The sequence below is a fragment of the Trichococcus alkaliphilus genome (assembly GCF_003008695.1).
Classification (GTDB): Bacteria; Bacillota; Bacilli; order Lactobacillales; family Aerococcaceae; genus Trichococcus; species Trichococcus alkaliphilus.
Genome location: NZ_PXZT01000008.1, coordinates 57,672 through 115,342, shown reverse-complemented (window position 1 = coordinate 115,342; position 57,671 = coordinate 57,672). Strand labels below are relative to the sequence as shown.

Annotated in this window: 50 protein-coding genes, 1 tRNA gene and 2 pseudogenes (1 of these 53 only partly in view); 13 read left to right on the top strand and 40 right to left on the bottom strand. The window is 50.3% G+C overall.

The window, feature by feature from the left end:
* A protein-coding gene (gene amrS, locus C7R73_RS08380) for an AmmeMemoRadiSam system radical SAM enzyme (RefSeq protein WP_106450069.1) crosses the window boundary here: on the bottom strand, positions 1-355 show its 5' end (the start). Its footprint begins 518 nt before the window's first position; only the first 355 of its 873 coding nucleotides appear in the window; its start codon is at positions 353-355; the stop codon falls past the left edge of the window.
* Positions 356-609: 254 nt separating this feature from the next.
* On the opposite strand from amrS, the pseudogene C7R73_RS08375 reads away from it, so the two are divergent.
* Positions 610-1,158, top strand: a pseudogene (locus C7R73_RS08375) (sugar O-acetyltransferase); the annotation flags it as partial.
* A gap of 99 nt (positions 1,159-1,257) precedes the next feature.
* Here C7R73_RS08375 and C7R73_RS13845 read toward each other — a convergent pair.
* Positions 1,258-2,391: a Maf family nucleotide pyrophosphatase gene (locus C7R73_RS13845; RefSeq protein ID WP_239992601.1), complete on the bottom strand. Its 1,134-nt coding sequence runs from the start codon at positions 2,389-2,391 to the stop codon at positions 1,258-1,260.
* A 242-nt stretch (positions 2,392-2,633) separates the two neighbouring features.
* Between C7R73_RS13845 and C7R73_RS08360 the strand changes: the two genes are divergently transcribed.
* Complete coding sequence (locus C7R73_RS08360; RefSeq protein ID WP_205076496.1) at positions 2,634-3,875, top strand: OFA family MFS transporter; 1,242 nt, start codon at positions 2,634-2,636, stop codon at positions 3,873-3,875.
* Between the two features lie 52 nt (positions 3,876-3,927).
* Here the strand turns inward: C7R73_RS08360 and C7R73_RS08355 are convergent, their stop codons facing one another.
* The 13 genes from C7R73_RS08355 to C7R73_RS08295 all read right to left on the bottom strand — a co-directional run bounded on the left by C7R73_RS08355 (position 3,928) and on the right by C7R73_RS08295 (position 16,656).
* Positions 3,928-6,309 (bottom strand): homocysteine S-methyltransferase family protein, encoded by a 2,382-nt coding sequence (locus C7R73_RS08355; RefSeq protein ID WP_106450066.1) that lies wholly within the window; start codon positions 6,307-6,309, stop codon positions 3,928-3,930.
* A 16-nt stretch (positions 6,310-6,325) separates the two neighbouring features.
* Positions 6,326-6,991 (bottom strand): vitamin B12 dependent-methionine synthase activation domain-containing protein, encoded by a 666-nt coding sequence (locus C7R73_RS08350; RefSeq protein ID WP_106450065.1) that lies wholly within the window; start codon positions 6,989-6,991, stop codon positions 6,326-6,328.
* On the bottom strand, positions 6,988-7,887 hold the full coding sequence (gene metF / locus C7R73_RS08345; protein WP_106450064.1) for a methylenetetrahydrofolate reductase [NAD(P)H]: 900 nt from the start codon (positions 7,885-7,887) through the stop codon (positions 6,988-6,990). Before metF ends, C7R73_RS08350 begins: the two co-directional genes overlap by 4 nt.
* Before the next feature lie 200 nt (positions 7,888-8,087).
* Positions 8,088-8,999: a LysR family transcriptional regulator gene (locus tag C7R73_RS08340; protein ID WP_106450063.1), complete on the bottom strand. Its 912-nt coding sequence runs from the start codon at positions 8,997-8,999 to the stop codon at positions 8,088-8,090.
* A 208-nt stretch (positions 9,000-9,207) separates the two neighbouring features.
* Positions 9,208-9,462: a DUF6718 family protein gene (locus tag C7R73_RS08335; protein WP_106450062.1), complete on the bottom strand. Its 255-nt coding sequence runs from the start codon at positions 9,460-9,462 to the stop codon at positions 9,208-9,210.
* Between the two features lie 98 nt (positions 9,463-9,560).
* A complete protein-coding gene (locus C7R73_RS08330; protein ID WP_106450061.1) occupies positions 9,561-10,769 on the bottom strand; it encodes a bactofilin family protein in 1,209 nt (402 codons plus the stop codon).
* A gap of 41 nt (positions 10,770-10,810) precedes the next feature.
* Positions 10,811-11,695 carry a VOC family protein gene (locus tag C7R73_RS08325; protein WP_106450060.1) on the bottom strand — a complete coding sequence of 295 codons (885 nt, stop codon included), beginning with the start codon at positions 11,693-11,695 and terminating at the stop codon, positions 10,811-10,813.
* A 174-nt stretch (positions 11,696-11,869) separates the two neighbouring features.
* Complete coding sequence (locus C7R73_RS08320; protein WP_106450059.1) at positions 11,870-12,430, bottom strand: NUDIX hydrolase; 561 nt, start codon at positions 12,428-12,430, stop codon at positions 11,870-11,872.
* A 30-nt stretch (positions 12,431-12,460) separates the two neighbouring features.
* Positions 12,461-12,925, bottom strand: a complete 465-nt coding sequence (locus C7R73_RS08315) for a hypothetical protein (protein WP_086987147.1) — start codon at positions 12,923-12,925, stop codon at positions 12,461-12,463.
* A 47-nt stretch (positions 12,926-12,972) separates the two neighbouring features.
* On the bottom strand, positions 12,973-13,836 hold the full coding sequence (locus C7R73_RS08310; protein WP_106450058.1) for a tRNA 2-thiocytidine biosynthesis TtcA family protein: 864 nt from the start codon (positions 13,834-13,836) through the stop codon (positions 12,973-12,975).
* A 36-nt stretch (positions 13,837-13,872) separates the two neighbouring features.
* Positions 13,873-14,688: an aminotransferase class IV gene (locus tag C7R73_RS08305; RefSeq protein ID WP_106450057.1), complete on the bottom strand. Its 816-nt coding sequence runs from the start codon at positions 14,686-14,688 to the stop codon at positions 13,873-13,875.
* Positions 14,685-16,064 (bottom strand): aminodeoxychorismate synthase component I, encoded by a 1,380-nt coding sequence (gene pabB, locus C7R73_RS08300; protein ID WP_192875251.1) that lies wholly within the window; start codon positions 16,062-16,064, stop codon positions 14,685-14,687. The genes C7R73_RS08305 and pabB overlap by 4 nt, the downstream gene beginning before the upstream one ends.
* Positions 16,045-16,656, bottom strand: coding sequence for an anthranilate synthase component II (locus C7R73_RS08295; RefSeq protein WP_106450056.1), 612 nt, complete (start codon positions 16,654-16,656; stop codon positions 16,045-16,047). Before C7R73_RS08295 ends, pabB begins: the two co-directional genes overlap by 20 nt.
* A gap of 76 nt (positions 16,657-16,732) precedes the next feature.
* Between C7R73_RS08295 and C7R73_RS13730 the strand changes: the two genes are divergently transcribed.
* Complete coding sequence (locus C7R73_RS13730) at positions 16,733-16,873, top strand: hypothetical protein (RefSeq protein WP_161525906.1); 141 nt, start codon at positions 16,733-16,735, stop codon at positions 16,871-16,873.
* A 21-nt stretch (positions 16,874-16,894) separates the two neighbouring features.
* On the opposite strand, the gene C7R73_RS08290 is transcribed toward C7R73_RS13730, so the two are convergent.
* The 5 genes from C7R73_RS08290 to C7R73_RS08270 all read right to left on the bottom strand — a co-directional run bounded on the left by C7R73_RS08290 (position 16,895) and on the right by C7R73_RS08270 (position 21,835).
* Complete coding sequence (locus C7R73_RS08290) at positions 16,895-17,596, bottom strand: molybdopterin-dependent oxidoreductase (protein ID WP_106450055.1); 702 nt, start codon at positions 17,594-17,596, stop codon at positions 16,895-16,897.
* Between the two features lie 30 nt (positions 17,597-17,626).
* Positions 17,627-18,298, bottom strand: coding sequence for a DUF3159 domain-containing protein (locus C7R73_RS08285; RefSeq protein WP_205076493.1), 672 nt, complete (start codon positions 18,296-18,298; stop codon positions 17,627-17,629).
* Between the two features lie 4 nt (positions 18,299-18,302).
* Positions 18,303-18,638 carry a hypothetical protein gene (locus C7R73_RS08280; RefSeq protein WP_106450053.1) on the bottom strand — a complete coding sequence of 112 codons (336 nt, stop codon included), beginning with the start codon at positions 18,636-18,638 and terminating at the stop codon, positions 18,303-18,305.
* Positions 18,639-18,848: 210 nt separating this feature from the next.
* Positions 18,849-20,117 carry a uracil permease gene (gene uraA / locus C7R73_RS08275; protein ID WP_106450052.1) on the bottom strand — a complete coding sequence of 423 codons (1,269 nt, stop codon included), beginning with the start codon at positions 20,115-20,117 and terminating at the stop codon, positions 18,849-18,851.
* 305 nt (positions 20,118-20,422) lie between these two features.
* Positions 20,423-21,835 carry an aspartate ammonia-lyase gene (locus C7R73_RS08270; RefSeq protein WP_479688037.1) on the bottom strand — a complete coding sequence of 471 codons (1,413 nt, stop codon included), beginning with the start codon at positions 21,833-21,835 and terminating at the stop codon, positions 20,423-20,425.
* Between the two features lie 258 nt (positions 21,836-22,093).
* Here C7R73_RS08270 and C7R73_RS08265 point away from each other — a divergent pair, with 258 nt between their 5' ends.
* Positions 22,094-22,534, top strand: a complete 441-nt coding sequence (locus C7R73_RS08265; protein ID WP_106450050.1) for an Lrp/AsnC family transcriptional regulator — start codon at positions 22,094-22,096, stop codon at positions 22,532-22,534.
* Positions 22,535-22,671: 137 nt separating this feature from the next.
* Here C7R73_RS08265 and C7R73_RS08260 read toward each other — a convergent pair whose 3' ends face one another.
* The 9 genes from C7R73_RS08260 to C7R73_RS08220 form a co-directional block, all read right to left on the bottom strand.
* Positions 22,672-24,180: a DUF1846 domain-containing protein gene (locus C7R73_RS08260; protein WP_106450049.1), complete on the bottom strand. Its 1,509-nt coding sequence runs from the start codon at positions 24,178-24,180 to the stop codon at positions 22,672-22,674.
* Positions 24,181-24,333: 153 nt separating this feature from the next.
* Complete coding sequence (locus tag C7R73_RS08255; RefSeq protein WP_106450048.1) at positions 24,334-25,095, bottom strand: YibE/F family protein; 762 nt, start codon at positions 25,093-25,095, stop codon at positions 24,334-24,336.
* A complete protein-coding gene (locus C7R73_RS08250) occupies positions 25,092-26,213 on the bottom strand; it encodes a YibE/F family protein (protein WP_239992600.1) in 1,122 nt (373 codons plus the stop codon). Before C7R73_RS08250 ends, C7R73_RS08255 begins: the two co-directional genes overlap by 4 nt.
* A 40-nt stretch (positions 26,214-26,253) precedes the next feature.
* Complete coding sequence (locus tag C7R73_RS08245) at positions 26,254-26,784, bottom strand: GNAT family N-acetyltransferase (RefSeq protein ID WP_106450047.1); 531 nt, start codon at positions 26,782-26,784, stop codon at positions 26,254-26,256.
* A gap of 105 nt (positions 26,785-26,889) precedes the next feature.
* Complete coding sequence (locus tag C7R73_RS08240) at positions 26,890-27,390, bottom strand: GNAT family N-acetyltransferase (protein ID WP_161525905.1); 501 nt, start codon at positions 27,388-27,390, stop codon at positions 26,890-26,892.
* Positions 27,391-27,509: 119 nt separating this feature from the next.
* A complete protein-coding gene (locus C7R73_RS08235; protein WP_106450045.1) occupies positions 27,510-28,031 on the bottom strand; it encodes a DUF2703 domain-containing protein in 522 nt (173 codons plus the stop codon).
* 83 nt (positions 28,032-28,114) lie between these two features.
* Positions 28,115-28,615 carry a hypothetical protein gene (locus C7R73_RS08230; RefSeq protein WP_153060378.1) on the bottom strand — a complete coding sequence of 167 codons (501 nt, stop codon included), beginning with the start codon at positions 28,613-28,615 and terminating at the stop codon, positions 28,115-28,117.
* Positions 28,616-28,731: 116 nt separating this feature from the next.
* Complete coding sequence (locus C7R73_RS08225; protein WP_153060377.1) at positions 28,732-30,225, bottom strand: SH3-like domain-containing protein; 1,494 nt, start codon at positions 30,223-30,225, stop codon at positions 28,732-28,734.
* A 42-nt stretch (positions 30,226-30,267) separates the two neighbouring features.
* On the bottom strand, positions 30,268-32,349 hold the full coding sequence (locus C7R73_RS08220) for a permuted SH3 domain-containing protein (protein ID WP_161525904.1): 2,082 nt from the start codon (positions 32,347-32,349) through the stop codon (positions 30,268-30,270).
* A gap of 258 nt (positions 32,350-32,607) precedes the next feature.
* Between C7R73_RS08220 and C7R73_RS08215 the strand changes: the two genes are divergently transcribed.
* The 4 genes and pseudogenes from C7R73_RS08215 to C7R73_RS13930 all read left to right on the top strand — a co-directional run.
* Positions 32,608-33,306 (top strand): ABC transporter ATP-binding protein, encoded by a 699-nt coding sequence (locus C7R73_RS08215; RefSeq protein WP_106450041.1) that lies wholly within the window; start codon positions 32,608-32,610, stop codon positions 33,304-33,306.
* Between the two features lie 15 nt (positions 33,307-33,321).
* Positions 33,322-35,670, top strand: coding sequence for an ABC transporter permease (locus C7R73_RS08210; RefSeq protein WP_106450040.1), 2,349 nt, complete (start codon positions 33,322-33,324; stop codon positions 35,668-35,670).
* A gap of 101 nt (positions 35,671-35,771) precedes the next feature.
* Positions 35,772-36,878 carry a YncE family protein gene (locus C7R73_RS08205; protein ID WP_106450039.1) on the top strand — a complete coding sequence of 369 codons (1,107 nt, stop codon included), beginning with the start codon at positions 35,772-35,774 and terminating at the stop codon, positions 36,876-36,878.
* A 47-nt stretch (positions 36,879-36,925) separates the two neighbouring features.
* A pseudogene (locus tag C7R73_RS13930) lies at positions 36,926-36,988 on the top strand (H-X9-DG-CTERM domain-containing protein); the annotation flags it as partial.
* An 18-nt stretch (positions 36,989-37,006) separates the two neighbouring features.
* On the opposite strand, the gene C7R73_RS08195 reads toward C7R73_RS13930, so the two are convergent.
* Both C7R73_RS08195 and C7R73_RS08190 read right to left on the bottom strand, forming a co-directional pair.
* Positions 37,007-37,939 carry a LysR family transcriptional regulator gene (locus C7R73_RS08195; RefSeq protein ID WP_106450038.1) on the bottom strand — a complete coding sequence of 311 codons (933 nt, stop codon included), beginning with the start codon at positions 37,937-37,939 and terminating at the stop codon, positions 37,007-37,009.
* A 340-nt stretch (positions 37,940-38,279) separates the two neighbouring features.
* On the bottom strand, positions 38,280-40,733 hold the full coding sequence (locus C7R73_RS08190) for an ATP-binding cassette domain-containing protein (protein WP_106450037.1): 2,454 nt from the start codon (positions 40,731-40,733) through the stop codon (positions 38,280-38,282).
* Between the two features lie 158 nt (positions 40,734-40,891).
* On the opposite strand from C7R73_RS08190, the gene C7R73_RS08185 reads away from it, so the two are divergent.
* Positions 40,892-41,851 (top strand): RluA family pseudouridine synthase, encoded by a 960-nt coding sequence (locus C7R73_RS08185; protein WP_106450036.1) that lies wholly within the window; start codon positions 40,892-40,894, stop codon positions 41,849-41,851.
* A 51-nt stretch (positions 41,852-41,902) separates the two neighbouring features.
* Here C7R73_RS08185 and C7R73_RS08180 read toward each other — a convergent pair whose 3' ends face one another.
* The 3 genes from C7R73_RS08180 to C7R73_RS08170 all read right to left on the bottom strand — a co-directional run bounded on the left by C7R73_RS08180 (position 41,903) and on the right by C7R73_RS08170 (position 49,147).
* Positions 41,903-44,761, bottom strand: a complete 2,859-nt coding sequence (locus C7R73_RS08180) for a glycosyltransferase (RefSeq protein ID WP_153060376.1) — start codon at positions 44,759-44,761, stop codon at positions 41,903-41,905.
* Between the two features lie 7 nt (positions 44,762-44,768).
* Entirely contained in the window at positions 44,769-46,730 is a 1,962-nt protein-coding gene (locus tag C7R73_RS08175) for an oxygen-binding di-iron domain-containing protein (RefSeq protein ID WP_106450034.1), read from the bottom strand.
* A gap of 236 nt (positions 46,731-46,966) precedes the next feature.
* Positions 46,967-49,147, bottom strand: coding sequence for a family 2 glycosyl transferase (locus C7R73_RS08170; RefSeq protein WP_106450033.1), 2,181 nt, complete (start codon positions 49,145-49,147; stop codon positions 46,967-46,969).
* A 359-nt stretch (positions 49,148-49,506) separates the two neighbouring features.
* Between C7R73_RS08170 and C7R73_RS08165 the strand changes: the two genes are divergently transcribed.
* On the top strand, positions 49,507-50,421 hold the full coding sequence (locus C7R73_RS08165) for an amidase (RefSeq protein ID WP_106450032.1): 915 nt from the start codon (positions 49,507-49,509) through the stop codon (positions 50,419-50,421).
* 56 nt (positions 50,422-50,477) lie between these two features.
* Here C7R73_RS08165 and C7R73_RS08160 read toward each other — a convergent pair whose 3' ends face one another.
* Positions 50,478-51,002, bottom strand: coding sequence for a YehS family protein (locus tag C7R73_RS08160; RefSeq protein ID WP_106450031.1), 525 nt, complete (start codon positions 51,000-51,002; stop codon positions 50,478-50,480).
* Positions 51,003-51,166: 164 nt separating this feature from the next.
* Between C7R73_RS08160 and C7R73_RS08155 the strand changes: the two genes are divergently transcribed.
* A tRNA-Val gene (locus C7R73_RS08155) sits at positions 51,167-51,238 on the top strand.
* Between the two features lie 94 nt (positions 51,239-51,332).
* On the opposite strand, the gene C7R73_RS08150 is transcribed toward C7R73_RS08155, so the two are convergent.
* Positions 51,333-52,511, bottom strand: a complete 1,179-nt coding sequence (locus tag C7R73_RS08150) for a M15 family metallopeptidase (protein ID WP_106450030.1) — start codon at positions 52,509-52,511, stop codon at positions 51,333-51,335.
* 17 nt (positions 52,512-52,528) lie between these two features.
* The gene (locus C7R73_RS08145) at positions 52,529-53,242 is read right to left on the bottom strand and encodes a TraX family protein (RefSeq protein WP_106450029.1); all 714 of its coding nucleotides are present in this window, start codon (positions 53,240-53,242) and stop codon (positions 52,529-52,531) included.
* Positions 53,243-53,546: 304 nt separating this feature from the next.
* On the opposite strand from C7R73_RS08145, the gene C7R73_RS08140 reads away from it, so the two are divergent.
* Together C7R73_RS08140 and C7R73_RS08135 are read left to right on the top strand one after the other, a co-directional pair.
* On the top strand, positions 53,547-54,698 hold the full coding sequence (locus tag C7R73_RS08140) for a pyridoxal-phosphate-dependent aminotransferase family protein (RefSeq protein ID WP_106450028.1): 1,152 nt from the start codon (positions 53,547-53,549) through the stop codon (positions 54,696-54,698).
* Positions 54,699-54,709: 11 nt separating this feature from the next.
* Positions 54,710-55,246, top strand: coding sequence for an ECF transporter S component (locus C7R73_RS08135; RefSeq protein ID WP_106450027.1), 537 nt, complete (start codon positions 54,710-54,712; stop codon positions 55,244-55,246).
* Between the two features lie 78 nt (positions 55,247-55,324).
* On the opposite strand, the gene C7R73_RS08130 is transcribed toward C7R73_RS08135, so the two are convergent.
* The 3 genes from C7R73_RS08130 to C7R73_RS08120 all read right to left on the bottom strand — a co-directional run bounded on the left by C7R73_RS08130 (position 55,325) and on the right by C7R73_RS08120 (position 57,647).
* The gene (locus C7R73_RS08130; RefSeq protein ID WP_106450026.1) at positions 55,325-55,720 is read right to left on the bottom strand and encodes a VOC family protein; all 396 of its coding nucleotides are present in this window, start codon (positions 55,718-55,720) and stop codon (positions 55,325-55,327) included.
* Between the two features lie 90 nt (positions 55,721-55,810).
* Entirely contained in the window at positions 55,811-56,182 is a 372-nt protein-coding gene (locus C7R73_RS08125; RefSeq protein WP_106450083.1) for a VOC family protein, read from the bottom strand.
* Between the two features lie 247 nt (positions 56,183-56,429).
* Positions 56,430-57,647 carry a voltage-gated chloride channel family protein gene (locus C7R73_RS08120; protein WP_106450025.1) on the bottom strand — a complete coding sequence of 406 codons (1,218 nt, stop codon included), beginning with the start codon at positions 57,645-57,647 and terminating at the stop codon, positions 56,430-56,432.
* Positions 57,648-57,671: the final 24 nt, after the last annotated feature.

Below are 57,671 nucleotides of genomic sequence, written 5' to 3'. Positions count from 1 at the left end.
AAGCCCTCCGCACATGCTCTGCCGGGCTGATGTCCTCCCCATAAATCGGCCGATTCGGTTTGGAGGCCTGCGAAATCGCCCAGTTCTGGCACCAGAGACAGCGCAGATTACAGCCAATTGTAGCGAACGAATAAACTGTGGTGCCGGGAAGGAAATGATTGAGCGGCTTCTTCTCGACGGGATCAATTGCGACAGCGATTGCTTTCCCGTAATTCAATGCATACAGAGTCCCCTCCCGGTTCTCCCTGACTGCGCAGATGCCCCGCTTGCCTTCCGAGATGATGCAACGATGCGGGCAGACTCCGCACCGTACTCTGCCATCCCCCAGTTTTTCGTACAACATAGCTTCCTTCATCTCACCAACCCCTATCATCCACTTCGAAAATGTTATCGCTTACACACATTTTACTGCATCTATGCTCCACAATCCAAAATAAATGAGACGGATCTCTGAAAAGCCTAATATTCTTTGATCCAGTCAAAATTTTTTGTAAACGCAAAAATAAAATAGCGCCTGATTTATTTCGTATATCAAATGAGTAAATGTTTCGCTATAATTAGTAAAGATAACCCAAAAATTTACTGCCCTATACGTAAGGAGATTATAAAATGAAATCAGAACTAGAAAAAATGATCGCCGGTGAACTTTATTTTTCCAGCAATCCGGAGCTTTCCTCGATGCGGCACATTTCCCGGGAAAAGATGCACCTTTTCAACAACGAAACGGATGCCCGCAAGCGCAGTGAGCTGTTGAAAAACTGGTTCGGAAAAACTGGGGAAAATATTTATATCGAACCGACATTTTCGCTGGACTACGGCTTCAATATTTTTGTCGGCGAGAATTTCTATGCGAACTTCAATTGCACGATACTCGATACGTGCCCGGTCACATTCGGGGACAACGTGATGATCGCGCCGAATGTCAGCCTCTATACCGCCACCCATCCGCTCGATCCGGTCGAACGGAACAGCGGCTGGGAATACGGCAAACCGATCACGATCGGGAACAATGTCTGGATCGGCGGCTCTTCCGTGATCGGTCCGGGTGTAACGTTGGGGGACAATGTCGTCGTGGGTATGGGCAGCGTCGTGACCAAATCCTTCCCGGATAATGTCGTGATTGCTGGGAATCCGGCGCGCGTCATCCGCCACATCGAACTTTCCGATTCCAAGTCCTAAATACGCGAGTAAAAACAAAAAAACGATCGAGTTAGCTGCATCCAGCTGATCACGATCGTTTTTTCTTGCTTTCAACAACTACTTCTCTGTCTGTGCTTTCGTCAGCAAACGATGGATTGCTTTATCGACCAAGGCGATCGGAAATCCGACAATCGTATTGTAGTCCCCTTCGATACCGGAAACCCAGAGCGCCGCTTCCTCCTGGATACCGTATGCTCCGGCTTTGTCCATCGGCTTGCCCAATGCCACGTATGCCTTCACTTCCCTCGCCATCCGATCATCCCACTCAAATAAGCTGACTTTCGTCTCAGAAGCAAAGGTCTCTTCCTTTTCGCCCCATAAAATACTGACACCAGTCAGGACCGAATGGGTCTTTCCTGCCATGGCACGCAGCATCGCATAGGCATCGGCCTCATCAACCGGTTTACCGAGGATCTTTTCGTCCAACACGACCACAGTGTCCGAACCGATGACCATCGCTTCCCTGTTCTCGCGATGGATAACCGCCGCTTTTTCCCGCGCCAACGTTTCCACCAGTTCCGTGGCAGTGTCCAGGAACGTTTCCTGCCCTGCTTCGGAGAGAACGCGTTCTTCTATCGCTTTTTCGTCGATATCCGCAGCCTGGACCGCAAAGTCCTTTATGCATAAGGACAGCAATTCGCTGCGTCTTGGCGACTGACTTGCCAATATGATTTTCGGATCCATTTGCTCTCCCCTTCTTTCTTCAAAGTGCAGAATCATATCGTACCACACGGCATTCCCGTGCGTGGAGCTCGATCTGCCGCTGTTCACCAACCCGAACTTCTCGTAGTAAGGGATCTTTCCCTCTTTGCAGCACAGCGTCAAGCCTTGTCTGCCCGCTTTCCTGGCCGCATCGATCAGTGCCGTCAACAACTTCCCAGCAATCCCTTGCCTTCTGAATACCGGATCCACATCCAAACCGAATACGCTTTGATAAGCGCCATCCGGATTATGCAGGGCAGCATCATGGTAGTGGGCATCGCGGATGATCGGTTCATCGATGACGGCTCCGTTCACGAACCCCACCAGTTCGCCCTCGAGTTCGGCAACAAGGAAGCTTTCAGGAAACAGTTGCAGCCGCTCGCTGAGTGATTCAAGCGTCGCCGCCTCGGCTTCCGGAAAACATGCATCCTCGATTCTTTTCAGTGCAGCCAAATCCTGAAGATCCGCTTTCCTGATTTCAACTTTCATCCACTGATTCCTCCTTCACTGTCCATAGTTCATTTTACCGACAAATATTCGATTTTTCCAGAAAATTCCGTCAGCGCGGCCTCCCAGGGAATAACATTGTTGATTGGACAAACTGCCTATTCCCGGCCGCGTCAGAAAGCGATTGCATTACCTGTAAATCGATAGTATGATGACGATAGCTTGATAAAATATTCACGCAATCCATACTATCATTACCTAAGGGGGGCTTCAAAATGAACAACATCGAAAATAAATGGATGCGTGCCGCTGTCCCGGCATTGCTGATCCATTGCAGCATCGGAACAGTCTACTGCTGGTCTTTGCTGAAGGGGGGCATCGCCGAATATATCGGCAGGCCGAAAGGCGAGGTAGAATGGGCTTTCAGCATCGCCATCTTCTTCCTTGGCATGTCGGCTGCCTTCGCGGGCAGGGTCGTCGAGAAGGACATCCACAAATCTTCCCTGATTGCGGCCGTATGTTTTGCCGCCGGAATGGCCGGAACCGGATTTTTCATCCAGCAGAAATCGCTGATCGGCATTTTTATGACTTATGGTGTCCTGATGGGCATCGGTTGCGGCATCGGCTATCTCTCGCCGGTCAAAACCCTGATGCTCTGGTTCAAAAACAATAAAGGCTTGGCCACAGGGATAGCGGTGGCCGGATTCGGATTGGCAAAGGTCATCGCCAGTCCGATCATCGAGATGCTTTTGGGTGCGACAAACGCGGATGGTACGCTCGTTGACCCGACTCGGCTTTACAAACTATTCTATATCCTGGCGGTTGTCTATTTCATCATGATGTTCTTAGGCCATCTACTGTTGAAAAAACCGTCCGATTGGGTGGAGGTGCCCGTTCAGAAGAAGAAGGGTGAGAATATCCTCGACATCTTCAAGAACAAAACCTTCATCGGCATCTGGTTGATGTTCTTCATCAACATCACTTGCGGCTTGGCGCTCATCTCGCAGGAGAAGGATTTGTTGCACTTCATCGGCTTCGGTGCAGTCGGAGTGATCAGCTCATTGACGGCGCTCTTCAACGCAAGTGGCCGGCTTGGCTTTGCATCCTTCGGAGACAGGTTGAAGGACAGAAACACCATTTATATCTGGATTTTCAGTCTGTCGATTGCTGCTACGGCGCTTACGCTTTTGGCGAACGGCATCAACAACGCAATCGCTCCGTTAGTCATCATTACGCTTTGTGTCATCAACGCCGGCTACGGCGGCGGTTTCTCCAGCCTTCCACCACTGCTTGCTGACCGCTTCGGGATGAACAGCATCAGCACCATCCACGGACTGGCTTTGTCGGCTTGGGCTTTTGCCGGGCTTTCGGGGAACCAATTGAGTGCCTTTATCATCGCTAAAACTGATTCTTACAACAATGTTCTTTATGTCGTCCTGGCTCTTTATGCGGTTGCGCTCCTTATCAGTGCTGTTATCTTAAGATCAAAACCGGATGCCATGAATAAGACGAGACATCCAGCCTAACAGAAAAATCCCGGAAGAGATCCATTTTGAATGGATCCTCTTCCGGGATTTTTTAATTTATGCTGAAGACTTCTTCTGCTACGGTGACGCCGGCTCGGGCATCTTTGCAGTAGTAATCCGCTCCGATGGCTTTTGCATACTTTTCTGTCAGTACGGCTCCCCCGACGAAGACCTTCACAGGCAAACCAGCCTCGCGCAAGGCTGTGATCGTATCCTCCATCGCCGTGACGGTCGTCGTCATCAATGCAGACAAACCGACCAATTTGACTTGATGTTGCTTGGCAACTGCCACAACCTCCTCGATAGGGACATCCTTGCCGAGGTCGATGACGTCGTAGCCATAGTTTTCAAGCAGGACTTTGGCCAGATTTTTTCCGATATCATGGATATCCCCTCTTACGGTGGCCATGACGATGGTTCCCTTCGATTCCAGCTTCTCATTGCCGGCCGCAAGTTTTGCGCGGATCGTTTCGAAGGCTTTGCCGGCCGTTTCGGCGGCGCGGATCAACTGAGGCAGGAAGATGTTCTTCTGTTCATAGAGTTTGCCGACTTCATCCAATGCCGGCACGATGTGATCGTCCACGACAGCCAATGGCGTATTGTCTTTAAGCAGCGCATTTGTTGCCTTCATGATACCTGTTTCGTCGCCCTCCAAGAGCATTTCCCGGTAGGAACGGACCACGTTTTCCTGCTTGGGCCCATCGGATTTGACCACAGCCTTTTTGTTGTTGTAGTCGATATAGTCGATGGCACCTTCATCTTGTCCGGACAGAACATTGAAGGCGCGCATCGTGTCGACGATTCCGTCGGCCCCTGGGTTGATGATGACCGTATCCAGTCCCGAAGTCAGCGCCATGGCAAAATAGGTACGGTTGATCAAGGCACGGAAAGGCAGTCCATAGGAAACATTGCTCAGTCCCAAGGTGGTCAAAGCTTGCGTGTTTTCCTTGACCCAACGCAAGGCCTTCAACGTCTCCATGACCGCTTTCTGTTGGGCAGCCGCTGTGAGCACAAGGCAATCGACGAGCAATCTTTCGGACCCGATGCCGTATTCTCCCGCTCGATCGATCAGCTTTTGGGCGACCTTTGTACGGCCATCCGCATCATCCGGGATGCCCGCTTCATCCAGACACAAGGCCACGACAAAGGCGCCGTATTTCTGGACGATTGGATAGATTTCGGCCATCGAGGATTCTTTCCCGTTGACCGAGTTGACGATTGCGACGCCGCTGTAGCGCCTCAAAGCTGCTTCAAGCACTTCCGGTTTGGTCGAATCGAATTGCAGCGGCGCTTCCACCAGTCCACTCATCCCATCGATTATTTTTGTCATATAGTCCGTTTCGTCGATCATCGGCAAAGAGGTGTTGATGTCCAAAACATCCGCACCTTTTTGGACCTGTTCAAAAGCGACTTTGATGGCCGCCAACGGATTGCCTGCCACGAATTGTTCCTTCAAAGCTTTGTTGCCTGATGGGTTGATCCGCTCACCAATGAGGGTGATCTGGCCATCCAGGCAAACCTTTTTCTGCGCGGAACAGACATACCGCTTCAATTTATTGACTTCCCTTTTAACAAAAAGCGCTTTGGCCTGCTGCAGATCGCGGATGTACTCCGGTGTCGTGCCGCAGCAGCCCCCGATCACAGAAACTCCCAAACCGGCCAATTCCTTCGCGACCTCAAGGTAGTCCGCGGAAACGACGTTATATTTGGCGACGCCCGCTTCCGTCACAGGAATGCCGGCATTCGCCTGCACCATCACCGGTGTGTTCGTGAAGGCCAAGATCCTTTTGATGATGGGAATCAGTTCCTTTGGGCCCAATGAGCAGTTTACGCCCAGCACATCCACACCCAACGCATCCAAAGAGAGGGCCATGATCTCCGGCTCGGTTCCGGTCAAGGTATTGCCATCATCCGTAAAGGTCATCGTCGCGAAGATCGGCAGGTCGCAGTTCTCTTTCGCAGCCAACACGGCCGCGCGCATTTCCGCCAGATCCGACATCGTTTCGATGAGGATCAGATCCGCTCCGGCCGCAGCCCCAATCGTCACTTGCTCGCGGAAATAGTCGTAAGCCTGGTCGAAATCCAGCAATCCGATCGGTTTCATCATCTTCCCTACCGGTCCGATATCGAGCGCTACCTGCGCCCTTGTCCCTGCCGTTGCGGCTTTTGCGATCTCAACTGCAGCAGTCACCACTTCCGTAACGGAGTAGCCGGTCTCCTGCAGTTTGTAGGCATTCGCGCCGAATGTATTTGTCGTGATGAACTGCGCACCGGCTTCGACGTACTCCCGATGGATCCGGCCGAGCAGCTCGGGATCCTCCAGATTCAACGCTTCCGGATTTTTGCCGGCTTTCATCCCGTATGTCTGGAGCATCGTGCCCATCGCACCATCAAAGAGAAGCAGTTCTTCTCCAACTTGTTTCCTGATATCCATTCCTTTGCCCCCTAACTTAACTTCTGGCCGTGCAGCTGTCGTTCAGATCGCACTCGCTGCAGCTGGTATTCCCGCAACGATGGTTCTTGCCTTTGGATGTCCCTTCCTCCAGAACGCCCAATATCGCCACAATCGATTTTCTTGGCGTCATCAGCATCGAATCCGTCAGATGGACCCCGATCCGCTTGTCGGACTGCAATTCCCCGAGCAGCGTTTTGTTGGTGGCCAAAGGAAGATCCCCGTATCCGGGCGCGTAACGGAAAGTCAATGCGGCTCCCGCTGGCAACTGGCTTTCGATTTCCTGTTGGCAACTGTCCGCGATCGTCTCGACGAATGCGGATGCACAGGCATCAGCGATCATGCCCAAGGTCGGCGACATCATTTTATTGCGCTCGATGAGGAGATCCCCCTGCGCGCCTAATGTGCAGACCATGATGTAGACCTCATTGCATCGCTTAAGCGTACGGGTGATGCTTTTCCCTTCCAGCACCACTGCAGTCCCCACCAGCTTAATTACGCCCTCAACGGAGTGGTCCAGAAGATAATGCCCATAAGTCCATTTCCCGGTGACCGCCTGCTCAAACTGAGCGGCGATCATCTCCATATCGTTCTTTGTCCGTTCGTCGGGTTGTTTGTTGCCGAAGCCTAGATACTTTGCGACCAGCTTCAGATCCGTCTTCATCTTTGCGGCTCTTTTCTGCAGACCGCCTTGCGGACACAGGAGATGTTTTCCATGATTCTTCTTGTCGCATCAGGCTTGTTCATCGTGTAGATGTGGACGCCATCCACCCCTGAAGATAGCAAGTCGATGATCTGATCGACTGCATAAGCGATGCCGGCTTCCTGCAGCGATGCCGGATCGTGCGCGTATCTATCAAGTATCCGCAGGAATTTCGGCGGCAGGTTGCAGCCAGAAATTTCCTGAATCCGTTTCACCTGTTTGATGTTCAGCACCGGCAATATCCCGGCGATGACCGGTTGTTCGATGCCGATGAGATCCAATTTCTCCTTGAACTGATAGAAAAGATCGTTGTCGTAGAAAAGCTGCGTGATCATGAAGTCCGCGCCGTGGTCCATTTTCCTTTTCAGATTTTTCAGGTCATCCACTTTGTTTATGGAATCGATATGCCCTTCCGGATAGCAGGCCGCTCCGATCGAAAAATCGCCTGCCGCTTTGATGTCGTCGATCAGTTCGGATGCATAACGATATTCCGGATTCCAATTCTTGTCCGCCAATTTCTCCTGGGGTATATCCCCGCGCAAAGCCAGGATGTTTTCGATGCCGCTATCCTTGATTGATGCCAGTGTCCGTTTCATGCCCTCTTTTGTCGAGGTGCAGCCTGTCAAATGGGCGATCGATTCGATGCCGAAATCCTTCTTGATGCGCGATGCGATTTCAACCGTGTTGCTTTGGGCAGTACCGCCTGCGCCGTACGTCACGGAAATGAAATCGGGATGCAAGCCCTTCAGGTCATGCAAAGTGTCGAACACGGTGTCAAGGGAATAGCTGCTCTTCGGCGGAAAAATTTCAAACGAAACGGTCGGTTCCCCTTTGCTGATCATATCTCTAATCTTCATAGTCATGTCCTCCTTCAATTTGTTCAAGGTGCGGCATTTTGAGCGCACTTACTTTGTGTACAATTGATCATGTCAGTTGATGACTTCCCGCAAGAAGTCATTTATTTCCAATAGTATGACACGGAATGAAGATATAGAGTAACACCAAAAAAATATACTTAGTTATAGAAAAAGACTATACCCAAAATAGACCGAACCTGTTAATTCCCATAGGTCCGGATCACTGCCTTCAGCTCCTTGATATAGGCGGCTGCCTGCCGGCTGATTCCGGCTTTCTTGTTGGCGATCCAACCGATCACCATCCGGTCCTCGACATCCAACGGCACCGAAACGATGTCCGTGCCGTTCAGCTCTTCACTAAGTACGCCTGTGGAGATGGTATATCCATCCAAACCGATCACCAAATTGAACAAAGTCGCGCGGTCGCTGACGAGGATGCTTTTTTTATGGAAAACGGTGCTGAGAATCTCTTCAGAAAAATAGAAGGAATTATGCTCGCCCTGTTCGAATGACAGGTAGGGATAATCCTCGAGGTCCGCCAAGGTAACACGCTGTTTGGACGCCAATGGATTACGGACGCTGACAAAGATGTGCGGTTCCGCTTCAAACAAAGGATGGAACTCCAATTGGCTCTCCTGCAGGATTTTTTTTAGCGCATTGCGGTTGAACGAATCCAGATAGAGGATGCCGATTTCACTCTGGAAACTTTTGACGTCCTCGATGATTTCATGGGTACGCGTCTCACGCAAGGTGAACTTGTATTCATCCGCTCCGCTCTTTTTGATCATGTTGACGAACGCGCTGACGGCGAACGCGTAATGTTGGGTCGAAATGGAACACAATTGTTTGGCCGGTTTCTTGTCGAGGTAGCGCTGTTCCAGCAACTCCGCTTGCTCGATCACCTGCTGGGCGTACTTCAGGAATTCGCTGCCTTCTGCGGTCAAAGTGATGCCTTTGGCGGTCCGGATGAACAGCTCCAGACCGATTTCTTCCTCAAGGTCCTTGATGGCGTTTGATAGGCTAGGTTGTGAAATGAAGCATTTTTTTGCGGCTTCGTTGATCGATTTGTACTGCGCGACTGCCAGCATATATCTTAGTTGTTTTAAGGTCATGTTTCTTGCCTTACCTGTCCGGATTCCCTAAATGGCGGATACGCGCGGTAAAAGGCTCCTCCTCTCGCTGCTTTGACCCCCGAAGCGGTCATGTGTTTTGGCTTCTTTGCTTCTGAATCGATTATACCAGACTGAGGTTCAACGGAGAATTAAAACAAAAAAAGACCGGCGCGGCAGCATTTCCATATGCTTCCGCGCCGATCCGATGCTATTTTTTCCGGCTGACTTTTTCTTCAATCGTGCGTTCGAATGTTTCTTTGTTGTCAACCACCGCGATGGGTGCGTACTCCGGCCACGCCTCTTCCAGGGCTTCCGCGGAGTCCCCGCTCAGGAGGAGCACCTCGATTTTCCGGCCGAAACGTTGCTCCAATTCTTCCGAATAGCCCATAATGGATGGTACCGCATCGATTGCAATCGCTGCACTGCCGTTCTTTTTGAATGTCCTTGCCACTACGAATTTCATAGATTCACCTCAGGGTCCATTATATCAAAAAGTGCGCGTTCCCGGGAAGAAAATGATGCGTTCGCATTTCCATTCCAGTTTCCGTCCTGCTGATCCGGCTACAGATCCAATTCGGTCTGCACGCTTGCTGTTTCAGGTGCAGCTCGATGATGGGCCATCACGAGCGACCCCAACCCTGCCATCACGATCAGCAAGGAACTCAGGAAGCCGATGTAAGGTGGCATCCGTAAAACGCCGAGGATGATCAATCCCAACAATACCAGCCAGACGCCTTTATGCAGCTCGGGCCATTTGAAGCGTTTCGCCAACCACTGTCCGATGAAAACCGCCACGATGATCCGCGACAGATACAAAGCGATCGGATAAACGGCGCCAAGGATGACCGCGATCGGAATCCCGATGACGGTGACCATCGCCAAGATGATCATCGGCGGCACCACCAACAATGTCAGCAGACCAACACCCAACGTCTTCAGCGGCTGTTCAACCAAGGGCTGGGTTGTGTTTTGCCAGAAAGCGGGGCGCCAGATTCGAATCAGGAACCAGATCAGCAAAGCGCTCGCCAAGCTCCAGAGGAACCAGAAAAATTTCCTTACCGGAGTTCTCGTCTCTTTCACCGCGACTTCTCTGTCCACGTTCATCGTTTCGGCAAATTCCCAATCGGTGTCTCCAGCGATCGTTGCGCCGGTCCCGATGTCAGCTTCGTTTTCACCCTTGTAGTTGAGGTCGCCCGCTATGTTCGCGCCGTCCTGAAGTTTCAGACTATCCGTCTGAAGATTGGCGTCCCCGCCGATCTGTCCGCTGAGCACAATCTCGGCTCCGCCCCCGAAGAGGTTGCGTTGGATGATCCCTTCTTGAAGGATGGTTGCGCCCGCCGCAAACAAGTCCCTGCCAATGGACGCATCCTGTCCGACGGAGATATTCTGACCGGCAAAGAAAACATCGCTTTCCGATTGCCCATCAAAGGTAAGTGCTTGCCCAGCTCCATAAATATTGCCGGTCACCGTCCCGTTAATGGAAATTGTTTGGGCAGCCACAAAAAGATCGCCGTTGATGTTGCCGTTGATCCGGACATCCTGCCCGGACACAAACGTCGTCCCTTCCACATTTCCATCGACTTTCACCACATTACCCGCAAAGAAACCCGGTCCTTCAATCGTCTCACCGGCAGCCAAATGATCCAGATTCTCCTCATTTAGGGTCGTGGCCGAAGCTACTCCAGAAAATCCCAACAAAATCGCCAAAAATAACAAGTTGATGCTCCAAAAAACACCTTTCCACCAAACCGTCTTTTTCACTCTTTTCATCCTGCATCCTTCTTTCATGCAACCATGCAAAAAAACAGTGACTAGGCTTCGTAAACTCTTCTCAGTTCCGCAAGATCCAATTTTTTCATTTTCAGAGTCGCCTCTGTGACGCGTGCCAATTTTTCAGGATCCGCTGTCTGCAGCATCTCGTTCATGTCCGTTGGAACGATCTGCCAAGATACCCCGTATTTATCCTTCAGCCATCCGCAGTTTTCCGCTTCCGGGACATACGACAGGGCTTCCCAATAGTAATCAATTTCTTCCTGATTTTCGCAATTGACGATGAAAGAGATAGCTTCATTGAATTCAAAATCATGGGCCTGAGCACTGTCCATGGCTGCGAACGTTTGGCCTTCCAACTTGAAAGAAGCGAATCTTACCGTCCCGGGCGCATCCGGTTCCTCCCCCACTCCGTAGTAATCCATTGCATCGATTGAGGTATCTGAGAACACAGCCTCATAGAAAAGGATCGCCTCCTCTGCTTTGCCGCATTGTTTTTTGGTGAACATCAGCGTCGGAGTCAATTTCTGTTCTATCTCCCGTTCGCCGACGTGCATGATCTGCCAAGACAGGCCGTAACGGTCCGCTGTCCAACCATACCTTTTGCTGAAGGGGTAAGCGTCCAACGGCATGAGCACCGCGCCGCCATCGGAAAGCTTTTCCCAAAGGAAATCGACTTCCTTCATCGATGCGCAATCGATTCGGATTGAAATGGACGGATTGAAGCGGAAATACGGTCCTGCCGCGATCGCCATGAAATCCTGACCAGCCAACGTCATTGAGACAATATCGGCCGTTCCATATGGTGGTGGATTCTGGATTTGGCTGACGTTTGTGATTTTGGAATTATCGAACAGTGAGGTATAGAATTCAGCTGCTTCTACAGCCTGCGTATCAAACCAAAAATGCGGAACAATTTTATTCATAAGTTAAATCCTCCCTAATCTTATGATTACCGACCCCGACAGTGCAAATGGACAAAAAAAAACAGCGGCTGCACCGACCCGCCGAATATGTTCTTCGGCGCAGTCGGTGCTCTCCACTGCCATTATGCCACTTTTCGTTGCCGATGGAAAATGAGAACCATCGGCGCTGAGCGGCTATTGCATTCTGTTCAATTTATCGTTCAGCTTGGCGTAAATGCCCTTCATGTAAGGCTCGCTGCACTTGGAAAGCGCCTCTTCCAATCCCATCCAAGCGACCCCACTGTTTTCGTCAGGTTTGACGCTCGTCCGTTGCGTCTCGTCCGCTTCCAGCAGGTAGGTCAGATTCAGATGCACATGCGTCCCTATCTGTTTGCCGTTTTTGACGTGCCCATCCACACTCAATATTTCGAGCGAAAAGAGCTTCTGCGAAATCGGCTTTACCTGCTCGATACCCGTCTCTTCCTTCGTTTCCCGGATCGCCGTTGCCAGGAAGTCGGTTTCCCCATCCATGTGGCCGCCGATCCAGGACCAGGAACGGTAGATGTTATGGTAGACCATCAGCACCTTGGTACGGTCGCGATTGACGACCCAACTCGAAGCGGTGAAGTGGGCGAACTCATTCTCACGCTTGAACAAATCATCGAATTGATCCAGATACCGAAGCATCAGCTCACGGTCCTTTTCTTCCTGTTCATTAAAGGGAGAATAGTCCGCAAGCATTTGTCTGATTCCCATACCAGCCTTCCTTTCGCATGCTTTTAGCGGTTAATTGGTTCGCGAGAAACCTTCATCATTCAGATAACCGACAGCCGCATCACGGGTCTTGAAGATTCCTTCCATTTGACCGTTCTTCAACGCAACCGACCACATCGGATTATCGTAGATCAGCAACAGAACATCTCCGGACCGATCCACCCATTTTTCCGAGTAGCCTTCCTCATAGCCGTCTTCGGTTTTTTTCAGAAAGGAAATCGCCTTTTCCAGCAGGAAACGGATCGTTCCTTCGTCGCTTTCCAATACGGAAATATAGCCTTTATCCGTCTCTTCTTTCGGCAGGTAGCCTGCATAAATGAAGGCATTGCCGTTTGGATGCAGGAAGCGGACGGCGATTTTGTGGTCCACCGCACTCGCATTGAAATGATAATTGATCCGGTTCATCGAGACCGGAACAGCCGTCAGTTCTTTATAATCATCAAATATCGCTTTTTTTTCTTCGAATGACAAGGTCATTTCATTCAACTCCCTATTAATGTTCTCCGATTTTGCGGAGGTTCGACTCATTCTACCATATCTGGCAGCGGCCTTTCAGCCCCATCCGCGTATTTTTCAAGAAAATGATGCCTTCCGTCCCGATCTCGGGAAGAAATGATTTTTTCGAGGTTCACGCTCTGCACACTCTGGAAGATATTCGCGTCGATGAGCGGACTCGTTTCGCGCAGTTGGCCGATCAATGCCTTCATCTCTTTGCGCTTGAAACCTCCGATATCGCTCGGTTGATTATCGTACATTTCCGTGAAACGGCAGGCGCACTGGAGGAATGTCAATTGATGGTAGTCCTTCCAGGCGATGATATCCGCTTCCTTCACATGATAAAGCGGCCGGATCAGCTCCATCCCTTCGAAGTTCCGGCTATGCAGTTTCGGCATCATCGTCTCGATGGTCCCGCCGTAGAACATGTTCATCAGGATCGTCTCGATGACGTCATCGAAATGATGTCCCAAAGCGATCTTGTTGCAGCCGAGCTCCTGGGCTTTTTGGTACAGACTGCCCCTGCGCATGCGCGCGCAAAGATAACAGGGTGACGAGTCCACATTCTCAACGACATCAAAAATGGAGGACTCGAAAACGGTCAGTGGGATGTCCATCAATGCGGCATTATCCAAAATCTGTTGCTGGTTCTGTTCACTGTATCCCGGATTCATCGCCAAAAAGACCAGCTCGAATCGTATCGTGCCATGCCGTTGCAGCTCCTGCATCAGTTTGGCCATCAGCATCGAATCCTTCCCGCCGGAGATGCAGACGGCTATCTTGTCGCCGTCTTGGATCAGTTCATATTCCTGGATCGCTTTTATGAAGGGCCGCCATAAGGATTTCCGGTATTTTTTGATGAGACTTCTTTCGATTTGATCGCATTTTTCCATCTAATCGGTTTTCCTTTCTTTTCCAAGCGGGTGTGCTCAAAAATTCGTACTTCTCCGCAATTTTGTAGTCACAGGATAGTCGCCCGGATTGAACAACTTATCCTCCAAACGGCTGACTGGCATAATCCCCATCAGAGCATTGGTCAAAAAAATCTCATCTGCGTCAAACAGTTCTTCCGAATGATAGCTGCCTTCATGGATTGGCATCCCCAACTCCATGCACTGTTGTATGACCCTTGCCCTGGCTGTCCCCTCAAGGATGCCGCAGGCCGCAGCGGGTGTGTAGACCTCGCGAGCCTTGACCCAAAAAATATTTGCGACGCATCCCTCGGCAACCAGTCCTTGCGTATTCAGGAAAAGAGCTTCATGAAAGCCTTTCTTTACGGCTGCTTCTTTTTCCAGGATGTTTTCCGTATAACTCATGCTTTTGATGCCGACTATTTTGGAGAATTCGTTCCTTCTCGCATCGGCCAGGCATACTTTCAGACCTGTTGTATATTCCTCTTTGTAGGTTTTCGTTCCTGTCAGGATCAGGATATCCGCTTCCTGATGCACCTGTTTTTTCGGGGTCGGTTTGCTGCAGACGACCTTTACGAAACCTTCGGAAACGCCATTCAGCTCCAGCAATTTTTCGATGATCGGCTGGAGGTCGGTTTCTTGATAGGGGCAAGTCATCCCCAGAACCGACAGCGCACGGACCATGCGTGTGTAATGTTGGTCCAGAAACAGCGCTTGTTTACCGGAAACGCGGATTGTCTCAAAAACCCCGTATCCGTACATGAAGCCTGGGGACAGCGGACTGATCAGCGCTGCATCTTCTTCAAGATAGGCCGTATTCAAAAATACTTTCATTCGTTTTCCCCTTCCGGTAATTCCGCTTGCAGCGCCTCGATGAGTGCCTTCGCCTTCACAAGCGTCTCCTCGTATTCCATTTCCGCATCCGAATCCCAGACGATTCCGCCGCCGACCTGAAAATAGGCCGTGTCGCCTTTCTGCAGAATCGTCCGGATGACGATATTCAGATCGGCATCGCCATTGAAGCCGACATAGCCAATCGATCCGGTATAGACGTTGCGCTGGGTCGGCTCGATTTCATCGATGATTTCCATCGCCCTGATTTTCGGCGCGCCCGTTATCGATCCGCCCGGGAAGGCTGCTTTGATGCAATCGAGCGCGTGGATGCCTTCCTCCAGCTCCCCTTCGATTGTCGAGACGAGCTGAAAAACCGTGCTGTAGTCCTCGATATGGTACATTTCCGTGACCTTGACGCTGCCGGTTTTGCAGACCCGACCCAAATCATTGCGCATCAGATCGACAATCATCAGCAATTCGGCACGGTCCTTCTCGCTTTCCAACAGCTCCTGGCGGTTCACTCTATCCTCCTGCTCGGTGGCGCCCCGCGGCCGTGTGCCTTTGATCGGCCGAGTCTGAACCTTGCCGTTGCGGATCTGCAGGAACCGCTCCGGCGAACTGCTCAAAAGCTGGCCCATGCCGAAGTCGATGTAGGCAGCGAACGGCGCGGGATTGATGTCGCGCAAGCGCGTGTACAGCTCGTAGGGCGATGCTTCCGTCCGGCATTGGAAGCGTTGGGTCATGTTGACCTGATAGATGTCGCCGGAACGGATGTACTCCTTGATGCGCGCGATCGCGTTCAAATAGTAGCTTTTGGTCATATTCGCGGTGAGCTTCGGCCTGGCAGCGCCAGCCAATTCCGAGACCTGAACCGGAAAATGCAACCCTTCCGCAGCCATGATGACCTTTTCCGCCTCAGCCACCCACTTTTCCGGGTCGCCAAAAAGACCCGGCGAAGCAAGATGGACCTTGCCCAAAAGATGGTCCACCACAATCGCACCGTCATAGATGCCAAAGAAGCTGTTCGGAATCTGGACATCATCGTGCGCTTCATTCGGCAACCGTTCCACCTGATGGCGCAACTCATAGCCGAAGTAACCGACAGCTCCGCCGATGAAAGGAAGCTCGCCTGCATACTCCAGCTGATATTCTTCCAACAGTGCTTTCAGTTCTGCAAAAGCATCCACGCCAGCTTTGGCAGTCAGCGTCATTTCGGGACCGAATCCGATGAATGAATAGCGTCCCAACTTTTCCGGATCCATCCCGCTGTCAAGGAAAAAACAATGCTTGCGGTCGCGGAACAAAGAGAACAGTTCGAAGCTCGAAAGTCCGGTAACGATTTCCTTGATCACGATGTCAGTCGTTCTTTTTCCCATCAACAATCGCCCCTTTCCGCTTTTTTTTGGCGCGCTCATAAAAGTTGCGCAACATATCCAACCCATGCTCCGTCAGGATCGCCTCGGGATGGAACTGTACCCCCTCGATCAGCTCTTCCCGATGAAGAAAGCCCATGATTTCGCCATCCTCCGTCCAGGCGGTGACCTCCAGACTTTCCGGGAGGCTCCCCTTTTCCACGATCAAGGAATGGTATCTTGTGACGTTCAGCGGACTTTTCAAGCCTTGGAAGACGCCTTTTCCGGTGTGTTGGATGGCATGAACCTTCCCATGGACAGGCTCTTTCGCCTTCACGATTGCCGCGCCGAACAAACCGGCGATCGTCTGATGCCCCAGGCAGATGCCCAGAATCGGGATAGCCCCTGCAAAGCGTCTGACGACATCCAGACTGACGCCCGCTTCTTTTGGCGTCTTGGGGCCCGGGGAAATCAGGATCATCAGCGGATCCATTGCCGCTATCTCTTCGATTGTTATCTTATCGTTCCGTTTCACCACAACGTTCTCATCCAATTGCTTCAGGTATTGGACGAGGTTGTAGGTGAAGGAATCATAATTATCTATTACAAGTATCATACATATCCTCATCAATATTATTATTTTTATGCTCTAGCGTCGATCATTCTTCATGTATAAGGCGGACCTTGTAAAAATGATAAGTCCATCATACCAAATGCCGGGACTCCAGCCTATAGTTTTGGGAAAACTGACTTCTGCCGAAAAAGTGGCCAGGACAGCAGCCCCGGTCACTCTGTCTTTCTTGGAAGAAGCATTATGCGTGGATACAGCCTAAGCTTCTCTGTAGCCTCTCTTCTCACGGTTTGACATCCGCCTCATTGTCAAAGCCCCGTTGTTCCCAATAGCCTTTATAGTCCGCGTCATCGGACAACTCAATGCGGGTGATCCATTTGATCCATTTGTATCCCAGCTTATCTTCCGCTACCAGCTGGAACGGAAAGCCTCTTTCGGGTGGCAGGACAACCCCATTCATTTTGTAGGCGATCATCAGTTGCCTGTCCATGATCGTCCGCAGCGGCAGGGATGTGCTGTAGCCATCCTCCGAATAAAAAATGACCGTATCGGCGTTTTCCTGAACGTCCACTCCTTCGAACAGGTCCGCAAGCAGAACCCCCTCCCAAAGGATATCGACGCTCCATCCTTCCACGCAATGCAGTGTCACAACCTTTGTGTACTTCTGATTGTCCAACACTTCATCGTAGGATAAAGAAACGGGCTGCTCGACCAAGCCGTCGATCGTCAGCGTGTAGGCATCTACGTCTATGTACTGGGGGCCTTTGATTGAATTTTCCCGAAAATCGGTCAAAGAAGACAAATCTTTTCCTTCGTATTCGGTCACTTCGATTTTGCTCAGTTCTTCCAAATCAGTTTCACTTGTATTGTCATCATTGGAGGTTCCACAACCAAAGAGCAACAGACTCAGCAATAAAAACAAGTATCTTTTGGGAATGCGATTGGCAGAGCGGCCCTTTACTGCGGCTATTCCCACTTTATCCATCAAAATGCCTTCTTTCTGAAATCCTTCTGATTAAAAACCACGTGTCTGCCCTTCCCACGGTTGCGGTTTTCCTTCCCGGTGTTCCTCCACGCTAGGTCCTTTGAGGTTGCGGAGGCGCCAAATGCCGTAGAGATAGCTGAGGATCAATCCTGCAATCGTGAACGGAAGCCCCAAGAGCGTATTGGTCCAAGCCAACTCAACAATATCGCCACGCCTGAAAAGGATGATCTGCAAGGCCAGGCGCATCAGAAAAAACAGAAACCAAAGAACCGTCACTTCCTGATAGGCCGGCTTCACGTCCTTGCGCCAATACCAATCCAAATCCCACCCGCGCGTCAAATGGCTCGTCAACGCGGCCATCGGTTTCCCAAGAACGATGCTCACCAGCGCCGCCAATACGAACAGCGCGCTGGTCGCTATTTTGGGAAGATAATAATTGGCGGCATTATTCGAGAAATATGCGATTCCGGAGGCAAACATAACACCAACCAAACCACCCACGGCATAACGCAACGGTTGCTTCCGTGCCAACCGGATGATTCCCAATAACAAAGCCAACGTAATCGCCAAAATACTGGCGACAGTCAACTGATATCTGCCATTAACGACGGCAAACAACAAGGGAGGCAATAAAGCATCGAAAGTCTTTCCTGAGATGACCAATTTCAATTCTTCCGAAATTTCCTTGATTCTGGATTTCAAATCATCAGCCCCTATCGGCGAACTTGTAGGCGACATATTCAATGATGACACAGTAACCGATACCCGCTACAAAACCGACAACATCTTCGAATCCTGTAGCGCTATAAAAGGCGAAGGAAACCAACAGCCCCAGGATGGCTCCACGCCCCAATGCTCGTTTCAACTCCTGCATTTCGCTTGCAAAACCGATGACGACACCCATCAACAGCCGGTTATACCAGAAGGCGAACAGATACAGCGCCTCCTTCTCAAATCCGGAACGCAATTGGGCACCCACGATGCAGACTATGCCCAAAAGAGCTCCCACAACGATAGAAATCTTCATTCTACTCGTCAACATGCGCTCAACTCCCCTCATCTGTCGGCATGAAAGTCAGCCTTCTCATTTGCCTCAATTATACTACTGCTGTTCAAAAAAGCGAAAATGACGGCTCCAGTCCGGGGAATACCGGGTTGGAGCCGTCATAAAATTTAATAAGCTGATGGAGTGGGGAAGGTTGGATCCGATAAGAGCCTGCTTGCAGCTACTATTATCAAACAGCCTATGTTCTTAGTCTGTTTCGTTCATCCAGCCTGCTTTATCAAACAGGTAGAAAGATAAGCTCAAAATGATGCCGACCACACTGGCTAAGACCATTCCGCTTAATTGGATGCCTGCAAATTGAACTGTCAAGCCGCTTAATCCAGTGACGAAAACGATGGATGTCAGGATCAGATTCTTGGATTTGCTGTAGTCCACTTTTTCTTCAACCAATAAGCGCAAACCGCTGGTGCCGATCATGCCGTAAAGCAAGAACGTAACGCCACCGATGACGTCACCAGGAATTGTGGAAATCAGTGCCGCCAACGGTCCGAAGAAGGACATGACCATGGAGAAAATCGCAGCGCCGGCGATGACGCGCACGCTGTAGACACGTGTGATGGCCATTACTCCGATGTTCTCGCCGTAAGTCGTTGTCGGAACACCACCGATCAAACCGGATAAAGCAGATGCAAAGTAATCAGCAAACAACGAACGGTGCAAGCCCGGATCTTTGATCAGATCGCGGCCGACGACGTTGGAAGTGACCACCTGGTGTCCAATATGCTCTGAAGTCAGCACAAGCAAAACCGGAAGCATCGTCAAGATGGCATTCATATCAAATTTCGCCAATTGGAAATGGGGCATCGTAAACAAAGATGCTTCCATTACCGGAGTGAAGTCGACCATGCCGAACGCAATCGCAGAAATATAGCCAACGACGATGGCGATCAGAATAGGGATAGTGGACAAGAAACCTTTGAAGAGTACGGAACCTAGGACAGCCGTTCCCAAAGTAATGAAGAAGACAGCGAAATTCTGTGCTGTCGCAGTATCGGTCATCAAGTTTGCGCCGATTGATCCCCCTTGAATCGTAAGGTGAGCCAGTTCCAGACCGATCAAGGCAACAACGGCCCCCATCGCTGCAGGCGGAAGGACAACATCGATCCACTTTGTGCCGACACGATAGATGACGAAGGCCATGATACAGCCAATAATACCTAAGACGACGAAACCGCCCTGCGCATACTCAAAACCTTGGTTAGCGATGATGATGCTCGTCGGTCCGATGAAGGCAAAGCTTGAACCAAGATAGGCCGGCGATTTCCCTTTTGTGATCCAAATGAATAATAGCGTGGCGACTCCGTTCATCAATAATACGATGCTCGGATCAATACCGAAAATGATAGGCACAAGCACAGACGCACCGAACATTGCGAAAGTATGTTGCAAACTAAGCGGAATCAGCAAATTTGCAGGCACCTTTTCGTCAACCTGAATAATTTTCTTTGAAGACATTCTATATTTCCTCCTATAGGCGCAAAAAAAAGCCCTTGAATTATGATATTCGCAAAAGGACCTAAGGTATCAAATATTCGATTTGTTACCCTTTTTAATCTCTCAGGATTAGTTTAAAGGACTCTGCTTCGCTTATTTTAGCAATAATAGTTAGGGAATACAATTATAAAATGATTAAATAATCCCGCTTTCGGCCGATGAAGTTCGGTTCGAAAACTGCTGCTGTATTGTGGGATTATAAATTTGGGACCGTCAGAAAGCCTTGGATCAACCTGTCAGGCATTCTGGCGGTCCCTACAATTCAATCAGACAGCCTTGCCTGCCAGCAAGACTAGCTCCGCCGGTATGCCGGCCATGCGTTTGAGATCAAGGATGCTGTCTGTTTCCTCAACCGAGAACAGTCCTTTTTCAAGCACCAATTCCCTGACGGTCTTGCCTGTCTTCAGTGATTCTTTGGCGATTGCGCTGGCTTTTTGGTAGCCGATCATCGGGCAGAGGGCCGTCGCGATGCCGGCGCTCTCTTCCACCTGTTTGTAGCAGGCCATCTCATTGGCTTGGATGCCTTGGATGCAGTTGACGGTCAGCGTAGCGACCGCATGCCCCAAGCAATCAATCGATTCAAACAACGAATGGAAAATGATCGGCTCGAAGGCATTCAGCTCCAACTGTCCGGACTCGGCAGCCATCGTGAGGGTGAGATCGTTTCCGATCACGCGGAAAGCGACTTGCGAAACGACTTCGGGTATCACCGGATTCACTTTTCCCGGCATTATCGAAGAGCCATTTTGTTTGGCCGGCAAACTGATTTCACCGATTCCAGCCCTTGGACCGCTCGACAACAAGCGCAGATCATTGCTCATCTTCGATAAGTTCACCGCTGCCGTCTTGATTGCCGCCGACACCCTGACGAAACCGTCCACGTTCTGGGTCGCATCGAAAAGATCCTCCGCCTGCATGAATGCAATCCCCGCTTCTTCACTCACGAATGCGGTTATGTTCTCCAAGTATTCCGGAGTCGTATTGATGGCATTGCCGATAGCGGTCCCGCCGAGATTGATGCTCTTCATCTCTTCTGCAGCACTCATGAGGTGGTGGATATCCCTTTTGACGAAGGACTGATAAGCTTGGAACGTTCTCCCTAGCGTAGTCGGGACCGCATCCTGCATTTGCGTCCGCCCCATCTTGATGACCCCGGCGAATTCTTCGGCCTTAACCCCCAATGCCCGTTCCAGCTTTTCCAGTTCGGCAATCAGTTCAGGCAGAAGCTGAAGGACGGTCATTTTCCCCGCAGTCGGGAAGACATCGTTGGTGGACTGGCAGAGATTCACATCGTCATTCGGATGAACGATGCGGTAATCGCCCTTTCTCCCGCCCAAAATTTCGATGGCGCGATTGGCGATGACTTCGTTGGCGTTCATATTGGCCGAAGTCCCGGCACCGCCTTGGATGGCATCCACGATGAATGCTTCATGAAAACGTCCCGCCACAATTTCGTCGCAGGCTTGGACAATCGCATCCTTTTTTCCGACTGTCAGGTTCCCCGACTGAGCGTTCACAATAGCTGCGGCTTTCTTTATTCTAGCCAGATTGCTGATCAATTCCGGATGCAACTTCGTGCCCGTGATGGAGAAATTTTCCTTTGCACGCGACGATTGCACACCATAATACGCTTCTGTGGGTACTGCTAACGTTCCGATCGAGTCTGCTTCAATTCTCATGTTCATCTCTGTTTGCCCCCTGAAATTTTTCTGTAATTCATAGTGCAAACAATACCACCCCTGAAAACTGAATGAAACAGCTCAAAGGAAGTTGCGAACAAAACCCGCATATTCGACATTTTCACAGAAGAATCACACGAAATTTCCCATGTAACTTTATTTTCTTAAGTCATGTCAGCATTCGTTTGCGTCCCCTGCCCTGACTGATATAGAATCTTAAGAATACAAAGCAAACAAGAACAAGGGAAGGAGCCTCTAATGGATAAAATCGATAAGCAAATTTTGAATATTCTGCAGACAAATGCGCGGGCTTCCCTGAAAGAAATCGGCGAGGCCACCTTTTTGTCTTCTCCGGCTATTTCCGCAAGGATCGCCCAACTGGAAAGGAGCGGCATCATCACGGATTACGGCGCCCATCTGAACCTGCAGACGTTGGGCTACAACATCAAGGCTTTCATCAATCTGGAGGTCAGCCCCAAACAGAAGCCTGTTTTTTATCCTTTTGTGGACAGCATCCCCAATGTGTTGGAATGCAACTGCGTGACCGGAGAATTTTCGATGCTCCTGAAAGTCGCCTTTCCGACGACGAATGAATTGGATACTTTCATCGGGGAGCTGCAGCAGTTCGGCAAGACCTACACGCAGGTCGTCTTCTCCACCTCTGTCGGTCCCAGGGGCATCCATTTTGAAGACCAATAACAATCCGCATCATTCCTGAAAAAAAGCTATCCGCTCCTGAAATAGACAGGGAGCGGATAGCCTTTGAAATTAGTTTCTGACGGTTTATCGCAAACGTGTTCTGATTTGCAGGGGATTCCGCAAATCAGAACACTCTATTAAACGTAGTAAAGATTTTCGGACGGGTAAACAGGATCGCAAGTGATGTCCATGCCAAGGTTGCGAAGGATCTGATCGTCATCTTTGTTCAGGATGACGGTCGAGTGTGCCTGCACATCCTTCAGCTCGGAAAGTTTATCGTAAGCCAGTTGGGCAGTCGGATTGGTGACCGCTGAAATGGACAAGGCGATCAGGATTTCATTCGCCGTCAAGGTCGGGATGCGCTTATGCAAGCCATCGCTCTTCAGTTTTTTGATCGGCTCCAGAATGACCGGGGACAGCAACAGGATGTCGTCGGAAATGTTCGCCAAAGCTTTGATCGCATTCAGGATGGCGGAAGAAGAAGCATCCATCAGATCGGAAGTTCTGCCAGTGACGATCCGTCCATCGTTCAGTTCGAAAGCGATGACCGCAGGAATTTCGTTGTCCACAGCGTGTTTCATCAAACGCTTCGCATATTCGCGGGCAGGCTTGACGGGAACCCGGTCTTCCTGCTTCAATTCGACCTCTTCCATGATCAGGCGCATATGGTTGCGCGTCTCTTCATCGCTCAGGCCTTTCTTGTAGTCGCATTCCGTGTCGAAGCTGCGGCGGATGATTTCCTGCTTCGACGCTTCCCGGATTGCTTCGTCGTCGGTGATGCCGAAGCCGACGCGATTGACGCCCATGTCCGTCGGTGATTGGTAGACGGATTCCTTGCCGGTGATGCGCTCGATGATCCGTTTGATGACAGGGAAAGTCTCCAGATCGCGGTTGTAGTTGACAGCCACTTCGTTGTAGGTCTCAAAATGGTAGTTGTCCATCATGTTGACGTCCTTCAAATCGACAGTTGCGGCTTCATAGGCGATGTTCAACGGGTGCTTCAAAGGAACATTCCATACCGGGAAAGTCTCGAACTTGGAATAGCCGGCTGCGCGCCCTTGACGGCGTTCGTGGTACAGCTGGTTTAGGCAGGTAGCCAACTTTCCGCTGCCGGGACCCGGAGCAGTAACGACGACAATCGGCTTGGTCGTCGGAATATAGGTGTTCTGGCCGAAGCCTTCTTCGCTGACGATCGTTTCGATACTGGAAGGATAACCTTCAATGGCGCCATGGGTATAGACTTTGATATCGCGTTTTTCGAGTTTGTTGATGAACACTTTTGTGGCCGGCTGTCCGTTGTAGCGCGTGATGACGACACTGTTGACGGCCAATTCGTATTCCCTCAGCTCATCGATCAGACGGAAAACATCCATGTCGTAGGTGATGCCGTAGTCGCCGCGGATTTTGTTGCGTTCGATATCGCCTGCATACACACAGATCAGGATCTCCGCTTGGTCCTTCAATTTCTGCAGCAATTTGATTTTGGCATCTTCATCGAATCCCGGCAATACGCGTTTCGCATGCTTGTCGCCGATCAGTTTCCCTCCGAACTCAAGATACAATTTATCATAATTGTTGACCCGTTCCAGGATATATTTCGATTGTTCTTCAATGTATTTCTGTGGATCAAAGCCGATTTTCTTCATCTGTTTTCCTCCAATATCTGAATGGTGTATCTGTATACTTGTGCCGTTACGCGCCTCTTCAGGATGCAGAAATGAGTCAGCTGACTCATCCGTAACGCTTTGATTTCAACTCTAACAATTATAGAGCATTTTCCTTGGTTGGCAATACGTATTTTAAGCCCGCGATGATTTGTTCAACAGCATGCGCGCCGTGACCCAAGCGGTAAGCGGGATGATTCCGGTCACTCCAATGCCGATGACGAACATGGAAAGGACTTCCGAGACAAGCACCTTTGCGTTCAACGCCTCCCCAAAAGAATAGGACAGATCCCTGAACCAGAGGAAAAGCGCGAGATAACCGCCGATGAATGAAAAATACAGCGTATTCGTCGTCGTTCCGATGATGTCTTTGCCGATCGTCATCCCTGACCGGAACAATTCCTTTTCGCTCAACTGTGGATTGCGGTGATGGACTTCATGCAATGAGGATGAAATGGAGATGGCCGTATCCGTGATGGCCGCTATCGTTCCTGTTATCATCGTGCAAATACCGATTTGGACGAAATCCACATTCACAAAAAAGGAAAGCGTGGTGTACTCTTCGACTTCCTCGGGACCAAAGCCCTGTATCATCGCAAACCGATGCACGATAATGATCAACAACAGCAAGAAAAAAGTTGTGAAGATCGTGGCGATAAAAGCCGCCTTGGTCTTTACGTTCACGCCGTTTATGTAGAATAAATTGATGTAACCAACCACCGCACAAGCCAGCAAGGTCACAAAAAGAGAAGGAAAGCCATTGATCAACAGCAACACCAATACATAGAGTACCGCAAAATTGAAAAACAGCGACAGGAACGAAGAAATCCCTCGTCTGCCGCCCACCGCCCCCATCAGAAGCAAAAGCAACAGCGCCAATACCAGCTGCACGCTCATCGATGGTCACCCGCTTTCTTGGGAATCAGACGGACTGCTGTGAACATTGCTAATGGCACCGTCAAAACGATACCGATACTGCCCGCCAAGGCTCGGGTGATTTCCAAAGATAATTGCATCGAAAAGGTGTGGAATACATCGGAGCCGTTCTCCAAATAAAAAACGAGCGTCGGGATCGCTCCGCTGACATAGGCAAAAAGCAACACATTCGCCATCGTCCCCATGATGTCCTTGCCGATTTCGCGTCCGGACTGGAATAAAGCTCTGGCGGATATCGCGGGGTCCTTTTCGTACAGTTCCTGGATGGCCGCGGTCATCGTGATAGCGACATCCATCACCGCACCCAGCGAGCCGATCAGAATGCTCGACAGGAAGATGCGCCGCGGATAATGCGTCACAAACTGCATTTCCTCATAGCGCAGGCCCTGCCCGTTCGTCAAGGCAATGACCCCGTAGGCGATGATCAAAGTCATGAATGTTCCGATTAAAGTGGAAAGGATGGCTGCGTAAGTCTTTCTGTTTCTGCCGCTGACCAGGAGTAGCGTAAGGACGGTCCACCCGATCACCGCAGCACTGCTGATCCGTAATAATTGTGCATTATCCGCAATCTCATAACTGTCCAGAGCGACACTGAACAGCAAAATGTTCCCTGCAATACTGACGAGGGAAAGCAGGCCTTTTTTCCCCGCTACCGCCACAAGCACGAAAAGAAACAAGGCACCCAAAAGGGCAACATATTTATCCCGCTTTACTCCGGAAATTTTACCTGTCACTGCACCCGAATCACTCTCGCTAAGGGAAAGGAACACTTCATCGCCTGAACGGTACATCTGGCTATAGGCAAGTGAATCGGAATAGTTGTTTTCTATCAAGACCTGCGCCCCTTTCGACACCCCGTTCATCAGTACAGCCGTCAGTTTTTGGTTGTATACGGGATAGCTTTCTCGATTGGCGCCGATTGTTTCATCGGTTCCAACGGCTTCCGCTGCAATGATTTTGGCGATTGGTTCTTCGTACCACGCGTAGTTATTGTAGCTGAACATCGTCAGCATCCCCAACAACGCCGCAAACAAGGTCAATAGTATAGCTTTTTTCCTAACCAACATCCATTTTTTCATCCGTTGTTTTTCCTCCCTTCAAAAGATTTCCGCAGAGGGTTTACCCTAGAACGGAACTGAGGATCTTCTCCATCCGGATATCGTCGCGCCATTCTCCTTGGGAATAGGTGAAGTGAGGGATGACGCCTATTTGTGTGAAGCCGGATCTTTCGTACAATCTGATTGCGCCGGCATTGTGGGAAAAGACTCCCAGCTCTATCCGCTGATAGCCTAGACTCCGGCATTCTTCTTCATACAGGGCCATGACCGTTTTGCCGATGCCCTTGCTGCGCCACTCCGGAACGCCGATGTAGATGCCCAACCAGGCTGTATTTCCGTCCTTCTTCAGCAGGACGGGAAAGTCGTGGATGATCGACGCGATCCCGACCGGTTTTTCATCCACGCAGATGAAATAATTGCGCTTGTCCGGATTGCTGAGGCTTTCGCGGACGCCCTCTTCCGTAATCAAAGGCGGCTCGCTTTCTTCGTAGTGTGGGATGATGAACGGAGAAATAGCCGGGTCATTTTCCCAACGGAGCACTGTCTGGATCAGTTCCTCGTTCAAAGGTAAATTTTTCAGTTGCAGGTCCATTATTTCTTCGCTCCTTCGGTTTTATCGATCAGATGCTTGGTTCCATACGAAAAGGATTGCACCGTTAGGTTCGGGCGCAATCCTTTTCGCTTATCCACACTTATTTCAGAGAACTTTTTCATATGCCCAACGCATATCGCTGATGCTTGTCAGGATGTGGCCGCAGTAGGCATACCCGGATTTCTGCAGGGCACGCTGCATGCTTTTGTTATCCGGATGCGTATCGATACGCATGCTGGAGTAGCCTTTTTTACGCGATTCATCCGCAGCCCATTCGACGATTTCTCCAAGGACGCCCTGGCCTCGGAATGCGTCTTTGATCGTGATGCGATGGATGACACTGTAAGGATTATCCGTCAACCATTGGCCCTCAGTGATGACTTTATAGGTAGGGTCCACGCCGTAAAAAAATGCAAAAGTTGCCCCGGGAACGCCATCCCGCAGGTATATATAGCTGTATCCTCCGTTGATATCCTGAAGAATGACTGCTTCGTTCGGATACCCTTTTTGCCATTGATCGATGCCGGACGCCTTTAGCGTGACTTTCGCCTCATTGATGATTTCCATGATTGCGGGCAGATCCGCTGGCGTTGCTTTTCTGATCATGCTTCGACCGCCTTTCATTCTTTTCATTTAAAGTAAGATTATACCGGAAATCTTGTTGTTTTCAGTATTTTTTTGCTACTTTTCTTCATTTTGATGTATCTTGCTTGCCGGGCACATACTCAACAATCCACGCCGCTGAAAAATTTCCTGATATTTTCGGGCAACCTGTATTCTTCTGATAAACTGGCATTGCTTTGCTTTTCTCCATAGATTGCTTTTAGGATGGCATCAATGATCAATTCCTTGGGTGGCTCGGCGAACTCCTTGCCGTTATGCGTCCAGATTCTGCAGTCTGTTTCTTCGCCGCACAAATCCCCGCATTCTTGGCATCTCGATTCCTTGAGGGACAAATTGATGTCATTCCCATTGATCCGGATTGTCGGAGAACTAAGGAATCGATGCTGGATTGCCAATTCTTCTGATGTGATATTGATTTTGCGCAACTGTATCTCATAGCCTGCCGCCCTCAAGACTGCGGCAACGTCGCCGATAGCCTGTTCCAGACTGGTTTCAGTCCCCTGACACCGGCTGCACGTGGACAAATCCAGATACAGAAAATCGATGACTATCTGCTTTTTCATTTGTTCTGGCTGGCAGCAGGCCTGTTCGCCAGAACAGCAACCACTGATATCTTTGTTCATCTTGATCATCCTCTCCAACACACTGGCGATGGAACGCTATTTTCAGCAGGATAATTTTGTGGCGATAGAAATCCTTCAACGTCCTATAGGTTGAACATCTTTCGGTACTGCTGGATATAGGATTGCTTTTGTTTTTTCAGCGTGTAGAGCGCATTTTTGATCTGGTCCGGCTCATCCGCCATATCCAGGTCTTCCTTTTGTTTTTCGATGCCTTCTACTACCGGCTCACAGTAGGCCGCTTCTTTTATTTCATCCAAAATGGCGATGATTTCCTTGCGCATCCTTTCGACACGGGGGCCTTCACCTGCTTTTATTTCATCCAGGCTTTCGACGAGTTCCCGGAATGGAAGGTTTCTTCTGACTTTTCCGTCCTTGATGCGGATATATTCTTTTTTGAATTCCGTAACGCCGGGCACCGCCCCGTTCAATTGGTACCAGCCATCGTAGAGGACCCATCCGCCCTCCGGTTCGGCTGGGATGAAGTCCCTTTTTAAAATGTACACTTCGTCCGCACCGGTAATTTCCGCCACCCAACATTTGCTTTCGCTGTCTGCCGGGCTGAGCTGCAAACCTAACTTCGACATGGTAAAATCCTCTTTCTGATCATTATTAGAAGTGTTGATCCACTCCTCAGGCCGATTGCGCTGTGCCTGATTCCGTTCTTCCATTATACGCTATCTCTTTAGTCATGGATAGGGAGTCACTTCCCAAAGGCCCGATGATCGATCCATCCTAGCTCTTCCCCATTCCATTCGGCATACAGATAGTCTCCACTGACCGTCTCTTTGCTGATTGAAACGGTCTCGTCAAGATATTCCGCTGTGGAGCCGAATTCTTTTGCTCCGAATTCGCCCCAAGGCAGACTGTCGATGGAATAGCCACCATCAGAAATGACGGCGGAGTAAGACACGGGAACAACATCGAACGGCTTGACAGCTCGGCTGTCCACCCAACCCAATGGGCTTCCTTGCATCCAGAGCAAGGAATAGAGTCCGTTCTGAGTGGTTCCTTTGACCAATAATTCCTTGCCTGCATAGCTATCGGAGTAACCGATTGTTTCATAATCAGGCGTGCCCAAAGGAAGGCTGTCGACCGAGTAGCTCCCGGCCGTAATGACGCCGATGTAGTCGCCGTTTTCGAAGCCGAAAGCTTGCCTGTCGATCCACCCAAGATAAGCGGCATAAACGCTCGATCCATCCATTGTTTCATAGATGATAGTTGCATTCGCGCCAAGGACGTCCTTCGTAGTGCCCAACTGGACCGATGCCGACAGTTCCGGTGGCTGGCTCGAAATCGAGTATTGGCCGGCAGTGATGTAGTCGGTAGCTTCCGCAATCAGGATGTCATCACGGATTTCGATGGCGCGCGTATCGACCCAGCCCCAGACATTTCCGTCCTTGAAGAGCAAGGTATAGCTGCCGTCCGACAGTGAACCCTTGACCGTGATATACGCTCCAAACTGTTCGCCGGTTAAAGCCACCGTCTCACTTCCCGGTGTTCCCCACACAAGCGTATCGACTGTAAAACCTTCAGCTGCAATCACGCCTACTTGTTCCTCACCAACCAAGCCCAACAGCTCTTTTTCCAGCCAGCCGATGCCTTCATTGGTGAGTGTTGTGGCATAAAAATATTCCCCGTCGGCCGACGCAAAGGCAAGGCGCACCCTTTCTCCGATCCGGTCCGAGGTGTTGCCTATAACAGCAGCTTCCTCGCTGTTTCCCGGCAGGCTGGTGATTGGGGAATCGCCAAGTGTGATGTAATCCGAATCAGCTGTTGGCTGGAAATCCGCTTCTTTGAGCGCTGCGCTTTCGATCCAACCAAATCCCAATCCCGCTATCCACACATAAGCGTACTCTCCGTCACTTGTCTTCCTGGCAATTGTTATGATGCGCCCGATGTAATCATCCGATTGTCCGATTGTCTCCTGGCCCTCCATGTCCCACGGAAGCGTATCGATGGGATAGCCTTCCCGAAAGATAGTCGCAGTCTCGTTTACCGTAATGAAAATCGGTGTTGCCGAATCTGCCTTTTCGCCTTGGGAAATATCGGCTAAGGGAGGGATGGATGTCTGCTTGCTTTCATTTATCAAGGAACTTTCAACCTGACTCCCCACCAAAGATGGCGGGGTGCTGCAGCCCGAACAAAAAATCACCATGAAACTGGATACAAGCCACCGCCTTACTCCTTTTTTCACGACCGCTCACCCTCCCCTCTGTCTCTCTTTCAGGCGGATCCGTCACTCGGCGTCACCGCTGTCCTTTACCTTGACACCATCCACAATATCTTTGTTCGGATCAGCAACGTATCGCTCACCTTCCACCAGACCGTCTACTACTTCGATGTCATATTCTGTTTCCAGCCCGGTTTCGATGTACCTTTTTTCGACTCGGTTTCTGCTGTCCACCACATACACATACGCTTTTCCGGATTCCGCTTCGATTTGGACGGCCTCATAGTTCACGCGCAGAGCATCAAGCCTTTCGACCGTTATGATTTCCGCATCGGCTTCATAGCCTACTTTGATGTTTTCGTCAGGATTGGTGATCGTGACTTTTACCGCAACTTTCGCATCCTGGTCTGCGGATGTCGCGGATTTTTCCGCCGATTGGCCGATTTCCGAGACAACCCCATCATATTCCGCAGCGACCCCTTTCACCTTAACTGTCGCCTTCTGGCCTACCCGCATATTGACGCTGTCATACTGGCTGACAGCCAAGCTGATCACATATTCGGTCGCCCCATCGACGATGATGGCATCGCCGACCTGAGGATATTCATTCGCAACGACGTCCATCTTCGTCACGATGCCGTCGACATTGGCCTTCAGATCGCTCTCCTCTATTTTTTTGTTCAAGTAGGCGAGGTCTGTTTTCAGGAGAGCAATCTGGTCGGCCTGATTGGAGATTCTTTCCTCCGCTGTCGCGCTCGAAAACGTTGCCGTGGTGTTCAGATTCGAGAGAGCGATTTCCGCGCTCCGGACGGATTTTTCGCCATCGCTGATTGCCTTGATCGCCGCCTCGTACTTTACGGCAGCGCCGCTTCTGGCATTTGAAACGCTGATTTCCGCGTTACGGACAGCGGCTTCGCTGTCGCTGACGGCTTTTTCAGCTGCAGCATATTCAAGAGAGCCCGCGCTTTCGGCGTTCGAAAGAGCGATTTCCGCGTTGTTCACAGCAGCTTCGCTGTCCGAAACCGCTTTTGCGGCTGCAGCATATTCAGCGTCGGCTGCGTTTTCGGCATTCGAAAGAGCGATTTCTGCGCTGCGGACAGCTGTTTCAGCATCGATCACCGCCAATTTCGCCGTATCATAGCCGGCTTGATAGCCCATTTCAGCGCTATCAAAAGTCAGTTCCGCATTCCATACCGCCGTTTCGGCAGCGGTGACAGCCTGTTGCGCCAACTGATAGTCCACTGCGTACAGAATCGGATCGGCGTCGTACAAGGTTTTGACGATATCCAGATTCAGTTTTGCACTCTCATAGGTTGCTTTAGCTGTTTCCAACGCACATTTGGCTTCATGCAGGGCATTTTCCAGATCATCCAAATTCTTTTTTGCGATCCAGTAATGCGCCTTCGCATTTTCCAAAGTCAGTTCGGCTTGGCCGACCGCATTCGCGTTGGCTATTTCGACGTTATGCAGTTTATCCGCTAATGCGGCAGCATTCGATTGGGCACTCTCCAAGACTATTTGAGCTTGGCTCACAGCGTTGTCGTAGAGCGTTCCCCGCGCCGATAGATTGGAGTTGGCCGCAGCATAATTCGACTGAGCATTCTCCAGGGCTATGTTAGCCTGGCTGATGGCATTCGCATTGAGCGTATTGATGTCATCCAGATTCCCTTGCGCCGCACTATAATTTGATTGGGCAGTTTCCAGCGCAATCCCCGCTTGGCTCACCGCATTCTGGGAGGATGCCTTATCCATTTCTGCGCTGCTCCCGGAAAGATAGGCAAGCGTCGCCTCTGCATTCGCAAGATTGATGACCTGCTTATCCATTTGGGTGCGGTACTCGGTCGTATCAATCCTCGCCAGCACATCGCCTTTCTTGACTGCCTGCCCTTCCTCCGCCAACACTTCAACAATCTTGGCTGTGGGCGAGGGATAAAGGCTACTCCTGCTGCTGGCTTCGATGTCGCCGGTTATCGGCACATACTTAGCCAATTGCCCTTTCCAGGCCGTATGCACCGACACTTCCTGGACTTGGGCATTCTGATACCACCAGTAGGCAGTACCTCCACCCACCAGTAAAGTCAGCAGAAGGACCGCGGTGACAATGATCGATTTTTTTGATTTGAATATGATAGCTTTCAATTTCCCCATAAAGAAGACCCCCTCGCGCAATTTCTGGATAATCCAGTTGATTCCATCGTTTCGGTATCTCAATTTTACCATATCGACCGATGCATCCGTGAAGACATTGTCAGCGCATACAAAACCATTCTGGATAATTCATCTTTTTGGGTATCTCCTATTTTAGCTATTTCAGCAAAGGATTTTCCATTCTCAATTTTTTGACAAAATTTCCCGACACAAATATACTTGAACTGATTGAAGCGATTTCAGAAGAGGGTGGCTGCGATGATTACGATGACCAATGTGACGAAAACTTACAAGACCGGTGACGTGGAAACCTACGCCCTGAAGGACGTCAACCTCACCATCGAAGAGGGCGAATTTGTCGTCATCCTCGGCCCCAGCGGCAGCGGCAAGAGCACCCTGCTGAACGTCATCAGCGGCTTGGACACCGTCACTTCGGGGGAAATCACCTTCCGGGGCGAGACGCTGACAAACCTGGACGAAGAGGAGATGACCGCCTTCAGAAGGAAACATCTGGGCTTCATCTTTCAGCAATACAACCTGCTGCAGAACCTGAACGTCTACGAGAACATCCAGATTGGCTCGGACATAGGCACCGCTCCGCTCGACATAGGCGACCTGCTCGAAAAGGTCGGTCTGGAAAAAGCCCGCAACAAATATCCCAGCCAGCTCTCCGGAGGGGAACAGCAACGGGTTTCAATCGTCAGGAGCCTGGCCAAGAATCCCGACATCATCTTCTGCGACGAACCCACCGGCTCGCTGGATGAAGAAAATTCAAAAAAGATTCTGCAGCTGCTGCAGAACCTGAACGAGGACTACAACAAAACCGTCATCGTGATCACCCATAACCTGGGCATCGCTGAAATGGCGGACAAGGTCATCAAGATGAACTCGGGTCAAATCACGGAAGTCATCCTCAACGAAGTCAAAAAGAATGCCCAGGACATCTCTTGGGGATAGGGGGAGGTGCGGATCATGCTGCTGAAAAATGTCATCAATACCTTGCGGAAAAAATGGATGCAGCTGGTTGCCATCGGATTCATCATCATCCTGAGCTCCGCCACCTACACCATGATGTTCTACGGATTGAGCGGCATCGAAGAACCGACGGAAGCGTACTTGGCGGATTACAACCAGGAGGACTTTGCCGTTGAGATGCTGAACCGGGTAACGCTGGAAGAAGCAGCCTACCCCATCGCGGCGGCGCTGCTGGTCAGAGGCTTCTACTCGCTCAGCGACATCAAGAAAGTCGAGCCCGCTACTTTCTATAAGCTCATGGACAACCGGATCGCCGAATTTGAAGCGCGCTATCGCGATGTCAGCCTCGAACTGAGGGAATACAAAAACACCTCCTACACCTACCAAGGGCAGTCGCATAAAGCGCTGCTCGTGAAGGATGGCGAAACAATCAATCTTTCCTATATGGAGGAAGGCCGCAAACCCTCAGCCGACAACGAAGTCGCCTTGACAAAAGTCTATGCCGACAAGAACGGACTCACCCTCGGGGACGCCCTTATCATCAAAAACAAAAGCTACCGCGTGACGGGCTTTGTGCTTTTCCCAGATTACACCCTTCCTATGTTCGATGAAACCTTCAACTTGGATACCGGGCTGCAGACACTATTGCTCATGTCTGATAAAGAATATGAAAACTTCGACGACAAAGAGAGTTTCCGTTTGGCCGGCATGAACCTGACCGGAGAAAGTATAGACACGACCTACGACAAAGATGCGCTGCCTTTCGTCAGCCAGATTACAGATACGCAGACCAGCATGAGGAGCGGTGCCATCTATGATGAACTCACCCAAGGAAAAGTTATGGCTTTGGGACTCAGTATCTTCATCGCGGCTATCGCCGTCATCATCGTATCGATCCTGATCTACAACCTGCTCCTTGCCGAAAGAGGCCAGATCGGCATCCTCAAGGCGCTCGGCTACCGCCGTTCCGAAATAGCCCGGCCTTATTTCGTCGCGATGATGGTCTTCGCTGCCCTTATGCTGGTCCTTGGCTACTTCATCGGATCGCTCTATTCCGAGCCGTTGAAAAAATTGTATCTGGATTTCTATCTCCTGCCCCAAGTCAAAATCGCCCAGAGCTTCACCGTCTTCGCCACTGCGATCCTGGTGCCGCTCCTGTTCTTCTCCTTGGTTTCCTGGATCATCATCTACCGGATCCTCGGCGAGAATGCCTTGGAACTGCTGAAGCCGCATGAGGGCAAGTCGATCAACCGGATCGGCCGGTACCTCAGCCGGGTCCTTTCCAATGCTAAAGGGAGCACAAAATTCAAATATCTGCATGCCATCAAGAGCACCGGCAGCTTCTTCATTTTCTTTTTGGGCATCATGTTCTCGACGATCCTGATGAGCTTTTCCTTCATGATGGGCGGCATGGTCGATCGGATGACGGTCGACTATCTGAACAAGGTCGACTACGAATATGAGGCCTATCTCGACGTCACAGAAAGGCTGCCCGAAACGCAGCCCGGGGACGAAAAATTCCTCATCTATCCCTTCGCTGCTCTCGACGGCAACGTTGTATCGCTGCAAGGGCTGTCTTCACGCAACAAACTTTACAGCCTGTATGATGAGGACGGTAATGACATAACCGTAAATATCCAGAACGGCGCCGTGATCACGAAACGGCTCAGCATCAAGCTCGGACTCGAAGAAGGCGATACTATCCGTTTGGAAGTGAACGACGACACTTTCCCCTTCCTTGTCAAAGGCGTGACCGATGAATACATTTCCGACAAGGTGTACCTGAACATCGAAAAGCTCAGCAATATATTGTCGGAAAATAGCACTTCGCGCCTGTACAGCGGCATCTATTCGCTCAAAAAGCCGTCCGATGCCTACTACAGCACAATCATCAGCAAGTCCGGGCTCATCGAACAATCGAAGGCGATGTCCAACTACACGCAGTTCATCTCAAACATCATGATCGGCGGATCTGCAGTCATCGCGGCGAGTATTCTCTTCGTGCTCACTTCCTTCACGGTCGAAAAAAATTACTATGTGATTTCGTTGCTCAAAGTGATGGGCTACAAACGCCGGGAAGTCAATGCGATGATTTTGAACAGCTATTTCTTTTATGCCCTGATTTCCTATCTGATCAGTATCCCCATCGCTTTGGGTATACTGAACCTGATGATGCGGTTCTTCACGGAGGAATACGGCGTCATCCTCCCCCTGCAGTACAGACCGATTTTCCTGCTGCAGACATTGGTGATCCTGGTCCTCATCTTCTTTGCCGGCACCTACATAAGCAGGCGGAAAATCGCCAAAATCCCGCTTCAGGAAGTACTCAAATCCTATCAGGAATAAGCGTGGCCGGAAGCTTTTCGTTAGTCGCTTACCCACTCCTGTAGTAATATATTAGAAAAGCTGAATGGCTAATTTAAATATTCAAATCGGGAAGTGATACTGTGGAAAAGAAAAAGAGAAACATCAAGCTCGTCCTGATCGGCGTGGTTTTGGTGGGCATTATCGGGCTCATCCTCCTCACAAAGAACGGAAAAATCGAAAGGTTGGCTTTTGCCGATGAAACGAACACGGAAGCCAGCCTCGGCTCATTCGAGTCACTGGAGGATGGATTGACCAAGCACCCTGAACTGTACAAGGCGGTTTTTGAAGAGGCAGGTGTCGACCCGGAAAAAAATACTTATGTCATCCCTGGTATGGATGAAACATTGACGCTCCATTATGAACACGAGGGAACGGATATCTGCACCACTATGACTCCGCAAGGGTTGGCCGTGAACAAAGATTACTTGTTCATATCGGCTTATTGCAAAACCAAATCACACAATTCCGTCATCTATGTGTTGGACAAAAAGAGCGGGTCCTTCATCAAGGAAATCGTCCTGGACGGCATCCCGCATGTAGGTGGCCTGGCTTTTGACAACAACCACGACCTGCTGTGGGTCACGTCAGAAAAAGACGATACCGCGCAAGTCATCACCCTGTCATTGGCGGACATCGAAACCTATGATTTCACAGCCTCCTCAGAACCAATCACGTATACCGATAGTATCAACCTTCCGGACATCAAGCGCGCTTCTACAATCACGGTCCACGGCGATGACCTCTACGTGGCGCATTTCGATGACGAAGAGACGAGTGTCATGCACCGGTACGCAATCTCCACAAAAGAAAATGAGGACGGAAAGGAAGTCCATGCGCTCGATACGGGAAAAAGCACGGAAGAAGCCTATCCTGACGACGTCGACAAGATCGGAAAAGAAATCCAAGGCCTGGCTTTTTATCAGGAAAAGCTGATGCTGTCACGTTCTTCTGGCAGAAAGCATGACTCAACCCTGCTTTCCTTTGATCGTCTTAAGGAAAATGAAGACTTCACGGACAAAAATGCGAATACCGAAATCACAATGCCTTCCTATATGGAGCAAATTGTCGTGGATGGAAAGCATCTCTACATCCTCTTCGAATCTGCGGCATATCCTTATCGCGACCATGGCAATCCGAGCATCGATCGCGTACTGCGGATGAATATCGATAATCTTTTTACAGAGTGACCCCAATTTTTCCGTGTACAACTGAAATATTTTCCATATAAAATGGCCATCCACAGAGGGCGAATGCGCTCTTTTTGGATGGCCATTTTGTATATTTGGTTGAACAATAACCGTCATAAATTCTTGATTCAGTCTTCAGAAGACGTCAATTCGATTCGTTGATCCCCCTCCAACAATTCCCTTACGATCTCCATATAGCGCTTGGAGATTGCGCTGAGCGGCCGCACTTTCGAATAGATGAAGCCGATCGTATTTTTTTGATCGACATCCATCGGCACCACGATGATATGGTCCTGCGTGTTCGATTTCAGGAGACCTGAACCGACCAAATAACCGTTCGTCACTGACAACAGATTCAACACGGTCGCGCGGTCGCTTGCGCTGATCCGTTGGACATTCTGATCGACCTGGATCGATTCCTCCATCAACTGCAGCGTGCTGTTTTTGCTTTGATCGAAGGAAATGACAGGGTACGGATGGAGTTCCTCCTGCGTTATTCTCTCCTTCTTCGCCAACGGATGGAACTCGCTGAGGAATACATGCGGTTGGAACGCGATCAGCGGATCGAACTTCAGGTCGAACGCTTCGAGATACTGTTTGATGACTTTCCCGTTGAAATCATTCAGATAGATGAAGCCGACTTCACTGACGGCGTCCCGCACATCCTCCATCACTTTGGAAGTGCTCGTCTCTAGGAAACGGAAATTCAACGATTCTTCCTTCTTTTCCGAAACCAGTCGGGCAAAGCCTTCCGAAGCAAAATCATAGTGCTGGCTCGAAACGGAAAACAGTCTCCTGTTTTCGGTTGCAGACAGATAGCGGTAATCCAATTGGTCCGCTTGGGCTACGATCTGATCGGCGAATTCCAAAAGCATAGCCCCTTCTTTGGTTATTTCGATGCCTTTTTTGGAACGCTCGAAGATCTGGATGCCATATTCTTCCTCCAGATCTTTGATGCTTGACGACAGACTGGACTGCGCCATATATAATTGCCTTGCGGCTTCCCGAAAAGTGCCGTATTTCGCCACTGTTATGACGTATCGCAATTGCTGAAGATTCATATTTTTGCCACCTCGCTCTATTTTCCGATGGGTTCCCATCATTTCCACAAAAAAAGTGCATGCGCGTCAACAAAACACACATGCACGAGTATTCATCATCATTTCAGCGCTTCACTTGGATGCGGATGCACAATCTGCCCCATAATCCCCTTTACAGAGCCGGCAAAAACAGCCGGTTGTGGAGATCAAAAGATGATAAGAATATTCCTGCATGTTTCTTACATCCGCACATACAACACATCATCTTCTGCATGGTTCTGCCTCCCCTTCTTTTCCTAATCGCTTTCTAATAAGATAGCGATTTTCTCGGCATCTGTCAATCATTTTCACTTTTACTGGATCAAATGAATTTTCCGGTCGCCGAATTGATGTCTTTTCGGATATCGGATGGGGTTCCTTCCGCAATGACCCTACCGCCGGCATCCCCGCCTCCCGGACCAAGATCGATGATCCAATCCGCCGCCCCGATGATCTGTTGATTGTGTTCCACAACAACCACCGTGCTTCCGGAATCAACCATCCGATCCAACAATTTCAGGAATTTTTCGACATCGAGCGGGTGCAGACCGGTAGTCGGTTCATCAATCAGATAAAGATTCTTTTTCCCTTGATTTGCAAGGAGTTCCACTGCCAACTTAAGCCGTTGCGCTTCGCCGCCGGATAAAGTCGTTGTCGTCTGGCCGAGCTCGAGGTAGCCGAGCCCGACATCCTGCAGCAGAGTCAGGATGGCACTGATTTTAGGCGAATCCGAAAACAATTCCGCGCCTTCCTCAACGGATAAGCCAAGCACTGCAGTGATCGAATGGCCGCGGTAGGTCACGGACAACACTTCGTCCTTGAAGCGTTTGCCCGAACAGACCGGACATGGGACTTCCTGATCTTCAAAAAACAACAGGTTGGTTGTGACGACGCCCAAGCCTTCGCAATGATCGCAGCGCCCCCCTTTCACATTGAAGGAGAAGCGATTGGCTGTCATTCCATTTTCAATGGCAGTCTGCTGGCTGCCGAAGATTTTCCGAATTTCCGTGTAGGCGTCCGAATAGGTCGCAACATTCGAACGCTTCATTCGGGTGAGCGGTGCCTGTTCCACGATAACGATCTGGTCGAATGAGCCGGTCCCGCGCACCTGATTCGAGTTCTGTGATTCGGTAGTGTCCCCTTTCGCCAGCACATCGAAGACGAGCGTCGATTTCCCGGAACCCGATACGCCGGTGACACAAATGAGGCAGCCGTTGGGGAAACGGACTGTAAGATTCCGGAGGTTATGCTTGTCCGCTTGGCTCACCTCAATAGCATCCCCTGTTCCTTTGCGGAAAAGTTTGCGCGGTTCCGGCTTGCTGTTCAGGTAGGCACCGGTGATGGATGTCGCTTGATCTTTGATTTGCTGGAGCGTTCCCTCCCCGATGACTTCGCCCCCGTATTTCCCCGCTCCCGGACCGATATCCACCAGGTAGTCCGCGGCCGCCATGACGGCTGTGTCATGTTCGATGACGAGCACCGTATTCCCTTTATCCCTAAGCGACCGCAGGACAGCAAGGAGCCCTTCGGTATCTTTTGGATGCAGACTGATTGTCGGTTCATCCAAGATGTAGATGACACCCGTCAGATCCGAATCGAGGACAGCAGCCAAACGCAGACGCTGCGCTTCCCCTCCTGACAGTGTCATCGTCTGCCTGTCGAGCGACAGATAGCCCAATCCCAACTTCAGGATCCGTTTCAGTTTGGTCTTCAGATCCGCCACATAAACGCCCGCCAGTAGTTGCTCCGTTTGTTGCAGGTTTACTTCGAGCTTGCTGACCCAATCCATGAGGTCGATCAATGAGGACCCGGACAGTTCAGGCAAGCGCGTCCCGTTAACCGTCACACTCCTGCTCAGTTCATTCAACCGTTCGCCCTGGCATTCCGGGCAGGTGGCAGATTCAAAGTAAGCTTCCCGGAGTTTGGAAGCCCCTTTTTGATCCGCCATTCTGCGCCAAAGGTTCGGCAACACGCCTTCGTAGCGGCCTTCCGCAACCGTCCGGGGTACCGGCACATCCGGGAACAGCCGATGCACCGCTTCGCTTTCGGCCCCCTGCAGCAACAGCGCGCGCTGTGCCGGCGTAAAGTCCTTCACAGGCATATTTTTTTCTAGCGGAATTCCGTAATGGGCGCAAGCGGCATAGAGAGACTCCAACTGGTAATCCCGGTAGCGTTTTTCCCAAAAAACGACCGCGCCCTCTTCAAGCGCCAGCTCTTCATGGAGCACCCGCTTCTCATCGATCGTCAGCACTTCCCCCATGCCCTGGCAAGTTGCGCAAGCACCTTCTCGGGTGTTGTAGGAAAAATGGGTGCGGGTCAGCTTCTCCATCCGCTGATCACAGTGCGGGCAATACTGGAACACCTTGAAGTCATCGGCTGTTTTTTCGGTTTCCTCGCGGCAATCCGCCGAACTGAAATCCTTCCGGCAAGCCGGGCAGCGTCTGGAACTTAGCTTCTCGAACAACATCCGCAGGTCGGTATAGATGTCCGTTACCGTTCCCACAGTCGAACGCGGATTTTTATTGTAAGCCTGCTGCTGGATTTGGATGGCGGGAGACACATTGCGGATCGCATCGATGTTCGGTTTGCGGATCCCTTGGTAGCCGATCGCCTCCAGATATTGGCGCTGGCATTCCTGATAGAGCACATCCATCGCCAGCGTCGTTTTGCCGGAACCGGATACCCCTGTGAGGACGATCCATTTATTCCGGGGCAGGTTCACGCTGATGTTCTTCAGATTTCCTTCCTTGGCGCCGATGATGCTGATATGGTCCATGACTGCTCCCTCGCTTCCTTTTGATTCTTCTGCTCCAATTATATGCCACTTGCTGCGTTTTTGTCCTGATTATGCGGGATGGATGCCCGGTTTTCTGTTATACTTCAGAAGAGACGACCGCTACAATCAGGCGGCGAACAGAGTCAGGAGCGAACGATATGAAAAAAACAAACCAAAAAAAACCAATCAACAATAAACGCAATCGTCAGGATCAGGCGATAGAACCCCAAAAAAACCCGTCCACCAAAGGGGTTACACAATACCCTGTGACCGAGCCAAGCGAATTGTTGCCCTTTTTGCTGCAGATCCTCAGCAAGCAAAGCCGCAATTCCGTCAAGTCGATCCTTACCCGCGGACAAGTGACGGTCGACGGCAAGTCCATCACCAAACACAACCACCCCTTGGAACCCGGACAGACTGTCGGCATTTTGGCAAACAAGGAAGCCATCAAAAAAACTTCTCTGTCAGGCCTCAAGATCCTATTTGAGGACGAATCGATCATCGTGATCAATAAGGATGCCGGCCTGTTGTCGATGGCAACGGACGATCCAAAGGAACCGACCGCTTACCGCCAATTGAGCCACTACGTCAAAGAAGACAACAAAGCGAACCGGATTTTTGTCGTGCATCGCCTGGACCGGGATACATCCGGCGTCATGCTTTTCGCAAAATCCGAAGAACTGAAAGAGAAGCTGCAAAATGATTGGAAGGAACTCGTCAAAGAACGCATCTATACCGCTCTTGTCGAGGGCGAAATCAAGAATGATGCCGGCACCATCTCCTCTTGGCTGACCGAGAGCAAAGCGATGAAAGTCCATTCCAGTCCGAAAGACAACGGTGGCAAGCATGCCGTGACCCATTACCGGAAGATTCGCGCCAACAAGGAATACTCGCTCCTGGAAGTTCAGTTGGAGACCGGGCGGAAGAATCAGATCCGCGTCCACATGGAATCTTTGGGCCACCCGGTTGCCGGGGATAAGAAGTACGGTGCCCGCACCAATCCGATGAAACGTTTGGGGCTTCACGCTTCCACACTCGCATTCATTCATCCTGCGACGGGCGAACTCGTCCGCTTCAGCGCGCCTGTGCCGAAAGCCTTCCTGCTGTATTCGAAATAAGAAAAAACATGATTCTCCTTTGCGGGGAATCATGTTTTTTGTTTTTAAGCATTACAGACTCGGCACATCCGCAAGGTCCGTCTTCACTGCAAAGCCTTTGCGTTCCATTTTACCCCAGCCCTTCGGCTTCTTGAGAGAGTTCACGTAACCCGTCACTCTCCAGAAGCTGATCAGTTGGCGGAGTCCGAAATTCTCGATGAAGGCATAGAAGACCAATATGGCCAATTCTTTGAAAGTGAAGTAGTCCGATTCCTTTTCCGCCAGATACAAGGAAGCTACGGAAATCAGGATTCCCATCAGGATGATGGAGACGAACAATATACCCGCGATTTCCCGGTTCAACATCCCGAACACTGCGGCCAGAAAAACCATCACATAGCCTTGCATTTCCACGAGCGGACCCATCATTTCAAAAATGAAGAAGTAAGGCATCGCGATCGTTCCGGCTTTTCCGTAGCGGGGGTTCCCGATCATCTTGTTGTGGAACGTCAAAATGTCGATCAGGCCCCTGTGCCAACGGTCCCGCTGGCGTTTCAGCACACGAAACGTCTCTGGCACTTCCGTCCAGCAATTGGCGTTGTAGCTATACTTGATTTTGAATTTCTGTTTTTTCTCGAGCATATGGCGATTCAGCCGGACGACCAACTCCATATCCTCCCCGACCGTATCCTTTTGATACTCTCCACTGCTGGTCAGATAACCACCGATTTCGATGATGCGATCCCTTTTGAAGAGCCCGAATGCGCCGGAAATGATCAACAGGCAATCCAATTGCGCCCAGCCGACGCGTCCGGCCATGAAGGCGCGGATGTACTCGATCATCTGCAAGCGCGCGACCCTGCTTTCAGGGATCCTCAGATCCGTCAGCATGCCTTTATCGATAGTGCAGCCGTTGACAGGGAAGATGTTGCCGCCCAATGCGGGACATTCGACTTCTTCGTCAAGAATGAGCGAAGCCAATTTGAGCAGGGCATCCGGCTCCAGCAAGGAATCCGAGTCGATTCCGCAGAAGTATTCTTTTGCGGAAAGGTTGATGCCTGTGTTCAGAGAGTCGGCTTTTCCGCCGTTCTCCTTGTCGACAACCGTCAGTTTCGGCAGCGATTCATTCCGATAGATCCCTTTGATTGGCCTTGTCTTCAAGCTTTCGTTCACCGTCTGATCGACTTTTTCCAGCCCAAAATATTGGATGAGCGTCTGCAACGTCTGATCCTTGGAACCATCGTTGACGATGATCAGCTCATAATCCGGATACTTTAGATTCATCAGCGAGTTTGCGCTCTCGATGATCGAGGCCTCCTCATTGAAAGCCGGTGCGATGATCGAGACGGAAGGCATCATTTTTTTCTTGAACAGGAAAGGCATCTTCTTCAGTTTCCAGTACTGGGCCTGTTGCCTGACACCGAAGAAAGAACAGACCAACAGGAGCAGATAGATGCTGTTCACCGCGATGGAATAGTAAGCCAAATAATAATTGAAATCGAGCACGTATACCTTCAGCTGCTCCAGCCAAGGCAACGTGAACAGCAGATCGCTATGGCGGATAGCATACACTGCCGGGAAACTGAAGAAAAGCACAAGCAACAGGAAGTACAGATAAACGATGACCCGCCTGTTCTGTTTCTCTTCCCTTTTCAACGATTCGGGAACACAACGCGTCTGACCGCATTTCTTCAACAGCGGCTCATTCAGGTAGGTGCGGTAGGCCAGCTTGACTTCCGGGCTTTTATCGAACACGTCCCTCAGGATCGAAATCATCTCCAGCTCGATTTCAGGGTCGCAGTTCTTGTTCAGGAAGCTGATGATGTTGCTGTTTTTTCCCCGCAGCATGATTTCCTTGATGATTGATTTGAAATCTTCCTTGTTTTCCGATGAAACCTTCAGCATCATGTAGTCCACCCGTTTAGCAATCAGCTCAGCCAAACCGCTGCGGACATTTTCGTTGCTGTACTTGCGGAATTCTTCGAGCAGAATGCAGACTTGCGGCGGCCTCTGGGCGAGGATCTTACCGATTGCTTCCATGGCTGCCGCCCTATCTTCATCCTCCGCAAGCAAAGGAATCAGGACATACAGATTCTCTGCAGATGGGTTCTCTCCGTAAGCACGGATGGAGAGTCCGCGGATGTAAGGGTCCGGGTGTACCAGATATTCCGGGCGATCGATTTCGATGAAATAGACCTTAATCAGGACGGAAGCCGCTTTGTAACGGATGGCTTCATCCTCTTCGGGATCCCGCGCGATATCGCGGAGATAATCCTGCAGCGCCTCAATCGGGTAAGCTTCCGCGAATCCGATGATCAACTCCTTGTATTCACTGCGTTTGCTGTCCTTGATCTGCGCAAAAAACTCAAAGGACGCCCTTCCATACTCATTCAGCAAAGGGTGGACCTTTTCGCGGTACCATTGCGGCGCGTCCAACAGGCTATGTGCGATGGGCGGAATGGAGCATGGGTGTTTGATCCCCACCAAAGTATGAATGTAATAGAGCTTGGCCGAATGATAGCGTTCCTTGTAGAGGGCATCCTCGATCGCTTTGCGCGCCGTTTCCGTTCCGATGACGCCCAGATGCACAGCTGCTTCGATGCGTCGGTACTTCAAGCGCGAACGCAGACGCTTCCGATAAAAATCTTCCAGCTCGAATGTTTCGATGACATTCGTGAAAGCTGCTTCCTTATCCGCATCCATCGTGATGATTTGCTTCAGATCAGTGTATCTTTTCATGAAAAGTTTCGCGTCTTTTTTGAAAAGGATCCCTTCCTTGCCGAGAACCCCATCGATGATGAACCGATCCATTTCGGCGGTCATCAGTTTCCGATCATCATGCCCTTGCTTATTGAAGAAAATCATCAAAATCAGCCAGACAATGAGCAATGAAATGGCGAGCATAGCGAAAAGAATCGTTCTTGCATCCATAGTCACGTCACTCACTGCCCCTCAGTATATTTTTTGTGATGCCGATCAGTTCCGTGAACATGAACGGTTTCTTCAGATAATGCCTCACTTGCATTTCGAAAGCCCGCTCCACCGTCATTTTGTCCTTTTGGTGGGACATCAGAATGAACGGGATCCTGTTGCGCTCCGAATCGAAAGAAAGATTCTCTTTCAGCAGCAGTCCGTCCATCTTCGGCATCATCAGCTCCGAAATGACCAGACTGATCCTTTCCTGTTTCGTCAATGCCAGTGCCTCCAGTCCGTCCCTCGCAGTGCGGACGCTGAAACCTTCCTTCTCCAAAGCGCGCTTCAGCAGATCCAATGTGAGTTCGTCCTCATCCACCAAGAGCACGTTTTTGACGGCTTCTTCGTTTTGTTTTGCCGTTGTCTCACTGCAGACACTGTTCCCGGTCAATTTGGCGATCCGCAGACGGTTATAGGCCGTATTATTGAGAAATTCTGTGATGCTTTCCGGCTTTTCCAAGTCTTCGGTCACTTCATCAAAAAATACCATGCCTACCGAAAGGGTAATCCGGTCCCGGAACAGGTTGGATTGGCCCGTATTTTTCCTGAATTGCTCGGCTATCGCTATCGCCTCCAGCCGTTCCGTCTCCGTGATGAAGTATGCGAAGAGCGAATCCTGCAGTTTGAAGACCCGGTGCTTTTCTCCCTTATCCCGTTTCAGCAGATAGGCGAGATTCTTCAGTGTTTCGTCCCGGTAGCGGGTGCCGTACTGCAGTCTGATGTCGGCCAGATTGTCGATATCGATAAGGCAAAGCGCAGCATGAGGGAAATCACCGTACGCATTCTTCATGTAATCCAAAAAGAACATTTCATTGAAAAGCCCCGTTATCGGGCAACGGATGAATTTATCCTGGATTTTTTCCATGCTTGCCACCAGATTTTTGTTGAAGGTTTCCAATTTCCGGTACTTGTCGTTGATTTCCTTGATTTTTTTGTCCCTTTTGAGCAATTTGGAATGGATGATTTCAGGGACCGGTATCGCATGTTCCCGTCTGATGGACTGGGTCAAAGGCTCCAGCATTTCCAAGAGCGCCAATCCCTTTTCACGGAAAATGACCTCAAAAAGTTTGTTCCAGGATGCCACTCCAGAAGCGCCATAATCCAAGATAAGTTCGCTCTGCTCATCTATCAGGACACCTTCCTTTTTCAAGAGCGCATTGATGTCACTCGGATCGTAAAGCGTATGCAGCTTTTCTACCACACGGTTACAGGCCAGCAGGTAGCGTTTTGAAGACGATAGCTTGTGTTCATTCCCGTTTCCGTATTCCCATTCATGCAACTTGCTGATGAATGCCGTAATATCGCTGTCGACCAGATTTCCCAACCTCGGCGCAATCCTGTCGATATCACTGCGAAGCAATCTGTTCATCAACGATTGCATCCACTCGCCGTACGTCAGGTACTGGCCTTCGTAACCCTCCTCCACGAGCGATTCTTGGTGGCGTTTCATGAAGGCTGTAAATAGATTTCCCGAAAAAAGTGTCTTCGACAGCGCATCATAGGTAATGAAAATGCCTTCAAGGTGGATATAAGGAGGAACAAAAAATTGAAGATTCCTGCCGGATGGCAACCTGAGTTCAAAGCCTTGCTCATCGATCAGATGATAGGCCGACGACACACCAAAGTGACGCATGTTTTGCGCTGTCACCCCATGCGTGACAACCGTAGCCTTCAATCCTTTTTGTTCCCAAAGTATCACGCTGGCCCAGCAGACTGAACTTTGGTGCTGCACGATCACATGTGTGATTCTGTCCAAAGGCAACAGTCTCTCCACATCCGCGAAGACCGCTTCAAATCCCGCAACCGGACCCGGATCGATCAGGATACCGTTTCCAGCTTCCATCAGCAAATAAGAATTGCAATCGACGTTTTTCCCCACTGCATATAAACCTTCTGTAATCATCCTATCGGTCAGTCGATTTGCCATTATTTTATCCCTCTATTTAGCTTCCTATTAATTTTATGATATTTTGTTTGGTAAATTAACAGAATTATAGCACATCCCTACATTAAAATAACGTTAAATTCCTGTTACAGGATGGCTTATTTTTTTGAATCCTGGGTGGCCTTTTCCCACCCATCAAACCTTCTTTGAATGCGGAAAAACAGATTTTCCCTTGGAATGGAAAAATCTATTTTCTGTTGCGCATGCTAATGCTGCCTTCAGTCCGCACTGGCATGCTCGTCCAACATTTTAAAGGCTTCCTGAACGATATAATAGGATGGTTTCAGCCGCTCGTGATAAGTCGGCATGTCCCATGCTGACCATTTATAACTTGCCATTTTGATTGACGTTTCTTTCACTTCAGCTGAATCTTGGAAAGCCATCCCTATCTTGAATTGCTTCGTCGCCTCCGCTTGGATTTTGCCGTTCTCGTATAGATCGCCCATGATTTGCTTGGTGGACGGATCCATGACGTTCAGGAGCTGCCAGGGAATCCGGATCTCGACATTGCCGTCCTTGACTGCATAATCGGTCAAGGAATTATAGTCAGCATGCTGCGGGTTTGCATCACCGAGGGACAGCAAGCCCGTCTCGTAGGAAGAGAAAGGCACAGTCTGCTGGGATGCGGGCAGGAAAATTTCACTGGAAAGGCAATGCAGCATCGGATTGAAGAGGCCAGAATCCTTGAGCGTATAAGCCGGATTTTTTGCGACCATCCCCAATTGCTCGGCATAGAGGTAATGGAATGAATCATAATAGGCGTCCACCAGAATCCGGGCGTCATCCTCGCCGGCGATTCGGATCAAAAAATCGGCTCCGCTGGTGAATTGGAGTTGGTGCTCCACGGCTGCAGTATTCCCTTGGTCCGCGATCGTATCGATCGGGATACAGAGCGTGTCGGCACCGAACGCAAATCCATCGGTCTCGACCATGAGGTAAAGGTACTTTTCATCGGATGCCGCATATAAGGAGCCGTCTTGGGTCTCCGTGATCGGTTCTGCTTTGCTCCAGTCCGAAATATCCCCGTCCACATAATGGGCGGATGTTTCCTCGCCGGGGTCGAAAGCCATCAGGCCGAATCCCTGTTCATTCGTCTGGGGATTGGACCAATACGCGCGCCGGTCGGCCAGATCGAAATCCATCGTATTCCAGGTCCGTTTGAACCACTCGTCCTGCCACGTAAAGACCAAACCGCCGCAGTATCCTTCCGAATGGATATCCTGCAACAGATCCACCATCATTTCCCCTTGTTCCATCTCGTCATGATTGCCCTGGTCATATCCGGAATAGAGGCTCTCATGGGCTTTCCCCCTTGATGCCGGCACACCGAATTCCGCAACCATTACGGGGACTGTGTGTTCCGCCATCAGATCCTCCAGATAGGCGCGGTAAGTATTGATTTCCCCGTTCTCATCCACATCCTGGATATATCCCTCTTCGTAGCTCAGGAAATCCGGATAGTAGGGATAAATGTGATAGGCGGCGAAGAGCCCAGCAGGGAATGCGTCCTGAGCCTTGATGTGTTCCGTGTTCACCACCGCTTTGTCTTCTTTTTCATATGGCTCGCTGGGATGCTCCAGCATGTCGGTCGTCACCCAATTCGTGAAGCCCAGCGCCCTTGTCGTCTGATATTCGGCTGCTTCATAACTCAGCACGGCATCTCCAGCTTCGCTCAAAAAGACTTCGAAGGGCGAGGCGTCTTCCGTATAGAGAAATTCTCCTGCATAGCTCGTCTTTTCCGGATTATTCAGGTTCGTCGTCTCCACAAATGCCGGATCCCATTCGATTCCCATAATCCAGCCGATGACGTAGGGTGAAATGTCTTTCGTGTACTTGCCGCTGGCGAATCCCGCCTTTTCAGGCAAATCGACATTCCCGTGGAAAATATCGACCAGATTTTTGGCATCCGTTATAAAATCCCGCTTGATCTTTCCATCCTCGGCATAGGCATCCTGAAGTGCAGCGATATCGTCCTCATTGATCCATACCCCCTGCATCAGATAGAGCGGCTGCTCGGCCGTCCGGTTGAACGCATACAGCGCATCATAAAAAGCGGGATTCAAGGTCGTATAAACCCGGATGACCTCCGCATTCATGTCGCTGATGTAGCCGAACCAACGCAAGTAATCTTCTTCGGTTATCCCGAGTTCCCCTGGGAAATAACCGGGTTTGGCCGCGCCAATGTTTACCCCTTCCAGAAATTCATTTTCCCATCCGCTGTCCTTGTAGATGGAAAACTCCTTATCCGAAGCTTTGGAGACAAAACGGAGTCCACCTTCTTCATAAAAAGCGGCTTCCGCTTCGGTGACCGTGTTGTTGTGTATCACAAAAAACAGCAGCGCCGTGGTTGCACTGAGCAGTGCGAAAATCGTTTCCGCCATTTTTTGTTTTCTGCTCATCCTTCTCATCTTATATTTCCCTTCGTCCAGAAATCACTGTAATGTTTTATCATTTTTTTACTTTTGCAAATAATATAACATTTACCTTATCATTATTTAGCTACTTTATGTAAAAAATACAAAAAGAATACCGAAGTCGCAAAGTGACTCTTTTCGAAATACTTGATCGGATAACATTCCGGAAAATTTGCTGTCGATAAGGTTAGAGAGGGACTCTTATTTTTCGTTTGAATCCCGTTCTTTCTACCTTAGTCATTTTTCTTTCAGAAGAGCGATAAATATTCACCACTTTTGTGTTAAAGGATATGCACATTCAGTTGTATAATTAATAAAAAAATTGATTGTGAGGTAAATTGTTTATGAAGAAATTTAAGTTGATCCCACTTTTCCTTCTCCTCGCCATGCTGTTCGTTCCGTCGACAGTCGCTAAGGCCGCTCCAAACAAGAGCAGTGTTGCCGCAGTCACAAGCACCCAAAGCTATTCCACTTGGCTGTGGAACACGTACGAAATCATCGACAACAGCGACAACCTGTTGAATTTCTTGGTGGCCAACAATGTCACCGACGTCCACCTGCAAGTGAACTACGGTATCGACTACAGCTATTACCAGAGCTTCATCAGCAGAGCGGCAGCCAACAATATCGCCGTGCACGCTTTGGAAGGATCTCCTGAATGGGTCATGCCGGACGGTTATATTTCCCAGAATGCCTTCTATGCTTGGCTTGCAGACTATCAAGCGAACTCCACTGCGGAAGCGCGCTTCAAGGGCATGCATCTTGATGTGGAGCCTTACCACTACAGCACCGGCTACGGCACGGACCCGAACGGCGTATTGGAACGCTATCAGGATTTCCTGATGAACGCCAAAACCCAAGCCGCCAACCTGCAGCTGAACTTGGCCATCGACATCCCATTCTGGTTCCATGAAGTGCAATACAGCACAGCTTACGGAAGCGGAAATCTGGCCGAATGGATCTTCACCAACATCAAGACAGTCACCATAATGGCCTATCGGGATTTTGCTATCGGAGCCAACGGAATCAATCAAATCGCCGAAACCGAAATGAATCTTGCTCGCCAGTACAATGTGAGTGCGACAATCGCCGTGGAAACGGAAAACATAGGCGATCCGACTTATGTGACCTTCTTCGAAGAGGGCAATGCCTACATGTACAACGAACTCAGCCTCGTCAGACAATACTACAGCAAAAACCGTGCATTCAGCGGCATCGGCATCCATCATTTGGGCAGCTGGATGAACATGAATCCATAGAACCAAACGAAAAGGCCATCTCGCGAGAGACGGCCTTTTCGTTTGGTTCTTTTTTATTAGCCGCGGTAGCGCAGCGCCAGCCCTTTCAGGAAATTGCGCGCATAGCGGTCGCCGCAAGGCTTGTAGTTGCGGTGCCCTTCTTTGCGCAGAACAGCGCTCAGTTCGCTTTTTGATACGGTGACGCCTGCCGATTCCAGGATTTCAAGCATATCTTCGTTCGTCAAAGTCAGCGCAATTTTGACTTTCTTCAGCAGCAGATTGTTGACGTTCCCGTTGTTCAGCACAAATTCCGGCTTTGGTTCCGGTTCGCCGGGATTCACTTGCGGTTTGCCGCGTTGGGAAGTGATGAGTCCATTCAAGAACGATTCAAGAGTCGCATTGTCGCAAGCCAGTTGATCGTCTTCCGATGGGGCTGTAGCCCCGGCAGTATCCGTTGCTTCATCTTTTTTCGATTTCAGCAACATCTTCTGTACTGCTTCCTTCGTCAATTCGAGTCCGCCTAAGCGGAACACTTCCACCATATCCGCATCCTTGATGTCCAGCGCATAGCGCAAGCGGATCAATATATCATTGTTGTCCATATTATGCCTCCAAATTTTCCTTTTCAATTATCCTTTTCCAGTATACCTTGTTGTCTGATGGAATGCATGCCTTATTCGTTCCTCATTTTTTTTAATTTCCCTCTTCACTTATCACGCAAATATGTTATAATCAAATATACGAGCAGGTGATTCATCTGTCTATCGGTTCCTTAGCTCAGCGGGAGAGCACTACCTTGACATGGTAGGGGTCGCTGGTTCAATCCCAGTAGGGACCATCAAGATTCAGCACATTATAGTAAGTAAAGAGGCACGATCGAAAAAAATTCGATTGTGCCTCTTTTTATGTTCATTTCTGCAAGAGCCTGTACATCAATTAGCCGATTCCGGAGCCTCGCTCATGGTTGCATCCAAAAGGTATTCGCCTTTGCTGCTGTTTTCCTCGGTGGCGAAACGCGCATCGAGATCATTGAAATGCCACCATTCCGAAGCCAAGGGAGTAAGGCCGGCATCCGTGCTGTAGCGCTGCAGGAGGATGGCCGCCTCATTCATCGTATCAGCCAAAGTGGCTTGGACCCAAGCGGTCGGGGAACTGGATTTGACCGGTCCGGTGAACGTAGCCGAAGCCATGCTCAATTCATGGATGGTTGTGGGCATCGAGTATTCCGTGTAGCCCGTAATGGCAGTCGCGGCATAATCGCCGATGACGATTTCCTGCTGTTCCGTTATTTTCGCCAGAGTGACATCGATGGCATAGCCCATCTGATGATTTGAAACGCTTGTCGCGATGAACCAATTGGTGTCCCAAGGATAGGTATTGATCCCGGCCATCACTTCAGGATCGGCTGCAGCCAGATTCGTCAAAGCAGCCACCGTCATCTGTTGGACGGAATAAGGGCGATACCCCTCATAGATGACCAAGGTGTTCCCCTCCGCCAAGGCGGCTTGTTGCGCCAGATGGATTTTCTTTGACATGCTGTAAAGCACCGGCACGATATCGGACACTTTCTCCAGCCGCATATTGTATGCTTTCCCGTCATAAAGCGCCTGACCCGTTATGCCAGGGATCGCTTTTCCGGAAGAAATGAACTTGGATGCGTATGTGTTCGTATTGTCATAAATGATGGAAGGGATCACGTCCGGAAGGTTGATGAAACAATAAAGATGTTGCACCCAGCCGGATTCCGTTGCGGTCTGGACATACCACCAATCGCCCACTTCCTCGAGCACCTCAAGAGCGGTCCCCGCCTCCAAGGCAACAACCGTCTCGGACCCGGCATCGGCAGTCGCCTTCAGATCCATCCGGACCGAAGCATAGCCGGTCGCCCCGTTGACGGGAAGTTCCAGATTTCCTTCATACACCAACGGTTCCGGCTCTTCCGGCTGGACCACAGCCGCTTCTTTTGAAGCCACCGCTTCGACAGCCGAACTTGTCGGAGTGCTCTCCGACTCCTCTGTTTCCGTCTGTTCATCCGAGCCGGAGCAAGCGGACAGCACAGCAACCATCAGGATGCCGATGACAGCGCGGGGCCAATTTTTATTGATTTTCATTTATATGCAGTCCTCCATTACGCGGATACGATCATTTTTACTAGTTCCAACAGCAACAGATGGAACGGATAGAAAGCATAGAAGCCCCATTTCATCACGTTGGATTTCTTCCCTTGACGGCCTTTGTAGAAAAGCAGCAGCGGTACCGCCAGAAAAATACCGACTTGGTAGGATTGCGTCCAACCGATTGCGCTGATGGAAGGGATGATGTGGAATAAAGTCCCTATCACTGCAAAGCTCAGCAGCTGCTTTTCGGTTTGTCCCCTGAACAATCCAAAAAACAGGATCCACAAGACCGCTACATAATTCCAATCAGCCGGGACCGCCAACAGACAGCACAGCAAAACGATTGTTGCTTTAAGCGGAAGGGACCAGTCCTCCCGTTTTGCCGCTGCCAATGCAACCAACCCCAGCGCCAATCCCCAGATGACGCTCGTGGCTTGCCACCACGGGAGGCCGAAATACCAGACATACGGAAAATGCGAGACTGCGGCAAACAGCATTAACCGCAAGATATATTTTTTCAAATCGGATGTGTAATGATAGCCTTCCGCAATCATATAGCACATGATCGGTGCGGCGATCCGCCCCGCTATCCGCAGCGCCACACCTTCAAGGCTGTCCTGCGGCACAAATACCGCAAAGATATGATCGAAAAACATTGCGAATATGGCAAGATTTTTCAATGTATAGGATGATAGGTCTTTTTGAATCTCGCTAATGCCTTGCATCGGAGTGCTCCTCACTGTACTTGGTTTCGCAGCGTTTGCTGTAAGCTGATCGACAGGCCTCTTTGCCTGTCCTTTCCCACAGTATAAGCTTCTGGGAGTCCTCCAATCCCCGAAAAAAAACAAGATATTTGCGGGAAAACTTACGCAACCCAAAATTGGTTGCGTTAACATTTGCAAAACGCATGCGTAAAGCCATTTCTGGCCAAATTGGACCCCTCATTTTATGTCGGATTGGACGGTTTCATAGCCCTTTTCATTTGCTAAAATTATCAGCAATATACCAAACGATAAGGAGGACATCCTGATGAGATACCAACCGAATTACGCCCCGGGTCCGACAGAGGTGCGCGAAAATGTGCGTTTGGCCCGCGCAAAAAGAACCAACAACAGCGACTTTGACAAAACGTTCGTCCGCTATTACCGGGAGGTCAGCCAAAAAATGGGGCAAATCATGGGCACCACGAATGAGGTCCTGTTGCTTGCCGGCGAAGGGATTCTGGCTCTTGAGGCCGCTTGTGCGAGTCTGACGGAACCCGGCGATCGCGTGCTCGTGCTGGACAACGGCATCTATGGCGAAGGCTTCAAGGATTTCGTCAGCATCTATGGTGGCGTGCCAGTCGTCCTGAGTTTCGATCGCCACAGTGGCATCTCTACCGAAGCGGTCCGCTCCTTTCTGGAGCAGGATTCTGACTTCAAATATGCCACCTTGGTTCATTGCGACACGCCGACATCGGTACTGAACAACGTGGCTGAGTTATGTCCTTTACTGAAGGAATATGGCATTCTGACGGTGGTCGATTCCGTCGCAGGAATGGTCGGCGAGCCGATCAATGTGGATGAAAACAAAATCGATATCTGTTGCGGCGGAACGCAAAAAGCCATTTCGGCCCCGGTTGGACTGGCCATCGTTTCCGTCAGTGAAGACGCCCAAAAAGCGATGGACAACCGCAAAACGCCTATCGCTTCCTTTTATGCCAATCTACAGGTCTTCAAAGGGTACGCGGAAAAAGAATACTTGCCTTACACGACTTCTGCGGGCGATGTTGCGGCGCTCGATGCCGCTTTGGACAACATCCTCGAGGAAGGCGTCGAGACAGTCTTCGCACGCCATGACAGGATCGCTTCCGCCGTGCGCGATGCCGCTCAAGCATACGGATTGGAGTTGTTCCTGGATTCCGACCGTTCCAATACCGTCACCGCCATCCGGATACCTGACGAAATCGGCGCCCTTCGCCTGCAGGAGCACCTCAGCGAACACTACGATCTGCTTGTCGCCACTTCGTTGGCGCAATATGCAGACGTGATCCTGCGCATCGGCCATATGGGTGAAAATGCCTTCTTGGACAAACTTGTCTATGTTTTGGCCATCATCGACAATGGCCTGTGCGATCTGGGCTTCGCAAGAAAAGGCGATTTGGCCCAGCTGTTCATCAAAAGCTATAAAGAAAACAAATAGGAGGCTTCACTATGCAAAAAGCACAAGGTTATTCAAACACACGCACTTATGATTTGGTTCTGACCGCAATCCTGATTGCGCTCGTATTCGTTGCGACAGTCTTCCTGAACATCAAATTGCCTATCACGGCAAACGGCGGATTGATCCACCTCGGCACTGCGATGCTCTTCCTCGCATCTATCCTGTTCGGGCCGAAAAAAGGCGCCATCGCCGGAGCGGTCGGCATGGCCATCTTCGACCTCATGGCCGGTTGGGTTTTGTGGGCTCCCTTCACGTTGGTTACACGCGGGTTGCAAGGCTATCTGGTCGGAAAACTGGCATGGTCGAAGGGCCGCCAAGGGAACAGCTTTGCCGTGAACCTTTTGGCCACACTGCTTTCGGTTCCCATCATGCTGGTCGGTTATTATCTGTGCGAATGGATTCTTTACGGAAATGCCATCACACCGTTCGCTTCGATTCCCGGAAACCTCGTCCAGAATGCAGTCGGAATAGCGATTTCATTGCCACTGTCGGCAATCCTGAAAAAGATGAACATCACTGCAAGGTAATGAATTGAAAAGGAGCCGGGTGCTAAATCCTAATTGGATCTAGCGCCCGGCTCCTTATTTTATTGTAATGGGTAATGGTTATTTTGCATTCAGGTCCGGCTGATGGATTCCGAACAGATTCCCTTCCGTATCGAAGTAGTACCCCTGCCAAGCCATCCCGGTCAGCGCATTCTTCGGTATCGAGACTTTACCGCCCTTCTCCAGAATCAGCGCTTCGGTCGCATCGTAATCTTCGGTCCCCATCGTGCAGACAAAGGCGTTCAAAGCTTGATCGCTTTCAGGCGGAGGACTTTGGCGCTGCATCAAAGCACCGTTGATGCCCGGTTCGCTCGTATCGCCCGTGATTGCCCCAAAATAAGGCGCACCTACATATGCGGTCCAATCTTCGAACGTCCATCCGAAAACATCGCCATAGAAAAGCTTTGCCCTCTCCATATTGTCCACGTGAATCTCAAAATGAATGACTCTTCCCATAACGCGATGACCTCCTATTTTTCGCAAATCAGTTGCTGCAACTGGCTTATGTAGCGTGCAATTGGCAAAGGCGTTCGCGCAAAAGGAAAGTCATCTGTGCTGGTCGACGAGAATCGGATTGCCGTCGGGATCCTCAATGATGAAGCTCGCGGGCCCTTTCGTATCAGGATCGGCTTCCGAAACAAAAGTGATGCCTTTTCCCCGCAATTCCTCCTGCAGCTCACGGACGTCCTTGAACGAATTCACTTCTTCCGCATCGCTGTTCCAGCCGGGATTGAACGTCAGCATGTTTTTCTCGAACATACCCTGGAACAGCCCGATGATGCAATCCTCGTTCTTCATGATCAGCCAATTCTGATCGATGTCCCCGCCGAATGTGCTGAAGCCCAATTTTTCGTAAAATGCCTTTGATACATGTATGTCCTTGACCGTCAAACTGAGGGAAAATGCTCCGATGCCCATGCTTATTCTCCGTTCTATTTGGATTTTTTTGATTCTGATCTGGGTGCTGCTGAAGAAAATCTCTTCATAGACCATTATAATTTCGTCAGATGCGAAAAGCTAATTTTAGCGGATCAGGGGGGTTCGAGAAACTGAAATTGCGTGTGGGAATCGCGGAACTGCATTGCATTAAAAAATGCAAAAAGACTGTCTCATTTTAGAGACAGCCTGCATCGAAAGCATAGGCAACCCTGATTTTTCCGACTGACTATTGCAAATAATCGCTCTCGGATTTTTCCTGCGCATAGATGGAATGCCCGCTATTGAACACGTAGGCGACCGACACGATCGCAAAAAAATACGGCAACGTGTCATATCCGAAGACCTCGGCGCCTATGAAGACGGGCGCGATGAAGGTGTTCGTCGCGGATGAGAAGACGCTTGCGTATCCCAAAGCGGCCACAAATTCCGGCGGCAAGCCGAACAACGGAGCCAACCAATAGCCCAAGCTTGCGCCAATCGAGAACAACGGCGTGACTTCCCCGCCCTGGAATCCCGCTGCCAGAGTCACGATCGTCAGCACCAGCTTCAGCAACCAGTCGTAACCGTAGATTGTGCCTTCATCAAAACTGGCGCTGATCAGATTGGTGCCCAAGCCCGAGTAGCGCCCCATATGCAAAGCAAACATCGCGATGGTCAGCAGCACGCCCACCACGAAAATCCTTCTGTAAGGATCAGCTATCTTTTGAGCCATCCAGCCTTTCGTGTTCTTCAGCAACTTGGCGAACAACCCGCCGACAGCGCCGAAGACGATGCCCAAGAGGACAATCTTTCCAGCAAAAGACAAATCGACCGGCACAGCCACATTCAAGTTCACCGAAAATTTTTCCAACCCGAGCAAATGCGAGGTATAGGAAGCCACAAAGGCGCTTAACGCTGCGGGGAAAAGCGCGCGGTATTCGATCATGCCGACCATCAGCACCTCCAAAGCGAAAAAGGTCGCCGCAATCGGTGTCTGGAACAAGCCCGCAAACCCGGCCGCCATCCCAGCAACCAATAGGATTTTTTTTGAATCTTGGAAAGGGAATTTTTTCCCGAAGGTATAGCCGACGGTCGCACCGATCTGCACGGCTACACCCTCTCGGCCAGCGCTGCCGCCGAATAGATGGGTCAGCCAAGTGCCACCAATGACTAGTGGAATCAGCCGTTTCGGTATTTCTTCATCCTGCTTGTTCCCCGCGGAAAAGATTAACCCCATTCCCTTGTTGCTGTTTTTGCCGAATTTTTGGTAGACATAGACGATCACCAAGCCAGCAATTGCGAGGAACGGCAACAATCCTGCGATGTGCCGCCCGCGGAACTGAGTGATCAGAATGAGGACTTCGCCAAACAAAGCATCCAAGGCCCCCACCAGAATACCCATCAGGATTGCCGCAATTCCGTAAAACAGTATTTCTTGATAAACCGCTGATTTCTTTTCATCCATTGTTATATTCCTTCTTCTAATCTG

What these genes read in the sequence shown, in the direction of transcription:
- C7R73_RS13845 (WP_239992601.1), bottom strand. Translation starts at nt 2,391, where the DNA reads ATGAAAGTTGAAATCAGGAAAGCGGATCTTCAGGATTTGGCTGCACTG.
- C7R73_RS08355 (WP_106450066.1), bottom strand. Translation starts at nt 6,309, where the DNA reads ATGGATATCAGGAAACAAGTTGGAGAAGAACTGCTTCTCTTTGATGGT.
- C7R73_RS08350 (WP_106450065.1), bottom strand. Translation starts at nt 6,991, where the DNA reads ATGAAGACGGATCTGAAGCTGGTCGCAAAGTATCTAGGCTTCGGCAAC.
- metF (WP_106450064.1), bottom strand. Translation starts at nt 7,887, where the DNA reads ATGAAGATTAGAGATATGATCAGCAAAGGGGAACCGACCGTTTCGTTT.
- C7R73_RS08340 (WP_106450063.1), bottom strand. Translation starts at nt 8,999, where the DNA reads ATGACCTTAAAACAACTAAGATATATGCTGGCAGTCGCGCAGTACAAA.
- C7R73_RS08335 (WP_106450062.1), bottom strand. Translation starts at nt 9,462, where the DNA reads ATGAAATTCGTAGTGGCAAGGACATTCAAAAAGAACGGCAGTGCAGCG.
- C7R73_RS08330 (WP_106450061.1), bottom strand. Translation starts at nt 10,769, where the DNA reads ATGAAAAGAGTGAAAAAGACGGTTTGGTGGAAAGGTGTTTTTTGGAGC.
- C7R73_RS08325 (WP_106450060.1), bottom strand. Translation starts at nt 11,695, where the DNA reads ATGAATAAAATTGTTCCGCATTTTTGGTTTGATACGCAGGCTGTAGAA.
- C7R73_RS08320 (WP_106450059.1), bottom strand. Translation starts at nt 12,430, where the DNA reads ATGGGAATCAGACAAATGCTTGCGGACTATTCTCCCTTTAATGAACAG.
- C7R73_RS08315 (WP_086987147.1), bottom strand. Translation starts at nt 12,925, where the DNA reads ATGACCTTGTCATTCGAAGAAAAAAAAGCGATATTTGATGATTATAAA.
- C7R73_RS08310 (WP_106450058.1), bottom strand. Translation starts at nt 13,836, where the DNA reads ATGGAAAAATGCGATCAAATCGAAAGAAGTCTCATCAAAAAATACCGG.
- C7R73_RS08305 (WP_106450057.1), bottom strand. Translation starts at nt 14,688, where the DNA reads ATGAAAGTATTTTTGAATACGGCCTATCTTGAAGAAGATGCAGCGCTG.
- pabB (WP_192875251.1), bottom strand. Translation starts at nt 16,064, where the DNA reads ATGGGAAAAAGAACGACTGACATCGTGATCAAGGAAATCGTTACCGGA.
- C7R73_RS08295 (WP_106450056.1), bottom strand. Translation starts at nt 16,656, where the DNA reads ATGATACTTGTAATAGATAATTATGATTCCTTCACCTACAACCTCGTC.
- C7R73_RS13730 (WP_161525906.1), top strand. Translation starts at nt 16,733, where the DNA reads ATGATAAGTCCATCATACCAAATGCCGGGACTCCAGCCTATAGTTTTG.
- C7R73_RS08290 (WP_106450055.1), bottom strand. Translation starts at nt 17,596, where the DNA reads ATGGATAAAGTGGGAATAGCCGCAGTAAAGGGCCGCTCTGCCAATCGC.
- C7R73_RS08280 (WP_106450053.1), bottom strand. Translation starts at nt 18,638, where the DNA reads ATGTTGACGAGTAGAATGAAGATTTCTATCGTTGTGGGAGCTCTTTTG.
- uraA (WP_106450052.1), bottom strand. Translation starts at nt 20,117, where the DNA reads ATGTCTTCAAAGAAAATTATTCAGGTTGACGAAAAGGTGCCTGCAAAT.
- C7R73_RS08270 (WP_479688037.1), bottom strand. Translation starts at nt 21,835, where the DNA reads ATGAGAATTGAAGCAGACTCGATCGGAACGTTAGCAGTACCCACAGAA.
- C7R73_RS08265 (WP_106450050.1), top strand. Translation starts at nt 22,094, where the DNA reads ATGGATAAAATCGATAAGCAAATTTTGAATATTCTGCAGACAAATGCG.
- C7R73_RS08260 (WP_106450049.1), bottom strand. Translation starts at nt 24,180, where the DNA reads ATGAAGAAAATCGGCTTTGATCCACAGAAATACATTGAAGAACAATCG.
- C7R73_RS08255 (WP_106450048.1), bottom strand. Translation starts at nt 25,095, where the DNA reads ATGAGCGTGCAGCTGGTATTGGCGCTGTTGCTTTTGCTTCTGATGGGG.
- C7R73_RS08250 (WP_239992600.1), bottom strand. Translation starts at nt 26,213, where the DNA reads ATGAAAAAATGGATGTTGGTTAGGAAAAAAGCTATACTATTGACCTTG.
- C7R73_RS08245 (WP_106450047.1), bottom strand. Translation starts at nt 26,784, where the DNA reads ATGGACCTGCAACTGAAAAATTTACCTTTGAACGAGGAACTGATCCAG.
- C7R73_RS08240 (WP_161525905.1), bottom strand. Translation starts at nt 27,390, where the DNA reads ATGATCAGAAAAGCAACGCCAGCGGATCTGCCCGCAATCATGGAAATC.
- C7R73_RS08235 (WP_106450045.1), bottom strand. Translation starts at nt 28,031, where the DNA reads ATGAACAAAGATATCAGTGGTTGCTGTTCTGGCGAACAGGCCTGCTGC.
- C7R73_RS08230 (WP_153060378.1), bottom strand. Translation starts at nt 28,615, where the DNA reads ATGTCGAAGTTAGGTTTGCAGCTCAGCCCGGCAGACAGCGAAAGCAAA.
- C7R73_RS08220 (WP_161525904.1), bottom strand. Translation starts at nt 32,349, where the DNA reads ATGGGGAAATTGAAAGCTATCATATTCAAATCAAAAAAATCGATCATT.
- C7R73_RS08215 (WP_106450041.1), top strand. Translation starts at nt 32,608, where the DNA reads ATGATTACGATGACCAATGTGACGAAAACTTACAAGACCGGTGACGTG.
- C7R73_RS08210 (WP_106450040.1), top strand. Translation starts at nt 33,322, where the DNA reads ATGCTGCTGAAAAATGTCATCAATACCTTGCGGAAAAAATGGATGCAG.
- C7R73_RS08195 (WP_106450038.1), bottom strand. Translation starts at nt 37,939, where the DNA reads ATGAATCTTCAGCAATTGCGATACGTCATAACAGTGGCGAAATACGGC.
- C7R73_RS08190 (WP_106450037.1), bottom strand. Translation starts at nt 40,733, where the DNA reads ATGGACCATATCAGCATCATCGGCGCCAAGGAAGGAAATCTGAAGAAC.
- C7R73_RS08185 (WP_106450036.1), top strand. Translation starts at nt 40,892, where the DNA reads ATGAAAAAAACAAACCAAAAAAAACCAATCAACAATAAACGCAATCGT.
- C7R73_RS08180 (WP_153060376.1), bottom strand. Translation starts at nt 44,761, where the DNA reads ATGGATGCAAGAACGATTCTTTTCGCTATGCTCGCCATTTCATTGCTC.
- C7R73_RS08175 (WP_106450034.1), bottom strand. Translation starts at nt 46,730, where the DNA reads ATGGCAAATCGACTGACCGATAGGATGATTACAGAAGGTTTATATGCA.
- C7R73_RS08170 (WP_106450033.1), bottom strand. Translation starts at nt 49,147, where the DNA reads ATGAGCAGAAAACAAAAAATGGCGGAAACGATTTTCGCACTGCTCAGT.
- C7R73_RS08165 (WP_106450032.1), top strand. Translation starts at nt 49,507, where the DNA reads ATGAAGAAATTTAAGTTGATCCCACTTTTCCTTCTCCTCGCCATGCTG.
- C7R73_RS08160 (WP_106450031.1), bottom strand. Translation starts at nt 51,002, where the DNA reads ATGGACAACAATGATATATTGATCCGCTTGCGCTATGCGCTGGACATC.
- C7R73_RS08150 (WP_106450030.1), bottom strand. Translation starts at nt 52,511, where the DNA reads ATGAAAATCAATAAAAATTGGCCCCGCGCTGTCATCGGCATCCTGATG.
- C7R73_RS08145 (WP_106450029.1), bottom strand. Translation starts at nt 53,242, where the DNA reads ATGCAAGGCATTAGCGAGATTCAAAAAGACCTATCATCCTATACATTG.
- C7R73_RS08140 (WP_106450028.1), top strand. Translation starts at nt 53,547, where the DNA reads ATGAGATACCAACCGAATTACGCCCCGGGTCCGACAGAGGTGCGCGAA.
- C7R73_RS08135 (WP_106450027.1), top strand. Translation starts at nt 54,710, where the DNA reads ATGCAAAAAGCACAAGGTTATTCAAACACACGCACTTATGATTTGGTT.
- C7R73_RS08130 (WP_106450026.1), bottom strand. Translation starts at nt 55,720, where the DNA reads ATGGGAAGAGTCATTCATTTTGAGATTCACGTGGACAATATGGAGAGG.
- C7R73_RS08125 (WP_106450083.1), bottom strand. Translation starts at nt 56,182, where the DNA reads ATGGGCATCGGAGCATTTTCCCTCAGTTTGACGGTCAAGGACATACAT.
- C7R73_RS08120 (WP_106450025.1), bottom strand. Translation starts at nt 57,647, where the DNA reads ATGGATGAAAAGAAATCAGCGGTTTATCAAGAAATACTGTTTTACGGA.